This is a genomic window from Thalassococcus sp. (assembly GCF_982780845.1).
The window spans coordinates 115,344-172,463 of record NZ_CEYADA010000007.1 but is presented as its reverse complement, the minus strand read 5'-3'; the positions used below and the strand labels follow the sequence as shown (position 1 = coordinate 172,463).

Here is a 57,120-nt window from a genome sequence, read left to right as displayed (position 1 = left end):
GATCATGATGACCGGCAGGCTGGAATCCGCGCCCATCAGCTTTTTCAGGAACTGGATACCATCCATCCCCGGCATGCGGATGTCGGAAATCACGATACCCGGATAATCTGGGCCAAGCGTGCCAAGCGCCTCTTCGGCGCTGGCAAAGGTTTCGGTGTCATATCCGGACAGGGCCAGCCACTGGCTGATCGACTGCCGCATATCCTTTTCGTCATCGACGATTGCGATTTTCATTGCTTTTACCATCGCGCACTACTCCGCCGCTGTGGTTTCTTCTTCTTTGAGCGCAGGCAGCTGCATTTCGAAAACAGCGCCCCCACCTTCTGCATTTCGGGCCATCAGGCGGCCACCAAGATCGGTGACGATGCCTGAGGAAATTGCCAGTCCAAGCCCCGTGCCTTCGCCCGGTTGCTTGGTGGTGTAAAAGGGTTCGAACAGCGCATCGAGGTCGTCGATACCATGCCCGTTGTCGCGCACGCTAAGGGTCACCGTGTCGCCTTCGGCCAGCAAAATCTCGATCTCGGGCGAACGCACGGTTTTGGTCGCGTCCAGCGCATTCCGCAGCATGTTGATCAGAACCTGTTCGATGCGCATCCGATCACCCATCACGCGCACGGGATGATCCGGCATATTGCGGCTGATACGCACATGACGCGCTTTCAACTGCGGCTCCATCATACTTAGCGCCGAGGCCACCGCTTCGCTCATGTCCACGGGCGACAGGCTGGTCTGACCTTTGCGGGCGTATGATTTCAGCTGCTTGGTGATCGCACCCATGCGTTCGATCAGATCATCGATGCGATGGAAGGCTGTCAGCGCCTCGTCCGGACGGTTTCGGCGCAACAACAGACGCGCACCCGCGAGATAGGTTTTCATCGCGGCCAGTGGCTGGTTCAATTCGTGACTGACCGCTGCCGACATTTCGCCCAAGGCCGCCAGTTTCGAACTTTGCTCAAGGGTCTGTTCAGCCACAGCCAATGTTTCCTGCACACGCTCACGTTCCGCAATCTCGCGACGCAAACGCGCGTTCAGGGCGCGCAGTTCCGCAGATTCACGCTGGAACAAGGCCATGCGCAGTGCCGTTTTGCGGGACAGCGCGTAAAACGCCAACGCCGCCAACAGAGCGAAGGCCATGATTTCCAACGCCAGAACCGCATTCACACGTTCGCGCACACTGGCATAGGTGGTGAAGTTGATCATCGACCAGCCACGGAATGGGATGCGGCCATCGACGCGCATCACCGCCTCGCCCATCACATAGGCATCCGCAGACAGGGTCGTCCAATCGGTGGTGGCCTGAATGGCCCTTTCGATGGCGCTGCCCGCTGGGTTCTGTTGCAGCGCTTCTTCCACGCTTTTGCCCCGCCAGCGCGGCTCGGTTGCAAGAATGATCCGGCCTTCGGAATTGGTAACCATAACCGCATCCGAGATACCCGCCCATGCGCGTTCGAACTTGGCCAGATCAACCTCGACCACAATAACGCCGATGATAGCGCCTTGGTCTTCGATCCGACGGGAGTAGCTAAAGCCGAAGCCACCGAACTCACGCTCGAGCGACGTAAAGACAGTCGCGTTCGACCGGATCGCTTCTACAAAATATGCAGCATTGCGATGATTTTCGCCCAGCTTGTTCCGGTCGGTCGCGGCAACGGTGCGCCCGTCTTTATCCAAAAGCATCAAGGACGCCGCGCCGATTTCATCCACGTACGAGATCAGACGCTGAGAGCTTTGGGAATAATCGTTGCTGGTCAACGCCCCGATCAAGGACGGGTCACGCGCCAGAAGCTGGGGCACAATGGCATTGCGGCGTAGTTCGGACAGCAGGTTACCGCTGTAAAGCGCCAGTCGCAGTTCCGCGCGGTTCTGGGTTGTTTCGGTAAAGCGGTCAGTCAGCAGGCGGTTTGTCACCCAAACCGTGCCCACAGCGATCAGGAACAGAAAAGCCAAAGCCATGCGCACACGCCAGCTTAGCGGGCCTGTGCGTTTGGAGGTGTTCTGATCAGAGTGTGCGTCGCTCATTCACACAAGATACGCATGGGCGAGCGACGTCTCAAGTCACGCGCTGGCCAGCGTTTCGGTCAGTTGGGCGAAAACACGCTGACCGTCGGCGTTTCCATGCTCAGATTCCGCGGCCCGCTCGGGATGCGGCATCATTCCAAGAACGCGGCGGTTGGCAGACAGGATGCCTGCGATATCCGCGACAGACCCGTTCGGGTTTTCTCGGTATGTGAACGCTACACGATCCTCGCCCTTCAGCATCGCCAGCGTTTCATCGTCGGCGATATAGTTGCCGTCGTGGTGCGCAATCGGGATGTTGATTTGTTCGCCTTTTTCATAGGATTGGGTGAACACGCTGTCGGTTGTTTCGACCTGCAGCGGAACCGTGCGGCAGATGTATTTCAGACCTGCATTGCGCAGCAAAGCGCCCGGCAGAAGACCCGTTTCGGTCAGAACCTGAAAGCCGTTGCAGACGCCAAAGACAAAACCGCCGCGGTCTGCGTGGGCCTTAACTTCGTTGCAGATGGGCGAATTGGCCGCGATGGCGCCACAGCGCAGGTAGTCACCAAAGGAAAAACCGCCCGGAATGCCGACGATATCGACACCTGCCGGCAGCGCGGTGTCCTTGTGCCAGACCATTTCCACATCCAGGCCTGCATTGCGGAACGCAACAGCAAGATCACGGTCGCAGTTCGACCCCGGAAAGACGACAACAGCTGCTTTCATGGCACCGGCTCCTTCGGCGTTAGACGTCTTAGACGAATTCGATCTGGTAAGTTTCGATGACGGTGTTCGCCAGAAGCTTTTCACACATCTCTTTGACGGTGTCTTCTGTCGCGTCGTCGGCCAGATCCAGTTCGATCACTTTGCCCTGACGCACGCCGGACACGCCGCCGAAACCAAGACCACCAAGGGCGTGGCGCACAGCTTCGCCTTGCGGATCAAGAACCCCGTCTTTCAGCATGACATGGACACGTGCTTTCATCTGTATTCTCCGGTCGGTCGGGCCGAGGCCCGTGGTCGTAGTAGATTAGTTAATCAGCGTCGGCTTGGTGATCGGCTGCGAATTTTTGGGCATCACGCCAAGACGACGTGCAACTTCTGCATAAGCGTCTGTCAGGTTGCCCAGATCACGGCGGAACACGTCTTTGTCCAGCTTCTGGCCTGTTTCCAGATCCCAGAGGCGGCAGCTGTCGGGGCTGATTTCGTCAGCAACAACAAGACGCTGGAAATCGCCATCATAAACGCGGCCGATTTCGATTTTGAAATCCACCAGACGGATACCAACAGCCATCATCACGCCCGACATGAAGTCGTTGACGCGCAACGCAAGGCTCAGGATGTCTTCCATGTCCTGCTGGCTTGCCCAGCCGAAGGCGGCGATGTGTTCTTCGGTGACCAGCGGGTCGCCCAGTTTGTCATCTTTGTAGCAGTACTCGACAATCGGACGCGGCAGCGGTGTGCCCTCGTCGATACCCAGACGCTTGGATAGCGAACCGGCGGCAAAGTTGCGCACGATGATTTCCAGCGGAATGATCTCGCAGGAACGGACCAGCTGTTCACGCATGTTCAGACGCTTAAGGAAGTGTGTCGGCACGCCGATGTTGTTCAGGCCGGTCATGAAGAATTCGGACAGGCGGTTGTTCAACACGCCCTTCCCTTCGATCACGTCCTTTTTCTCGGCGTTAAAGGCGGTCGCGTCATCCTTGAAGTACTGCACAATTGTGCCCGGTTCCGGACCTTCGTACAGAATTTTTGCTTTACCTTCGTAGATCTTTTTACGGCGAGCCATGGGCGCGGGCCTTTCATATAGAACAGATCGGGCTGAGTCCGTCTTTGGCGCCCTCTTAGTGCAACGCTGACGTTGCCGCAAGCGCACTAACCGGACAGATCGTACAAAGCTTGGCGGATTCATTGCAAAACGCCTTCAACATCATCTTGAAGATTATGAATTTGCTTCACGGAAGGCATCGTGACAAAGAGGCGCTGCATGCAAAGTTAACCCTCCGGAGAAGACAATGACAAACGCGCTTGCCGAGTTGCTGGCCGAAAGAGACTGGCTGATGGCGGATGGTGCTACTGGCACCAACCTGTTCAACATGGGCCTGACATCGGGCGACGCCCCCGAGTTCTGGAACGTGGATCACCCCGATCGCATCGAAAAACTGTATCAATTCGCGATTGATGCGGGCAGCGATATCTTTCTGACGAACTCATTTGGTGGCAACGCATCGCGTTTGAAACTGCACAACGGTCAGGACCGCGTGCGCGAGCTGAACAAAGCCGCTGCGGAACTGGGTCGTAATCTTGCTGACAAAGCGGGCCGCAAGATCGTTGTTGCCGGTTCCGTTGGTCCGACAGGCGATATCATGTTGCCAGTTGGCACATTGTCCCACGCGGACGCGGTCGAGATGTTCCACGAACAGGCCGAAGGTCTGAAAGAAGGCGGCGCTGATGTGCTGTGGCTGGAAACCATTTCCGCGCCCGAAGAATTCCGCGCCGCTGCCGAGGCTTTCAAACTGGCAGACATGCCGTGGTGTGGCACCATGAGCTTTGACACCGCAGGCCGTACAATGATGGGTCTGACATCGGCTGGTATGGTCGAGCTGGCACAAAGCATCGAAAACCGGCCGCTGGCATTCGGCGCGAACTGCGGCACCGGCGCGTCGGACCTGCTGCGCTCTGTCATGGGCTTTTCCGCGCAGGCGCCTGAACTTCCTATCATTGCCAAGGGCAACGCAGGCATCCCCAAATATGTCGAAGGCCACATCCACTATGACGGCACGCCGGAACTGATGGGCGAATACGCCGTCATGGCGCGTGATGCTGGCGCGACCATCATTGGCGGCTGCTGTGGCACCATGCCGGAACACCTGCGCGCGATGCGCGAGGCGCTGGAAAACACGCCCCGTGGTGACCGCCCGACACTGGAAGAAATCGCGACCAAGATCGGTCCGTTTTCGTCCGATAACGACGGCACCGAAGATGACGGCGGCGCACCGAAGCGCGAACGCAACCGTCGCCGTCGCGGCTAAGGCCCACAGGAATGAACGTCACCGCATCAGAACAAAGACAACTGATCCCCTGCCCTTGGCGGCGGGCGGAACAGGTCTGTTCGCAGCGGTGGCGTTTTGACAGCCAGACCAAGGCGCTTGGTCGCAAGGGCAAAACGCTGGGCGATCAGATCGGCATAGCTGCCCTCGCCGCGCATGCGTTTGCCCCAGGCGGCCTCGTAATCCTTGCCCCCGTGCATGTCGCGCAACAGCCCCATTACGCGGGTGGCGCGGTAGGGATAATTGGTATCCAGCCAGTCCTGCCACAGCGGCGACACCTCAAGCGGAAGGCGCAACATGATGTAGCTGGCAGCGTCGGCACCCGCGTCTTTGGCGGCCTCAAGAATGGCCTCAAGCTCCAGGTCGGTCAGCGCGGGCACAATGGGCGACGCCATGACACGCACGGGAATACCGGCGCGTGTCAAACGGCGTATGGTTTCCAGACGACGTGCGGGCGCAGGGGCGCGCGGCTCCATCTTTCGGGACAGGCGCGGATCCAGCGTGGTGACAGAAATATCAACACGAACAAGGCCTTCTGCCGCCATCTTCGACAAAACATCAATGTCACGCTCAATCAGCGTTCCCTTGGTCACAATACCTACGGGATGATTGAAAGCCTGCAAAATCTTCAGGACATCGCGGGTAATTTCGCGGTCTTTTTCGACAGGCTGGTAGGGATCGGTGTTCGTGCCCATGGCCATTGTGCCGACGCTGTATTTGCGCGCCCGCAACTCGCGCTCCAACACCTGCGCGATCCCCGGTCGGGCAATCAGACGCGTTTCGAAGTCCAGTCCCGGCGACAGGCCCAGATAGGCGTGCGTCGGACGGGCAAAGCAATAGATGCATCCGTGTTCGCAACCGCGATAGACGTTGATGCTGCGATCAAAGGGCAAATCAGGCGACCGCACGTAGTTGATCGCCGTGCGTGGAACCTCGTCCGCAACAGTCGTCCGTTCGACAGAAACGTCTTCTGCAATGTCCCAGCCATCGCTGAAATCAGCCCGCGTAAACCGTTCGAACCGGCCGCTGTCACGGCTGGTCGCGGCCCTGCCTTTAAGGGCATCGGCCGCAATGCTGTTCTGATGGCGCGTCATCGCGACAAATTAGAACAAAAGTGGAACATTCACAATCCCAACCGGTCGCGAAACTGTGGTCAAGAATACGCTTGGTCGCAGTCCGCATCGCAAATGTCGCAAAAAGCCCAGTTCTTTTTACAAAATAGCCACATAGCTGCTTATCAGGCATAAGCGCTGAACCTTTCTGAAAGGACCCAACCCATGTCGGAAGAAGAAGACGAACTGATCCTGTCCGAACTCGACGATGAAGAACTTGTCCCCCAGATGATGGACGACCTGTACGACGGTCTGCGGGACGAGGTTTGCGAAGGTGTGAACATCCTGCTGGAACGCGGATGGGCCCCCTATCGCGTTCTGACCGAAGCTCTCGTCGGCGGCATGACCATCGTTGGTCGTGACTTCCGTGACGGCATCCTGTTCGTTCCCGAAGTTCTGCTGGCTGCGAACGCGATGAAGGGCGGCATGGCCATCCTGAAACCGCTTCTGGCCGAAACCGGTGCAGAAACTGTGGGCCGGATGGTGATCGGCACGGTCAAAGGCGACATCCACGACATCGGTCAGAACCTAGTGACCATGATGATGGAAGGCGCAGGCTTTGAAGTCATGAACATCGGCATCAACAACCCTGTCGAAAACTTTATCGACGCGGCCAAAGAATTTGACGCCGATATCCTTGGTATGTCCGCCCTGCTGACAACCACCATGCCCTACATGAAAACCGTCATCGACGAGATGAAGGAACAGGGCATCCGTGACGACTATATCGTTCTGGTCGGTGGCGCACCGCTGAACGAAGAATTTGGCAAGGCCATTGGCGCAGACGCCTACTGCCGTGACGCAGCTGTTGCTGTTGAAAAAGCCAAAGAAATGGTCGCACGCCGCCATAATCAGCGGGCCTCCGGTTAATCTTTGCCAAAAGCAGCCGATAGTATGGGTAAGAGCGCGAAAGTCCTTTTCTTTCGCGTTCGAACGCCCATATTAAGGCTGTAAGGGAGAGTCGGATGCCTGTCACATCTTTCACACTGTTGATCTTCAGCGTTCTCTGTGCCGCCGCGATTACGGTCTGGGCGTTCAATTCGTTGGGTGCATTCACGGTCCTTCCCGTACTGCTGGTCCTAGGCCTTCTGGCCCGCTGGGGACTGGGCCACGTCCCTCATGACGACACACGTCCCTGACGATTCCACACTTCGTGACGACGGTTTTTCCGCGCTACAGGCGGGGTCTGTCCTATTGATTGCCTGCGGCGCTTTGGCCCGCGAAATCCTTGATGTGAAAGAAAAAAATGGCTGGGATCATCTGGATCTAACCTGCCTGCCTGCCATCCTTCACAACTCACCAGATCAGATTGTGCCAGCGGTGAAGGCTGCGGTCGAAAAGCACCGCGCTTTTTATGACCGTATCTATGTGGTCTACGCCGACTGCGGCACCGGTGGTCTGTTGCAAGCGGCCTGTGATGACATCGGCGTCGAAATGGTGGCTGGCCCCCATTGCTATAGCTTTTTCGAAGGCAACGAGGCCTTTGCCGCGCGGGACGAATTTACAGCATTCTACCTGACAGATTTTCTGGTGCGGCAATTCGATGCGTTCGTCTGGGAGCCTCTTGGCCTAGACCGCCATCCTGAATTGCGGGACATGTATTTCGCTCATTACACCAAGCTGGTCTATCAGGCGCAGATCGACGATCCGGCGCTGACCGCCAAAGCGCAGGACTGTGCCGCGCGGCTCGGGCTGGATTTTGAACGCAGGTTCACCGGCTACGGCGATCTGGAACTGACAATGGCGGATTGGGCTTAAAGCCCGCGTTCGCTCAGCACCTTGGTGACAGGAACCAAGGCCACCTGCCCCGCGCGATCCTGTAGGCCCCACAGCAACAGCGCTGAGATCGTATCGGCCTGCAGGCGACCCATCATGATCACCCCGCCTTCCTGACGTGCTTTGAACGCCGCCTGATCAAGGAACCGACGCTGAACGCGCGGATCCTGGCCGTCACCGTCAAAGTCGCGGAAGACCGAATTGGACGGAACGCCCAGACGTTCAGCCAAGGCCTGCGCCGTGTTCAAACCGTTGGGTTGCAGTACCAACCCATGACCGGACGCACGCAGGTATTCCGCCACTTGATCGGACACGGCGCGCGATGTCTGGAGGCCACCACTCGGCGCTTCCATCACGCCGACAACCTCGGGCAGCGTGACAAGGTTGGCTTCCAGCGTCACTTCTACATCCTGCGGTGTCGCCCCTTCGGGCGCGGACACCAGCGCCATGACTTCAAAGCCTTTCTCGCGGTAGGCCGCCATGCGCTCTTTTGCGTCGGGCGCTGCGGGATCGATCGCAAACGTCACAGGAAAGGGAAATGAATCCAATGCATTGGGCCCAAGCGGCCCCTGCCCGTCATCAATCAACAAAATCGCCATGCGCGGCAGGGTTTCGTCAATTTCCACCTCGGCGGCAAACATTTCGACCGGGACCGAGGCAGGTGCCGAAACCGCCGCATCAGCGGTTTGACCAACGGTTGGCAGACGGCTTGACCGCGCGCTGTCTGTACGATCCAGCAGTGAACCCGCCGGTTTCCCGATCACCGGCCCCGATGGATCAAGCGGCGCGATGGCTGCGATCTCGGGTTCTTCCGCAGGCGCTGCGGGCGGTTCTGTATCAATACTGGGTACGTCAGCTGTCGCGTCAGGTGCTGGCAACTCGGCCGTTTCGTTGGACGCGGGCGCCGCTTCCGTTTCAGGGGCCACAATGTCCGCCGAACCGGCCTCTGGCGCATCCGCCATTTCCGGCGATGTTCCGTCGGTTGCAGGCGTGTTTTCCGGCTCGGCAACAGGCGCTGGCGCAACGTCAGCGGTGACTGCATCGGGTGCCGTAGGTGTCTGTGGGACTGTGGGCGCCTCGGATGGCGCAGGCGCGACATCAGCATTTTCCGTTTCCGACGCGACAACCTGATCAACGTCTTGCTGGACTTCTGGCTCGGCCACGTCGGGCGTCGCAATCGGAGCCGTATCGGGCTGCGGCGCATTCAGCGAAGGATCGACGACCGCCACGTCGGGCATATCGGTTTCCGCAGCAGGCACTGTCGCATCGGCATCGGGTTCCGCGACCGGCACAGCCGGCGCTTCGGTTTCCTGCATCATATCCTGAGGCGGCGTCGCGTTCGGTTCGCCCAGCACCAAGGAAAGCCCCACCGCGCCGGCGACCGATGTCACCAAGCCCGCTCCAATACCTGTTAGGAAACTCCTTGCCATGGAATTCGCCCCTTTACCTGCTCAAATACCCTCGCCCGCGATTTAGACTTCGCAGATCGCATGGATTAGGTCCCGTGCCCTTGACGCGAACCTGTACCTCGCATCATGTATACAGCGACCAAGGCGGGTGCCGCCAGCCCCGTTGATAGAAATCCGGAAAGACAAACACGTTATGCTGCTTCTTATCGATAATTACGACAGCTTTACCTACAATCTGGTTCATTATCTGGGCGAACTGGGCACCGAAGTTGTCGTGAAACGCAACGACGCGATCAATGTTCAAGAAGCCATGGCCATGAACCCAGCGGGTATTCTGCTGTCGCCCGGTCCGTGCGATCCCGATCAGGCAGGTATTTGTCTTGCGCTGACAAAGGCCGCTGCCGAAACCGAAACGCCGTTGATGGGCGTGTGCCTTGGTCATCAGACCATCGGTCAGGCCTTTGGCGGCAAAGTCGTGCAGCATAGCGAAATCGTGCATGGCAAAATGGGAATCATGCATCACACCGGCAAAGGCGTGTTCAAAGGCCTGCCCAGCCCGTTTGAAGCCACGCGTTACCATTCGCTGGTGGTAGAACGTGAATCGCTGCCCGATTGCCTTGAGATCACAGCCGAGCTGGAAGACGGCACCATCATGGGCCTGTCGCACAAGACGCTGCCTATCCACGGTGTTCAGTTCCACCCTGAATCCATCGCCTCCGAGCACGGTCATAAGCTGCTGCAAAACTTCACCGATCTGATGAAGGTGCCGGCATGAGCGACGCAATCAAACCGCTGATCTTTGCCGCCTCGGAAGGCCCGCTGAGCCGGTCGCAAGCCAATCAGGCGTTCGAAATCCTGTTCGAAGGCGAAGCCACGCCTGCCCAAGTTGGCGGTCTTTTGATGGCGATGCGCGCACGCGGTGAATCCGTGTCCGAATACGCCGCAGCCGCCGCGACAATGCGCGCCAAATGCGTTCCGGTCAAAGCCCCCACAAACGCGATGGATATCGTGGGCACTGGCGGCGACGGTCTAGGCACACTGAACATCTCGACCGCGACTGCGTTCGTTGTGGCTGGCGCAGGCGTTCCTGTTGCCAAGCACGGTAACCGCAACCTGTCGTCCAAATCCGGCGCGGCTGATGCCTTGGGTGCTTTGGGCATCGACGTGATGGTCGGGGCCGAGGTCGTAGAACGTGCGATCGCCGAGGCTGGCATCGGTTTCATGATGGCGCCCATGCACCATCCGGCAATGAAACATGTGATGCCGGTTCGTCAGGAACTGGGCTGCAAGACGATCTTCAACATCCTTGGTCCGCTGACCAACCCTGCTGGCGTCAAACGTCAGTTGACCGGTGCCTTTGCACTGGATCTGATCCATCCGATGGCAGAAACGCTGCAGGCGCTGGGGTCCGAGAAGGCATGGCTGGTTCACGGCAGTGACGGCATGGACGAGGTGTCGATCACTGGCACAACGTCAGTCGCCGCGCTGGAAGACGGCGAAATCCACAGCCGCGAAATCCACCCTGAAGACGCCGGTCTTCCGGTGCACCATATGCGCGATATTCTGGGTGGCACACCTGCTGAAAACGGAAAAGCCCTGCGCGCGCTTCTGGAAGGTGAAACAGGTGCCTATCGTGATGCGGTTCTGTTCAACTCTGCCGCAGCGCTGGTCGTGGCAGATGTTGCCGCAGACCTGAAAGCAGGCGTTGAAATCGCCGCAGAAAGCATTGCCAGCGGCAAAGCGTTGAATGCGGCAGAAACATTGGCGCGACTGACGCAGGCGTGATGACAGACCTTCCCAAAGGGTGGGATCACCTGCCCTTTTTCACCACCCATTGGCCGTCGATCCGCGATGCGCTGGCGCTGGAAACCCGCACAATTCTGCCGCCGCAGGATCAGATTTTTGCGGCCCTGAATGCCAATGCGCCTGACGACGTCCGCGTGGTCATTCTGGGACAAGACCCTTATCCCACGCCCGGCCACGCCCATGGGTTTGCGTTTTCTACCGAACCCGATGTGCTGCCTCTGCCCCGATCACTGGGCAACATCTACAAAGAACTGGATGCCGAATTCGGCGCACGTCCCGCCAACGGCGATCTGCGGTTCTGGGCGCGTCAGGGTGTGTTGTTGCTGAACACCGCGCTGACTGTTCCTGCGGGCGAAGCGGGCGCGCATGCGAAACTCGGCTGGAAACATCTGACCGAAGATGTTCTGACCGCGCTTTCTGATAAACCGCGCGCCTTCATCCTATGGGGTGGCCACGCGCAAAAATTCCAACCTTGCATCACAGGCCCCGATCATCTGATCCTGGCCTCGGCCCATCCATCGCCCTTGTCGGCCCGACGCGGCTTTTTCGGCTCTCGCCCCTTTTCGCGGGTGAACGAGTGGCTTAAGGCAGGTGGACAGCCTGAAATCGACTGGACAGGATCATGACTGCGACCATTCTGGAAAAGATCAAAGCCTACAAGCTTGAAGAAATTGCGGCCGCCAAAGCGGCTAAATCCCTGTCCGATGTCGAAGCCGACGCCAAATCAGCAAGCCCCGTACGCCCCTTCGCCAAGGCCCTGCGCAAGGCAGAAGAAACCGGCTACGGCCTGATTTCCGAGGTGAAGAAAGCCTCGCCCTCCAAGGGTTTGATCCGCGCAGACTTCGATCCTGCGAAGCTTGCAAAAGCATATGAAGACGGCGGCGCAACGTGTTTGTCGGTTCTGACAGACACGCCCAGCTTTCAGGGCGCAAAAGAGTTCCTGGTACAAGCACGCGAAGCCACCAACATGCCCGCCCTGCGCAAGGATTTCATGTACGACACCTATCAAGTCGCCGAAGCCCGCGCGCTTGGGGCTGACTGCATCCTGTTGATCATGGCCAGCCTGTCCGACGCCCAAGCCGCCGAGCTTGAGGCCTGCGCGTTTGAATGGGGAATGGACGTTCTGATCGAGGTGCACGACCGCGAAGAACTGGACCGTGCGCTGCTGCTGAAGTCTGAGCTCGTCGGTGTGAACAACCGCAATCTGCACACGTTCGAGACGTCACTGACAACGACCGAAGAGCTGTCCAAGGCCGTACCAAAGGACCGTTTGCTGGTCTCGGAATCCGGTCTATTTACCCCTGACGATCTTGCCCGCATGGCGGCCTGCGGTGCGCGCACCTTCCTGATCGGGGAATCCCTGATGCGGCAAGATGATGTAACCGCGGCCACCCGTGCCCTGCTAGCTGAACCGGTGATGTAATATGGCTGAACTGACCCATTTCGACGCCAAGGGCGATGCCCATATGGTGGATGTCTCGGACAAAGAGCATACCTCGCGGATCGCGACGGCGGAGGGCTGGGTCAAGATGGCGCAAGCCACCTATGACATCATCACCGAAGGCCGCGCCAAGAAAGGCGATGTGATCAGTGTCGCACGTCTGGCTGGCATCATGGGCGCCAAGAAAACGCCCGATCTGATCCCTTTGTGCCACCCGCTGCCCGTCACCAAAGTCGCGGTCGAACTGACACCTGACGCGGAGCTGCCGGGTATTCGCATTACGGCAACCGTCAAGACAACCGGTCAGACCGGTGTCGAGATGGAGGCGCTGACAGCCGTTTCGACAGCGGCGCTGACGGTTTACGACATGGCCAAAGCCGTCGATAAAGCGATGGAAATCGGCGGTGTGCGCGTTACGCTGAAAGACGGCGGTAAATCGGGCCGATACGAAGCAAAATGATCTCCGTTAACCAAGCACTGGATCACCTGTTTTCGCTGTCGCAAACTCTGCCGACAGAAACGGTACCTTTGCTTCAGGCCTATGATCGCGTTTTGCGGACCGACTGCGTGTCCACGCGCAACCAGCCCCCCTTTCCGGCATCCGCCATGGATGGCTATGCCGTTGTTTCCGCCGAAACCGGTGACACGCTGACGGTGATTGGCGAAAGTGCTGCGGGACATGCCTTTGATGGATCGGTAGCCTCTGGTCAGGCTGTGCGCATCTTCACCGGCGCGCCTTTGCCCGAAGGTGCAACGCGGATCGTCATTCAGGAAGATGTGGATCGTGACGGCGACCAGATCACGATCAAGCCTGACGCCGACACAAAATCCTACATCCGTCCCGCGGGCAACGATTTTGCCGAAGGCTTCACTCTGAAGGCCCCGACGCGGATCACGCCAAACGATCTGGCGCTGATGGCCTCGATGAACTGTCCGGAAGTGACCGTGTCCAAGCGCCCGAAAGTGGCGCTGATTTCCACGGGCGATGAATTGGTGATGCCCGGCGAAACGCCCGGCCCGGACCAGATCATCGCGTCCAACACCTTTGGTCTGCACGCGATGCTGACCAAGGGTGGCGCTGATGTTCGTCTGTTGCCAATCGCTCGCGACACGATCAATTCGCTGCAAACTGTGCTTGGCTTCGTCGAAGATGCCGATCTGGTGATCACAATCGGCGGCGCATCTGTAGGCGACCACGATCTGGTGGCACAGGCCGCCGAAGGTTTGGGGCTTGAACGTAGTTTTTATAAAGTTGCCATGCGCCCCGGCAAACCATTGATGGCAGGCCGACTGAACCATGCGATGATGGTTGGCCTTCCCGGTAACCCGGTGTCGGCGATGGTCTGCGGCCGGATTTTCGTTGTGCCTTTGCTGCATGCGATGATGGGCCTGCCCGCTGCACCGGTGGAACGTCAAAAGGGTCTGTTGCTGAACGATATCAGCCAGAACGGCCCACGTGAACACTACATGCGCGCGCATCTGACAGCAGAAGGGCTTCACGTCGCCGATCGTCAGGACAGCGCGTTGTTGAGCGTCCTAAGCGCCTCGAACGCGCTTGCCGTTCGCGCGCCCCACGATCCCGCGCGAAAAGCTGGCGACGTGATCGAGTTCATCACGATCTAACCCAAGGCTTTGCTGACTGTTTCAGTCAGGGCTGACAGCGAAAATGGCTTGGGAAGGAAGGTGACTTTCTCCATGTCCTGGGCTGCGCCCCCGAATGCGTCTTCGGCATACCCTGACACGAACACAACGCTTACATCGGGCCGCATCTCACGTGCTTGGCGCACCCAAGTCGGCCCGTCCATGCCGGGCATGATCACGTCGGACACGAACAGATCAATGTGCAACGTTCCGTCGGCCAGAGTGTTCAGCGCCGCCTCCGCCGACTCTGCCTCGATCACGGTATAGCCACGCAGGCGCAACGCACGCGATGCAAATGCGCGCACGGGCGCTTCGTCCTCGACCAACAGGATGACGCCCTGTCCGGCCTTCGTCGGCATTCGCACAGGCTCTGGCATTTCCGCGACAGGGCTGATGGCCGGCCCCGAATGGACAGGAAACAGAATCTGGAACGTCGTGCCCATGCCCATTTCACTGTTCACAAAGATGTAGCCGCCAGACTGTTTGACGATCCCATAGACCGTCGACAGGCCCAGCCCCGTGCCCTCGCCAGTGCGTTTCGTGGTGTAAAAGGGTTCAAAGATCTTTTGTTGCAGGTCTTCGGGGATGCCCTCGCCTTCATCAATGACCTGCACCAAGACGTATTCCCCCGGAGGCACGCTCGCGCGATTGCGCACCAGTGGTTCGTCCAGCACGGTTTTCTCGGTCTCGATAACGATCTTGCCACCATTCGCCATCGCGTCGCGGGCGTTCACGACAAGGTTCATGAGCACCTGTTCGATCTGGCGACGGTCTGCGCGGATGGGGGGCAACAGCGGGTCATGCTTCAATTGCAGTGACACCGTTTCCCCAACCAGCCGGTTCAGAAGGTGTGTCAGATCAGACAGGGTATCCCGAAGGTCCAGAACCTCGGGGCGTAGCGTTTGTTTGCGCGAAAACGCCAGAAGCTGCTCGACCAAACCGGCGGCGCGGTTGGCGTTCTGGTGGATTTGCACAAGATCCGGATAATCTGGCCCACCTTTGTCATGACGCAACAACATCAGATCGCAATGCCCTGATATTGCAGTCAAAAGGTTGTTAAAGTCGTGCGCAACGCCACCCGCCAACTGACCAATCGCCTGCATTTTCTGACTTTGCACGAATTGTCGCTCAAGGGTCTTCAATTCTGTCGCGTCATTCAGAAGAGCGATCAGTTTTTCCGTACCCTGATCTTCGATCCGGCTAAGATATACCTGAACAAAGACTTCGCGATCATCCCGAGACACCCGCAAAAACTCGGATTTGTTCAATCCCCGGCCCGCGTAGGCATCCGAAATCCAGTCGGGGATCGACCGCCCGAGACCTTCGAAATAAGCGGCCAGCGGGCCACCCTGAACGTCGCTTTGGTTCAGAAGTTTGCGGGCGCGACTGTTGGCCATTGTGATGATCCCTTCGCGCGAGATCGTCAAAAGGCCGATGGGCAAGCTGTCGCAATCGACCTGCGACATGCAATCGCTGACCTTATGCTCCACCAAGATAAATTCGGTTCGCCCCACGGCGCGGGCAACGCATTTGGTGATAAAGGTCTGCTTCCGCCCATTCTTCGTCACCAGTTCAATAATCTGGCCGTCGCGGAATGCATTGACCGGTGCGATCTGATCCAGCCGATGCACGCGCATCCCGAAAAGTGCGCGCGCTTGGGTGTTCATGGATAAAATGACACCGTGGCGCCCCACCGAAATACTGGGCAAAAACGCGCCACCAGAGCCTGCTTCGCTGCGCTGGATTTGCCACAACAGATACCTGCGCCCGATTTTGCGCACATGGATTTTAAGCTGTCCGCCGTCCGTCAGAAACTCCTGCGACGCAGCGCCATTTCCCTTAACGTCCTGAAGAAGTTGCGCAATTGCAGGCAGTGGTTCAATCAGATCATCATCCAAAGCCTGTGCAATCGGTGCATCCAAACAATCGCCGAATTCATCCTGCACAACCTTGTTCTGAAAAACGACAAAGGCGTTTCTGTCCGTCAACAGAACCGGCGATGCGCTTAGTTCCGCCGCGGTTTTGGCCGCCAGAAAGATGCCGCGCTGAAACATCCCCTGCACAGCGGCATAAAACGCAAAACAGATAAGGCAGGTGAAGGCCGCGCCGCCAATCGACAAAAGTAAGCCGTCAATTTGCGGGGCGACGACGCTGCCACCGATAGCCAGAACACCGGACAAAAACAGAAGAAGATAAACGCCGCGCAGCTGGGAACTTTCGATATTCTTTGCTGTCGATTTCATCATGTCGTTCAGGCCCACGTCCAGTTCAGTCGAGGCAAATGAACTTCCACCCCAAGATAGAGACCACGTTAGGCTCTATTTTGGCGATATCAACTTATAGTTGCTAATGATCTATTAATCTCTGGTAAGGATTGTTAGGAAAAAACCATCGCCTTCAGCATCAGGCAAATAGAATTCCGACGTCACAACATGCCACTGCGGGTTGTCCGCCAGAAAACGGTCAATTTGCTTGGAATTTTCGTCACCCAGAATGGAGCAGGTGGCGTAGGCCAGTAAGCCGCCCGCTGACACCATTTCGGATGCAATGAGCAGGATTTCGGCCTGCGTCCCGACAAGGTCCTGCAGATCGTCTGGGCTGAAACGCCATTTGGCTTCTGGCGCTCGACGCCAAGTGCCACTGCCGGAACAGGGCACATCGCAAAAGACCAGATCAAACCGGCCTTCAGGTTTGTTCGCAATTTTGACAGTGGCTCCAGCGCGGGACGCACGGGCCGGAATGTCTTTCATTCGTTGAGGAAAGGCGTCATGCGCGATTATTCGCGCGTCCGGAAAGCGGGCCGCCAGAGCCAGCGATTTGCCGCCCCCGCCTGCACAATAATCCAATATGTTTTGCGGCTGACGATCTGGCAACGCATCGACAATGGCCTGACTGGACGCATCCTGAAGCTCGACAAGACCCGACTGATAGGCATCGCTCTGGGCAACCTTGCGCTGGCCCTCTTCCACAGTCAGAGCCGTTGCGCTTTTGGGGTTGGCACGTGTGGCAATGCCCTCGGACAACAGGCGGGTTTGCGCTGTGGCAACGTCACCTTTCAGCGTGTTGACCCGCAACGTCACAGGCGCGCGGTCGCGAAGAACCTGCGCAGCATCAGCGGCACGATCCCCAAGGTCAGACTTGAATTTTTCCCAGACCCAATCGGGCAAATCCATTGCCGCAGCATCGGACGGTTGCGTACCGCCCTCCAGTTCTTCAGCGCGCAAGGGATCGGGCGCAAAGCGGTTGCCCGTGAAAACAGTATCCAGTGCCACGCCGTCCTGACGCAGCAAGCCGATCATGCGGCCCCTGCCCGTTTCAGCCCCGCCCAGCGCGGCGGTGCTGCGCCATTTGCGCAAGGCGCTGAACACCAGATCACGGATCGCAGCGCGGTCCTTTGATCCGGCATAACGGGACCGGCGCGACCAGTTGGTCAGCGCCCGTTCCGCCGGATCGCCATCATTGATCTGATCGAGAATATCGATGGCCGCCTGAACGCGTGCTTCGGGTGTCACGACGGCCTCCGATCTTGCCAGTTAAACGGGCTTAGCCCACGCGGTAGTTGGGGCTTTCACGTGTGATCTGAACGTCATGCACGTGGCTTTCACGCAGACCTGCGCCCGTGATTTTCACGAACTGGCAGTTCTGACGCATCTCGTCCACGGTTGCACAGCCGGTATAGCCCATCGCCGCGCGCAGACCGCCCACCAATTGGTGGATCACCGCACCGGCAGAGCCTTTGTACGGCACCTGACCTTCGATCCCTTCGGGTACCAGTTTGTCGCTGGCGGCATCCTTCTGGAAGTAACGGTCGGCAGAGCCACGCGCCATAGCGCCAAGGCTGCCCATACCACGGTAGGCTTTGAACGAACGGCCCTGATACAGGATCACTTCGCCCGGACTTTCGTCAGTACCGGCAATCATCGAGCCAACCATCGCGCAAGACGCGCCAGCGGCGATTGCCTTGGCAAAGTCGCCCGAGAACTTGATACCACCGTCAGCAATCACAGGCACATCACCTGCCGCCTTGGCACAATCCATAATCGCGGTCAGCTGGGGCACACCCACACCGGCAACCATACGTGTTGTACAGATCGAACCGGGGCCGATACCCACCTTAACGGCGTCCGCACCCGCATCAATCAGCGCCTTGGTCGCTTCAGCGGTCGCCACGTTGCCGGCAATCACCTGAACTTCGTTCGACAGCGCCTTGGCGCGTTTCACCGCTTCGATAACACCAGCCGAGTGGCCATGCGCCGTATCGACAACAACGATATCGACACCGGCGTCGATCAGCGCCGATGTGCGTTCAAAACCGCTGTCGCCTACAGACGAGGCCGCCGCAACACGCAAACGACCGAGAGAGTCCTTACACGCAGTCGGGTTCAGAACGGCCTGTTCTGTATCTTTCAGCGTCAGCAGGCCAGTCAGCTTACCATCCTTGTCCGTCACCAACAGCTTTTCGATCCGGCGGGCCTTCATCAGGCTGATGGCTTCCTGACGGTCCGCAGGCTCAACCAGAACAGCCAGATCATTGGTGGTCATCATCACCTTAACCGGCGTGTCATCACGCTCGGCAAAACGCATGTCGCGGTTTGTGACGATACCGACGATGCGGTGGTTGTCATCAACAACGGGGAAGCCGGTGAACCCGTAACGATCCCGCAGCGCCTTGGCGTCTGCGAGTGTCTGGTCCGCCTTCAGGGTCACAGGGTTATAGACGATCCCGCTTTCAAAGCGTTTCACACGGCGAACTTCGCGTGCCTGCTCTTCTACGTTCAGGTTCTTGTGGACCACCCCGATCCCACCAGCCTGCGCCATGGTGATCGCCATGCGGCTTTCCGTGACGGTATCCATCGCTGAACTCAGCAGTGGGATGTTCATGGTGATGCTACGGGTCACGCGTGTGCGTGTATCTGCTGTCGACGGAAGAACCGAAGAAGCAGCCGGAACAAGAAGTACGTCGTCGAAGGTAAGTGCCTCGCGAATCTCCATAGGTGGACCTTTCCGTGGGAGTCTTCGTTTGACGCGTCCCTATTACATGCAAAGACCGGAAAGGAAAGACAGCAAGCGTGATTTTCATCGTTGTTTCACAAATTCCGACGGTTTGATCCAAACGGATGCGTCACAGGCTTGCCAAATCGCTGATACGTGACAAAGCTTTGCCCATGACACACGGATATGACAGCGGTCGCTTGAACCTGCCCTTCACGGGCATCTGCACCTTTGCAAAGAAACCCTACGTCGAAGACTGGGGCAGTCTGGATGCCGATGCCGCCATCCTTGGCGCGCCATTTGACGCGGGAACGCAATGGCGCTCGGGCGCACGGTTCGGCCCGCGCAGCGTGCGCGAGGCATCGACGCTGTTTTCGTTCGGCCATGACGGGGCTTACGACCACGAAGATGACGCCACCTATCTGGGATCAGATGTGACCATCGTGGATATGGGGGATGCGGACATCATCCATACCGACACCATCCGCAGTCATGCCAATATCGAAAAGGGCGTGCGCGCTGCGCTGGATGCAGGTGCCCTGCCCGTTGTGATCGGCGGGGACCATTCGGTGAATATTCCCTGTATCGAGGCATTCGAGGGTCAGGACCCATTTTACATCCTGCAAATCGATGCGCATCTGGATTTCGTCGATGTGCGCCACGGTGTGACCCGCGGTCATGGCAACCCGATGCGACGGGCTGCGGAAAAGGGGTATGTCACCGGTCTGACGCAGGTCGGCATCCGCAACGTTAGTTCCACGGCGCGCGAAGGGTACGAGGCCGCGCGCTCCATGGGGTCCGATATCATCTCGGTCCGGCAGGCGCGGGACATAGGCGTTCAGGCGCTGGCCAAACGCATTCCTATGGGCGAACGCCTTTACGTCACCATCGACATTGACGCCTTCTGCCCCTCAATCGCTCCAGGCACCGGAACACCCAGCCATGGTGGGTTTCTTTACTACGAAGTGCTCGAGCTGCTGCAGGCCGTTGCCAACCAGAATGAAATCGTCGGCATCGATCTGGTCGAGGTCGCGCCGGATTATGACCCCACCGGCAGTACATCTATCCTTGCCGCACAACTATTGATGAACTTTCTGGGCTTCATTTTCCACGCGCGAAAGATGTCCTGAACCCGCTTCCAGTCGGAAGTGACGCAATTTGCCTAATCCGGTCGCAATCGGGGTTCCTTCCTGTGGGAAGACGCCTATGTTGCTCGGCAAATTAGTGCACTGAAAGACCGACGACATGACCAAAGACCCGCTTGTTGTGTTTACGCCATCCGGAAAACGCGGACGTTTTCCCAAAGGAACCCGCGTGCTGGCCGCTGCGCGGTCGCTGGGCGTTGATCTGGATTCTGTGTGCGGCGGACGTGGGATCTGTTCGAAATGCCAGATCACGCCGTCTTATGGCGATTTCCCCAAACACGGCGTGACTGTCGCCAAAGACGCACTGTCGGAATGGAACGCCGTTGAACAGCGCTATGACGAAAAGCGCGGGTTGAAACCGGGGCGTCGTCTGGGTTGTCAGGCGACCGTGCAAAGCGACATCGTCATCGACGTGCCGCCAGAAAGTCAGGTGCACAAACAGGTCGTGCGCAAAGCGGCCTCGACCCGTCAGATCGAAATGGCTCCTGCCACGCGGCTTTATTATATCGAGGTCGAAGAACCCGATATGCACGTGCCCACAGGTGATCTTGAAAGGATCGAACGGGCGCTGGAAACCGGCTGGGGCATCACCAACGTCAAGATGAACCTGTCGGTGCTGTCCAAAATCCAGCGCATCCTGCGCAAAGCGGATTGGAAGATCACTGTCGCCGTGCACAAGCCGCACAACAGCGATCAATCCACCATCATCACCGCCTTCCCCGGTCTGCACGAAAGCGGGCTGTTCGGTTTGGCGATTGATTTGGGATCGACCACCGTTGCCGCCCATCTGACCGATCTGGCGACCGGAGAAGTGATGGCAAGCTCCGGCATCATGAACCCGCAGATCCGCTTCGGTGAAGACCTAATGAGCCGCGTGTCCTATTCCATGATGAACGAAGGCGGCGACAAGGAAATGACGACCGCTGTGCGCGAGGCCATCGATACGCTGGCCCGTGAATTGGCAGATGAAGCCAAGATCGACATCGGTCAGATAATGGAAACGGTCTTTGTTTGTAACCCAGTCATGCACCACCTGCTGCTGGGCATTGATCCTGTTGAACTGGGTCAGGCCCCCTTTGCACTGGCGACGTCTGACAGCGTTTCGATCAACGCGCAGGAACTGGGCCTCACCGCCTTGCTGCCGAGCGCGCAAATCTATGTGCTGCCCTGCATTGCAGGCCACGTGGGCGCGGATGCGGCAGCGGTTGCGCTGTCGGAAGAGCCCGACAAATCAGAGGACCTGGTGTTAATGGTCGATGTGGGCACCAACGCGGAAATCCTGCTGGGCAACACGACGCGCGTTCTTGCATGCTCGTCCCCCACCGGCCCCGCCTTTGAAGGCGCACAGATTTCGTCCGGCCAGCGCGCGGCCCCCGGCGCGATTGAGGCCATTGCGATTGACCCAGTCACCAAAGAACCACGTTTCCGCGTGATCGGATGCAATTTGTGGTCGGATCATGAAGGTTTTGCCGAGGCGACCGCCACAACGGGCATCACCGGCATTTGCGGGTCTGGCATCATCGAAGCGGTGGCCGAAATGCGCATGGCCGGTTTGATGGACGCCTCCGGCCTTATCGGATCGGCAGAGCAAACCGGCACGCCACGGTGCCTTCCAGATGGCCGCACCCACGAATACCTGATCTTTGACGGCACCGCCGAAGGTGGACCGCGTATCACGGTGACCCAAGGCGACGTGCGCGCCATCCAGTTGGCAAAGTCTGCTCTTTACGCTGGCGCGCGTTTGTTGATGGACGAGATGGAAGTCGAAACTGTGGACCGCGTCGTTCTGGCTGGGGCCTTTGGCGCACACATATCGCCCAAGCACGCGATGGTGCTGGGCATGATCCCCGATGTGTCGCTTGATAAAGTCACATCGGCAGGCAACGCTGCGGGCACAGGTGCGCGCATCGCCCTTTGTAACGTCGATGCCCGTGCGCGGATCGAAAAGCTGGTACGCGAAATCACCAAAGTGGAAACGGCGATCGAGCCGAAATTCCAGGAACATTTCGTTGCCGCCAACGCGATCCCGCACAAAACCGCGCCCTACCCTGAACTCCAGAAAGTCGTGACACTGCCGGACGTCGGCTTTGGCGCAAGCAACAGTGGCGAGGGCGGCAATCGCAGACGGCGCCGCCGCGGATAACAGAAAAAGCCCCGATTCCAGTCAGAAACACTGCCAGATTCGGGGCTTTTCTTTGGAAAATTTCACGCGACTCGACAGAATGCGCAATTTTCAGAAAGAAAATGCACCCTTGAGGTAACTTTTCTTCACCAAATGCGGTTGACGCCCCTATCCCACCGACATAATGTCCCCCGCGTAATAGGAGCCCCCAAAATGATGACCAGCATTGTACTAGTCGTGGGAAAATGGCGCATGGGCCGGTAACGGACACCATAACGGTACCCCATGCGCCCTCGAGAAATCGGGGGCTTTTTTATTGCGCAGATGTAACGCCGTAGACGGAGCAAGATAATGACCAAGGCGATGACCGGAGCGAAAATGGTAGTTCAAGCACTGAAGGATCAGGGCGTGGACACAGTGTTCGGCTACCCCGGTGGCGCGGTGCTACCGATTTACGATGAGATTTTTCAGCAATCCGACATTCAGCACATCCTTGTGCGTCACGAACAGGCCGCCGTTCACGCAGCCGAGGGCTATGCCCGTTCCACCGGCAAACCCGGTGTTGTTCTGGTCACCTCCGGCCCCGGCGCGACAAACGCCGTCACCGGCCTGACCGACGCGCTGATGGACTCGATCCCTCTGGTTGTTCTGACGGGTCAGGTTCCGACGTTCATGATCGGCTCTGACGCGTTCCAAGAGGCCGACACTGTTGGCATCACCCGCCCCTGCACCAAGCATAACTGGCTGGTGAAGGAAACCGACGTACTGGCGGAAACCATCCACGAGGCCTTTCACGTGGCCACATCCGGCCGCCCCGGCCCTGTTCTGATCGACATCCCCAAAGACGTTCAGTTCGCCAGCGGCAAATACACAACCAAGCAGCAGACCCGCACAAGCCATTACGAGCCGAAGGTCAAAGGTGACATGGAAATGATCACCAAGCTGGTTGAAGCGCTGGAAGGTGCCGAACGCCCTGTGTTCTACACCGGTGGCGGCGTTATCAACTCTGGCCCCGCAGCCAGCCAGCTTCTGCGCGAACTGGTTGACGCGACAGGCATTCCGATCACCTCGACCCTGATGGGTCTGGGCAGCTACCCCGCATCTGGCCGTAACTGGCTGGGTATGCTGGGCATGCACGGCCTGTACGAGGCGAACCTTGCGATGCACGGCTGTGATCTGATGATCAACGTCGGCGCGCGTTTCGATGACCGGATCACCGGCCGCATCGACGCGTTCTCGCCCCGTTCGAAAAAGGCGCACATCGATATCGATCCGTCCTCGATCAACAAGGTCATCCACGTAGATATGCCGATCATCGGCGATGTTGCCCATGTTCTGGAAGACGTCCTGAAGGTTTGGAAGGCCCGTGGCCGCAAGGTCAACAAAGAGGGTCTGCAACGCTGGTGGGCACAGATCGAAGAGTGGAAAAAGGTCGACTGCCTGAAGTTCGAACAGAAAGAAGGCAACATCCGCCCGCAGCACGCGCTTGCGCGTCTGGAAGAACTGACCAAAGGCCGCGACCGCTATATCGCGACCGAGGTTGGCCAGCACCAGATGTGGGCTGCACAGTACCTTGGCTTTGAAGATCCCAACCGCTGGATGACTTCCGGTGGTCTGGGCACCATGGGCTATGGCTTCCCTGCCACCATCGGCATTCAGGTTGCCCACCCCGAGTCACTGGTTATCAACGTGGCCGGTGAAGCATCGTGGCTGATGAACATGCAGGAAATGGGCACTGCGATCCAGTATCGCCTGCCGGTGAAACAGTTCATCCTGAACAACGAACGTCTGGGCATGGTGCGCCAGTGGCAGCAGTTGCTGCACGGTGAACGCTATTCGCATTCGTGGTCGGAAGCGCTGCCTGATTTCGTGAAGCTGGCAGAAGCCTTTGGTGCAAAAGGCATCCATTGTGATGACGTGAAGGATCTGGATGACGCGATCATGGAAATGATCAACTACGATGGTCCGGTTATCTTCGACTGCCTTGTTGAAAAGCACGAAAACTGCTTCCCGATGATCCCGTCGGGCGAGCCGCACAACAAAATGCTGCTGGGCGACGCCGCGGCCACTGACGCCATCAAGGGCAAAGGCGCGGTGCTGGTTTAACACCGGCACCCTGCCCCGCCTTGGCCTGAAAGATAGAATACGGAAACCGCAAATGTCCCCACTAAACATCAAAAAAGGCTCGACCAAACATTCGGCCTATAACCTACGATCCACGTTTGACGAAAACCTAGAGACGCATACGCTTGCCATTATCGTTGATAACGAACCAGGCGTTTTGGCTCGCGTTATCGGTTTGTTTTCCGGTCGTGGGTATAACATCGACAGCTTGACCGTGGCCGAAATCGACCACCAAGGTCATCATTCGCGGATCACCATCGTTACAACAGGCACACCGCAAATCATCGAGCAGATCAAAGCACAGCTGGGCCGGATCGTTCCGGTTCACGACGTACACGACCTGACCGTCGAAGGCGGTTCTGTCGAGCGTGAACTGGCGCTGCTGAAAGTCGCTGGCACAGGCGAAAAACGCGTTGAAGCGCTGCGTCTGGCCGACATCTTCCGTGCGCAAGTAGTTGATAGCACGTTGGAAAGCTTTGTTTTCCAGATCACCGGCACGCCTGAAAAGGTAGATGCCTTTGCAGACCTGATGCGCCCGCTTGGCCTGTCCGAGATCGCGCGCACCGGTGTCGCGGCACTTGCCCGCGGCGAATAAGCCTAACCACAAGATCTAAAGCGGCCACCTTTGACAAAAAGGTGGCCGCTTTTGTTTCTGCTGTTCTGAGTACCTCTACAAAAGCCAAGAGCGCCGGAAAGGACGCTCTTGTTTGAATTGGTGATCAGCTGCCTACGCTGGAATAAGCTCTCTCTCGGGCCGCGCCTTTGTCGGGAAGGTCACGATATTGTCCGTCCTGCGCTTTGACCTTACGCGGCTAGGTTCAACCTGATTGACGTTCTCTGTGCTCAGGCTGGATGCGAGGTTGGAATGCGACCCGCTTTCGACACGCTGGGGATTATCAACCATGCGCAGGCTCTGCTCTAATCGCAGATCAAATTGGATCAGATCGCCCGGATCCAACGTGACGCCATCAAGCGCGCTGGCACAATCTTTGGTATAGTAGGCAAGATCACCTTGATCTTCACACCATATGATCGCTTTACGCTGATCCGCATTGGACCAAATAACAACACCATACATATTTCTAGCGACCATGAGCGACCCCTCTCTCATTTATCGGATTTAGACCAGCTTCGGGGAACATTTCCGAACGATCCATCCACAACCTGCGAACGAACTCTTGCTTTTTGTGTCTACGCAATACAGATTAAGACGCGAATGAGTGTCACCCCTGACGCCAAATAGCGCCAAATCGGGACTTGCATGTAAAACATGCGCAAAATCTAGGACTTACACGGTTAATCAGTACGTATGACGGACCAGTTACCAAACGCTAAAGCGGCGTCACTTACGCCATCCGAACTCCGCGAGGTTTTTGGGTCAAATCTTAGGAAATTATCCCAAGCATCTGTTTCGATATCACAACTTTGCCGCGATTTAGGAATCAACAGGACCCAGTTTAATCGCTACCTGTCCGGTGAAAGTTTCCCGCGGCCAGACGTGCTGCACCGCATCTGTGACTTCTTCGGCGTCGACGCCCGCATCCTACTGGAACCTGTAGAAACCCTTGCTACAGGCAAACAAGCATCCACGCTTTTCGGCCACGAAGAACTGGCCAGCTTTCTGGGCAACACGGCCCTGCAGCCCGACGAACACACCTTTCCATCGGGCTTTTACCGCTTTTCGCGGCCTAGCTTTATGGAAGAAGGACGTTTCTTTCAGGGCCTCGTGTCAGTCTACCGTCGTGATGGCCTGACCTTCATGCGTGGGCATGAAGCGAAAGACGCGATGCGCCAACAGGGCCTGCCTTGTGATCCGAAAACACGCGAATTCCGCGGATTTGTGATGCAACAGATGGGTGGCATCGCAACGCTGATCAGCCGGAAAAACACGCAAACCACAAGCTTCAACTTTCTTGCGCGCATTCCGGCGTTCGAAAGCAACTACTGGCTGGGATTTACCGTGCGTACCGTGCCCGAAGGTGAAGCAGGCCGCCGCGTCGCGCGTCAGGTCTATCAGTACCTGGGTCGTGAAACCGGCCCGGTGCTTGAGGCAGCACGCGCATCCGGCATTTGCAATGTCGAAGACCTACCGCCATTCCACCGTGCCCAGCTAAGGCTGAGCACGCCGTTTACCTGATACGTAGTTTTATTCCGCCTGCGCGTCGGCGCGGCTCTTGCCAGACACTTTCATGGCAAGGGTCGCGGCCATGAATTTATCCAGATCGCCATCCAGAACGCCCTTGGTATCCGATGTCTCAACCTGCGTCCGCAGGTCTTTGACCATCTGATAGGGCTGAAGAACGTAAGAACGGATCTGGTTGCCCCACCCTGCATCACCCTTGTTTTCGTGGGCTTCGTTGATGGCCGCATTCCGTTTGTCCAGTTCCAACTGATACAGACGCGATTTCAGGGCTTTCATCGCGATGTCGCGGTTCTGGTGCTGCGATTTCTCGGACGACGTCACAACAATCCCTGTGGGCGCGTGTGTGATCCGCACAGCCGAGTCTGTTGTGTTGACGTGCTGACCACCGGCACCGGACGAACGGTACGTATCGATGCGGATATCGGCAGGGTTCACTTCGATCTCGATGTTGTCGTCGACAACCGGATACACCCAGACAGAGCTAAAGGACGTGTGCCGCTTGGCCGCCGAGTCGTAAGGCGAGATACGCACCAGACGGTGCACACCGGATTCAGACTTCAGCCAACCATAAGCGTTGGGACCCGAAATCTTGTAAGCTGCCGACTTGATGCCCGCCTCTTCGCCCGCGCTTTCGGACTGCAGCTCAACCGTGTAGCCCTTCTTCTCGGCCCAGCGAACATACATCCGCGCCAGCATGCTGGCCCAGTCGCAGCTTTCTGTGCCGCCCGCGCCTGCGTTGATCTCAAGGAAGGTATCGTTGCCGTCCGCTTCGCCATCCAGCAGTGCTTCCAGCTCTTTGGTGGCGGCAGTTTCCGCCAAAGCCTTTAGCGCTGCTTCGGCTTCGGCCACGACTTCATCATCTTCTTCCATCTCGCCTAGTTCGATCAGCTCGATGTTATCGGACAGTTCCTGCTTGATCGTGTCATAGGTTTCGATCGCATCGACCAGCATCTGTCGTTCGCGCATGAGTTTCTGCGCGGCATCAGGATCGTTCCAAAGATCAGGGTCCTCGGTGCGCGCGTTGAACTCCTCAAGACGGTACGGAGCCGTTTCAAGGTTCAGACGCTGACCAAGAAGGTCCAGCGATTTCTGGATTTTTTCGACAGTATTTTGGGCGTCGGCACGCATGCTCGGACCTTCGGTATTTTTATGGGTTCGCGAGGTGATAGCCCAGTCTCACCTCGCGGACAAGATCAGTAGAGCCCGCCCGAGCTAAGCGACCCGAAACTTGCCTTTGGCCCGACGATGGCTTTCTTGCCGGTTGAGGTCGTGACTTCCCGCGTTGATCCGGTTGGGGAGATCAGATCAAAACCGGATCCCATCGCCCAACCACCGTCAAACTGGATGCCAAAAATCGGCTCTTCGCCCTCGCGGAAACACTCGGCTACTACGTTCTCTCCCGATGCGTCGTCAGACAGACGGGCACCGGTGAAACGGTCGATTTTGATGAACTGACACTCGGTCGGAACCTTGAATGCGCCGCCACCGTACTTTTTGACGGCTTCCAGCATGAACTGCTGGAACACGGGGCCGCACATGCCACCACCGGAAGCACCCCGGCCCATAGGCTGCGGTTGGTCGTAACCAATGTAGCAACCCGCCACGATGTTCGAAGTAAAGCCTACAAACCAAACGTCTTTCGCATCGTTTGTCGTACCGGTTTTACCAGCCGTAGGTACCGGAAGATTGACTGTGCGCGACGCGGTGCCGCGATCAACCACACCCTTCATCATAGATGTCAGCTGATAGGCCGTAACCGCATTCATAATCCGTTCACGATCCGATGTGATCCGCGGCGAACGCCCTGCGGGAATATTGCGGTCAAAGCAATCGACGCAGGTGCGGTTGTCATGGCGATACACGGTTTCGCCATAGCGGTCCTGAACGCGGTCAACCAGCGTGGGCTCTACGCGCTCACCACCGTTGGCGAACATCGCATAGGCCGCGACCATCTGGTACAGCGTTGTCTCTTCAGAGCCGAGCGCGTTGGCCAAAACGCGGCTCATGTTGTCGTAGACGCCAAAGCGTTCCGCATAACGGCCCACAACGTCCATCCCGACCTCTTGCGCCAGACGGATCGTCATAAGGTTCCGGGACCGTTCAATACCGGTTCGCAGTGGAGTCGGGCCATAGAATTCGTTCGACGCGTTCTTGGGACGCCAGACGCCTTGGGGCGTGTTGATTTCAATCGGCGCGTCAACAATGATGGTGGCGGGGGAATATCCGCTATCCAATGCGGCTGCATAAACAAACGGTTTGAACGACGAACCTGGCTGTCGTTTGGCCTGCGTGGCGCGGTTGAACACAGAATGCTGGTAGGAAAAACCGCCCTGCATCGCGATCACGCGGCCAGTATTGACGTCCATAGCCATAAACGCGCCTTGCACGCGCGGCACCTGACGCAGTGTCCAGCGGATAAAGCTGCCGTCTGCGTCCGCAGTCATTTCACGCACCAGCACAACATCGCCGACCTCAAGCAGATCGCCCGCGACCTGCGCTTTGCGGCCCAGCGATCCGTCCTTGTTCAACTTGCGCGCCCATTGCACGTCTTTCGCGGGGATCCAGTGTCCGTCAGCATCCTCTTCGACACCTTCAATACCAATACGCGCGTCGTTGCTGCCCACTTCAAGAACAACAGCCGGATGCCAGACATGTTCACGTACGACATCACGTGCGACGCTGATCTTGGACAGGGCTGCACGCCAATCGGCTTCGGATCCCAATTGGTCCGCAGGAATGGTTTTGCCGGTTCCGCGCCATACGCCCAAGCTGCGGTCATAGTTTTCCAACGCGACACGCAAGGCATCCGCGGCCTCGGCCTGCATATCAGGCTCGATTGTCGCCCGAACCGAGAAACCACCTGAAAAGAATTCGCCTTCGCCGAAGTCACGGCTCAGCTGACGGCGGATTTCGTCGGTGAAATAATCACGCGGAGGAAGCTGTTTCTGGAAGGGCTCGAAGTCGCCATTCTGAACGGACCGAAGCGGCAGAGCCACTTCCTGTTCATATGTCGCTTGATCAATGTAGCCGTTTTCGTACATCTCTTTCAGCACGAAGTTCCGGCGATCTGTCACGCGCTCTTTGTTACGTACCGGATGATAATCCGACGGCGCTTTGGGAAGCGACGCAAGGAATGCAGCCTCATGCGGGGCCAGTTCCGCCAGTGACTTGTTGAAATACGTCTGCGCCGCAGCCGTCACACCGTAAGAGTTCTGGCCCAGAAAAATCTCGTTCAGATACAGCTCAAGGATTTTCTCCTTGCTCAGCGTCTGCTCCAGTCGCGCCGCGAGCAGAATTTCCTTGATCTTGCGCTCGGCCCTACGCTCACCGCCTAGCAGGAAGTTTTTCATGACCTGTTGCGTGATGGTCGACGCACCGCGTACGTTCCGGCCACCGGACCGGACCGCTTCGATGGCCGCGGCGGCGATACCGCGGGGGTCATAGCCCTGGTGCTGGTAAAAGTTTTTGTCTTCCGCAGAAATAAACGCCTGTTTGACCAGATCGGGGATTTCATCGGCGGGCGTGAACAGACGGCGTTCCTGCGCGAATTCGTCGATGATACGCCCTTCGCCCGAATAAATCCGGCTGATGGTCGGCGGCGTGTATTGGGCAAGGCTTTCATGGCTGGGAAGATCGCGGCCATACATCCAGAAAACAGCGCCAATCGTCAGCGCCATCATGCCAATTCCCAGCGTCAGAACACTGAAAATCCCGCCAAAGAAGGACATAATAAATCGGATCATTCAGCCATTCCCAGTACCGTTTGACGTCTCACTATACCCGCGAACCCGCTGGGTCAAAACACAACCATTTGCGCAGACGCGAAGAACCGCCAATTATTGCCGCCTCAGGTCGGACAGGGCCATATCCTCGACCACCCAATCCTGCAATCCATCCCGAATGCCGGCCGCCATATCGGCCCGCCAAGCGGGATTGGTCAGGTTGTCCAAATCCTGTTGTGTGGACAGGAAGCCAACCTCGATCAAAGCCGAAGGGATATCGGCTGCTTTCAATACCGAAAACCCCGCGCGCCGCAAGGGCCGCTTATGGATGTTGCCGGTGGCGTCCAGAATACCAGAGACCAGCGCATTTCCCAACGCCAGACTGCGCGGCGCATTTTCGACGCGGGCCAGATCGATCAGAACATCGGTTACCCGGTCGTCCGAGCCAGTCAGGTCAACCCCTGCCAAAATATCCCCGCGGTCATGGCGCTCTGCCAAGGCCTCGGATGCCGCATCTGTGGCGTCTTCTGACAGGATATAAACCGTCGCACCTCGTGCTTGGCCCGCGTCCAACGCGTCCGCATGCAGCGACAGGAACACATCTGCGCGCGCCCTTTGCGCAGCGGCGACACGACCCTCTAGCGATACAAACACATCCGCTTCACGCGACAGGAAAACCTCGAAATTACCGGCTCTTAAAAGGGTCTCCTGAAGTTCCAGTGCGAAGGCTAGCATCAGATCAGCCTCATCGACACCGCCCGCTTCGGCGCCTGGATCAATCCCGCCATGGCCGGGGTCCAGCATGACACGCAAGGGCCGGTTGGTCAGCGGTTCGTTCGGCACCACGTCAATCGCTGCAGGTGCGGGCAAATCCCAACGGGGATCATGCGGCGCGCCACTTGCTGCAACAAAACTGTCTTCATCCGTGCTCTGCAATTTGATCGTCAGACGCGCCATACCGCCATCTTCGGACAAAACCAGCCCAGCCTCGTCGAGCGACATCGGTTCGTTCAGATCGGCGACCAGACGGCTCCAACCCGGTCGGAAGGTCCCTACGCGCACAGCATCCACGATATCGCTTTGATCAAAGCTGTCGGGGTCCAGTCCGGTCCAATCAACTTCGCGGAAATCGATGACCAAACGGCGTGGCGCGTCCAAAGTGTAAACGCGCCACGGCACGCCTTGCGACAGGGCCAGTTCCAGCGTCGTCTCGCGGCCCCAAAACCCATCACGCACAGTGCTGCCCGACGCATCGACACGTGCCAACGCCCCGAAGTCTTGCGCATCTGCGCTGTTTACCAAGGAAACCACTGCCAAAACCGCAGCCAGAATTCTGCTCATTTGCCTCTCCGGCGACTTTGCGCCGTTCTATACAAGAATGACGCGCAAGGCGCACCCACAACCTTGCGTCTTTGTTCGCACATTTCTGCTATCGGCATCGGATTGCCGAGCCGTTAACCGCGTTGCTCCATGAATGTTTTCAAACGCGACAGGCCCTCTTCGATATCCGCGGTGCCACGCGCATAGGAAAAGCGCAGCGTCTGCGCCCCGCGTTCGCGGTCAAAGTCCAACCCCGGAGTCACCGCGACCCCAGCCTTTTCCAGAATCTCGGCGGCAAAAGCGCGGCTGTCATCGGTCAGATCACTGACGTCGGCATAAACGTAAAACGCCCCATCCGGCGGCGCGATTTTGGTAAAGCCCGCTTTCGGCAGCCCCGCTAGCATCAGCGCGCGGTTCTTACGGTAGACGTCCATGTTTGCTTCAAGCTCGTCAGTATCATCCAGCGCCGCGAGGGCCGCGATCTGGGAGGCATGTGGCGGACAGATGAACATGTTCTGCGCCAAACGCTCGATCTGGCGGACTTGTGCGTCAGGCACCACCATCCAGCCCACGCGCCAGCCGGTCATCGAGAAATACTTGGAGAACGAGTTGATGACGCAGACATCATCGGACACCTGAAGCGCCGTGACCGCCTTCGCCTCGTATTCGATGCCATGATAGATTTCGTCGGAAATAAACGCGGCATTGCGGGCCTGCGCGCAATCGATCAGCTCTTTCAAAGCATCAAAGCCAAGCATTGTTCCCGTGGGGTTCGCGGGCGATGCCACCAATAGCCCCTGCCAATCGATGCCTTCCAGTTCGGATGGCACGGGCTGCAAGCGGTTTTCCGCTTTCGTCTGTACCTCGACCGGTGTCAGGCTGAGCGACTTCAGAATTTGCCGGTACGACGGATATCCCGGCGCACCCAACGCCACTTTGTCGCCTGCATCAAACAGCGCCGTGAAGGCCAAAAGAAATGCGCCAGACGATCCGGACGTCACAACGACACGGGCCGGATCAAGCTCTAACCCATACCATTCTTTATATAATTTCGCGATCCTCTGGCGCAATGCGGGCAGACCTAAGGCAACCGTATAGCCCAAGGCATCATCCGCCATTGCCTTGGCCAAAGCCGCCCGTGCGCCCTTTGGTGCAGGGGTGCCGGGCTGGCCGACTTCCATGTGGATGATGTGGCGCCCCGCCTCTTCTGCGGCGCGCGCTGCCTCCATGACATCCATCACAATAAAGGGATCAACGGAACCACGGGTTGAGTTCTTCATACTGGCCTCTCTATGCTCTGCCCAAACCTTTGGAACGAACGAGGCAGCAGGTCAATGAAGTGGATCCGGTTTCTTGTGATGGCAACGGCAATGATGCTGATGGCCGCCACGCCTGCACGGGCCATCAACCTGCTGCGCGATGCGGATATCGAATATGCATTGCGTCAGCTTTCTGCCCCGATCCTGCGGGCCGCAGGTCTTAGCCCGTCGCGCATCCGCGTGCTTGTGGTTGATGACAGTTCGCTGAACGCCTTTGTCGCCGACACCCAGCATATTCTGATCCACTCGGGACTTATCCTGAAGCTGAACACGGCCGAAGAACTTCAGGCCGTTATCGCCCACGAGGCCGCGCATATCGCAAACGGCCACCTGTCGCGACGCGTGGCCAACATGCGCAACGCGCGCACTGCTGCAGGCTTGGGTCTGGTCCTGTCAGGCATCGCAGCCGCTGCTGGCGGGGCCGAGGCCGGTATCGGCGTGGCGGCAGGCACAAGTTCGTCCGCGCTGCGCAACTTTCTGGCCCACACCCGCGCCGAAGAATCCGCCGCAGACCAGTCATCCATCCGTTATCTGACGTCCGCAGGCATCAACCCCGAAGGTGCTGTGAAGGTTCAGGAAATCTTTCGCGGGCAAGAGGTTTTGTCGGAAAATCGCCAGGACCCCTATATGCGCACGCACCCCCTTTCCCGTGACCGGCTGCGCGCGCTACAGGGATATGTGGCCGCTTACGGTAAGAACCAGAAATCCGATGGCACCGCGAACTATTGGTACGCACGAACACAGGGCAAACTTTCGGCCTTCCTGCGCAACCCGAACTGGACGTTGCGCCGCGCCGAAAGCAGCGCCACTCAGGACATCGGGTTCATGCGTCAGGCTGTGGCCTATCACAAACAAAGCAACCTGAAAAAAGCCGTCGCCTCGATCGACAAGGCATTGCAACTGCGTCCCAATGATCCGTTCCTTCTGGACCTCAAAGGGCAGATTTTGCTGGAAGGCCGTCAAGCGAATGCGGCGATTGCCGTATACCGCCAAGCCGCCGCCAAAGCGCCGAAAGAGGCGCTAATTCTGGGTGGTCTCGGTCGCGCCTTACTGGCAGCCGGTCAACCGCGTGAGGCCCTAAAAGCCCTTGAAAGTGCGCGGGCGCGTGACGGTCAAGACGCGCGCATTCTACGCGATCTTGCCGTCGCTTACGCACAAACGAAACAACCCGGTCTGGCATCTGTAGCGACCGCCGAACGATATGCCTTGCAAGGCCGCTTGAAAGATGCAGCTATCCACGCCAAACGCGCCGAAGCACTGGTCCCTCGGGGATCGCCGCCTTGGCAACGCGCACAAGACATACTTGCGGCCGCACAAGCCGCACGCTGACACACAGGGAGACCCCGAATGAAAACGACACTGGCAGCCACAGCGCTGATCACTGCGCTAAGCACCCCCGCTTTCGCTTTCGACATCACAGCCATGACCGAGGACGAGCGCGCCATGTTCCGCGCCGAAGTGCGCAGCTATCTGCTGGATAACCCCGAGGTCATCATGGAAGCCGTTGCCGCGCTTGAGGCCAAACAAGCCGCAGCGCAGGCCGACGCCGAAAAGAACATGGTCGCCGCGAACGCCAAGATGCTGTTTGACGACGGCTATTCATGGGTTGGCGGCAACCCTGACGGCGACATTACCGTCATCGAGTTCTCTGATTACCGCTGTGGCTATTGCCGCAAGGCGATGAAAGAGGTCGAGGAACTGGTCGAAAGCGATGGCAACATCCGCTTTATCCTAAAGGAATTTCCGATCCTTGGTGAGGCGTCCTTGGTATCGTCCCGCTTTGCCATCGCGACGCTGAACGTGGCGGGTCCTGAGGCGTACAAAGCTGCCCACGATGCGCTGATGGCCATGAACTCGGAAATGACCGAACCGGTCCTGCGCCGTCTGGCCGAAACGCTGGAACTGGATGCAGACGCTATTCTGGCCGAAATGGACAGCGATGCGGTCACCTTCGCGATTGAGGAAAACCGCAAACTTGCGCAGATTTTCCAAATCAATGGCACACCGACCTTTATCATGGGTGACGAGCTGGTGCGTGGTTATGTACCACTGAACGACATGCGCATGATCGTCGAAGACATCCGCGACAACAGCTAAATCCGATGTCCACAAAGACCTTAGCGATGGCGGCCTGTTTGACGGCCTCCGTCGCCCAAGCCGATATGTTTGCAGCCCCTGATGCGCAGGCCGCGTTGGGACGCGAACTTTTACAGCTTTTCCTCGACGAACCTGAAATTTTGCAAAAGGCGCTCTATCCGCCTGTCGTCACGGCAGACGAGATTTACGCTGATGACATTGCTGCTGATCTGGAGCGGATCGGCAAAGAAGCCCAAGCTTTGTTTGCCTCTGATGGCCCCAAAATCGGTACGGCTGATGGACCTGTCCTGATGGCTTTGTTCGTGGATGAAGGCTGCGACGACTGTGCGCTGGCAAGGGATGAACTGAGCGACATTTTGCAGAAACTCGGCATCGCCGCACGCGTTTTCGATCTTTCAAAGGACACGAACGCGCAAGCCATCATGGGGCGACTGACGCTGGACACGGTCCCCGCCTACGTCATGTCAGACCGCATGATCCGCGGCCACATGCCGCCGTTTGTGATTGAACGGTATCTGGCTGAAGCAGACCAGTAGCTGCGGGAATTATTCCGCAGCCACCTCTTCGGCGTTCGCCGCTTCCAGTTCCGCCGCTTTCTTTTCGACCTGTTCGACGATGTGATCGACCATCTGGTCGTTGGTCATCTTGTGGCTTTGCTTGCCCGCCAGATAGACCATCCCTGCCCCGTTACCGCCGCCGGTAAAGCCGACGTCGGTCATGAGGGCCTCACCCGGGCCGTTCACAACGCAGCCGATGATCGACAGACTCATGGGCGTCTTGATGTGTTCCAGACGCTTTTCCAGCGCCTCGACGGTTTTGATCACGTCAAACCCCTGACGCGCACAGGACGGGCAGGAAATGATGTTCACGCCACGATGACGCAGACCAAGGCTTTTAAGGATTTCGTAACCCACCTTCACCTCTTCCACCGGATCGGCTGACAGGCTGACGCGGATCGTATCACCGATCCCCATCCAAAGAAGGTTGCCAAGTCCGATGGCCGATTTGATCGTTCCGGACATCAGCCCCCCCGCTTCGGTAATCCCAAGGTGGATGGGCTTATCTGTCGCCTCGGCGATGCCTTGGTAGGCCGCCGCAGCAAGGAAGACGTCGGACGCTTTCACGGAAATCTTGAATTCGTGGAAGTCGTTATCTTCCAGTATCTTGATGTGCTCCAGCCCGCTTTCGACCATCGCTTCGGGGCATGGCTCACCGTATTTTTCCAACAGGTGCTTTTCCAACGACCCAGCATTCACACCGATACGCATGGAACAGCCATGGTCGCGCGCTGCCTTGATCACCTCTTTGACGCGATCGGGCGACCCGATGTTGCCGGGGTTGATCCGCAGACAGGCGGCGCCAGCCTCGGCCGCCTCGATCCCGCGACGATAGTGGAAATGGATGTCGGCCACGATGGGCACGGGGCTTTCGCGCACGATCTCTTTCAGCGCTTTGGCCGAAGCTTCGTCAGGCACCGAAACGCGGACAATATCCGCGCCGGCCTCTGCCGCGCGCTGCACCTGATCGATGGTGCCCGCGATATCCGTGGTCACCGTATTCGTCATAGTCTGAACCGAAATCGGCGCGTCGCCACCGACCGGCACGTTCCCAACCATGATCTGACGGGATTTGCGACGGTAGATATTGCGCCAAGGGCGGACATGATTAAGCGACATGACAATTCCTTCGGTCAGCGTCTGACAGCGATCAAACTACACCAAGGGCAGATATATGAATAGAGATGGGAAACAACCCGTCTGGGTCAAAACCACACAGGTTTATTCGCGGCCAACCAGCGCAGGGGTGCTGAGTTCCGCAATGACACGTTCCAGATCGGCATCCTGCTGGATTTCCGCAACTTGGTATTTGGCCTGAAGTTCATCCACCGACAGGGCCAGATTGCTTGTTACCGACCCGCGCGGACCAACCGGACCATAGGTTTCGCCATTCATCACGAAATACACGGCACCCGATTCACCAATCCGCAGCGTTGCAGGATCAGTCGTTTGCGGCACCTGATAGGTGTCGCCTGCGTTCATGATTGTCTCATAAATCACAGAGCCGTCCGCCGAACGAACACGAACCCAAGACGGGCGAACCGCCATCAACGTCACGCCGGGTGCGTTGTCTTCGAAAACTTTGGGCGTTTGCGGCGCAGCGGACTGCATCGCCTCGGCAAGCGCGGTTTCGATGCCATCGAATTCAGATGTCAGAGCGTCTGCCGACGGCAGGTTCCGCTGATCGAGGCTGGCAAATGCCCCGCCTTCGCTGGGGTCCAGCGTGGAAATCGGCGCGTCACGCGCCACCAGCACCGGTACATCCAAAGCCTGCGGACGATAAAGACGATCCAGCGCCTCGTTGGACGGAGGCGTAAATACGCCTGCCACGTCTTCAGTGGGCTGTTCGGGTTGATCTACGGTAGAATTGAAAGCCGTTTCAACCGGATCCAGATCGGACAGAACAACAGGTGTTTGTTCAACGGGAGCAAGACGAACGCGCTGCACCTCTTGCAGAACCGAGTAGCCGCCATAGCCAAGACCGCAAACCAATGCGATCAGAACCAGAGACGACCCGATTGCGCCCGGTTCGATCTGCGACAGGAAGCTGTCACGCGAAGGGGCAAAGGGAAGTTTCGGTTGCGCAAACGGATCAGCAGCAGACGATGTCTTGATCGCGCGGTCACCAATGGAAGACTTGCTGACGCCGGATGCTTTCTCGGACATGCCGTGCGCCGTCGAGAAACCGCTTTCCTGACAAAACGCTGCGAATGTCTCATCCGGGTCCATGCCCAGATAGCGCGCGTAAGAACGGACGTAACCGGCAATAAAGCCCGGCGTATCAAAGGCTGTGGGATCACAGTTTTCGATGGCGGCAATGTAGCTGGCTTTGATGCGGATTTCGCGTTGGACATCCAGAAGGGATTTACCAAGTGTCGCACGTTCGCCGCGCATCACATCCCCAAGACGAATCTCGAAGTCGTCAAAGCCCAGCGGCTTTTGCACATCTTCTTGAGTAGTCTTTTTGGATTTGCGCCCAATCATCGCGCGTGCCCCACCCGAACCATTCTCTTGCCTATATGCCCGTTTTGTTACGTGCACCAAGGCGACTCAGTACACGTTCTTATTCCGCCAAAGGTAGCATATCGCAAGATAATTTGCAGGCGATTCGTTGTCAGGCACTCAATTCGGCACGATTCAGCGCACAGTGGGACCAAAGCTCGTCCATCGCCGACACCAAACGGTTCATTTCATCCGGACCGTGAACAGGCGACGGAGTGAACCGCAGACGTTCGGTGCCACGCGGCACTGTCGGGAAGTTGATCGGCTGAACGTAGATGCCATACCCGTCAAGCAACATGTCGGACAGCTGCTTGGTATGGACAGGGTCGCCAACGATCACGGGCACGATATGGCTACCGTGGTCGATGATCGGAAGACCCATCGCTTTCAGACGTGTTTTCAGGATCTTAGCCTGTGTCTGGTGCTTTTCACGCAGTTCCTGGTCACGCTTTAGATGCGCGACAGATGCGGCCGCACCAGCGGCCACTGCCGGCGGCAGCGACGTGGTAAAGATAAAGCCCGGCGCATAGGAACGGATGGCGTCGCACATCTTGGCAGAGGCCGCGATATAGCCCCCCATGACGCCGTATGCCTTGGCCAAGGTGCCGTTGATAATGTCCAGACGATGCATCAAACGATCACGTTCGGCCACACCCGCACCGCGGGGGCCGTACATGCCGACAGCGTGCACTTCGTCGATGTATGTCAGTGCGCCAAATTCATCTGCAAGGTCGCAAATTGCTTCAATCGGGCCAAAATCGCCGTCCATCGAGTAGATCGATTCGAAGGCAATCAGCTTGGGCGCGGCAGGATCGTCAGCAGCCAGAAGCTCACGCAGATGTTCGACGTCATTGTGACGGAAGATGCGCTTTGCACCACCGTTACGACGCACGCCTTCGATCATGGAGGCGTGGTTCAATTCGTCAGAATAGATGATCAGGCCGGGGAACAGTTTGGGCAGCGTCGACAGCGTCGCGTCGTTGGCAATGTAGGCCGACGTGAACAGCAGCGCGGCTTCCTTGCCGTGCAGATCAGCCAGTTCGGCCTCAAGACGCTTGTGATACACGGTTGTGCCGGAAATGTTGCGCGTACCGCCCGAACCTGCGCCGGTTGCGTCGATGGCTTCGTGCATCGCTGCCAGTACTACGGGGTGCTGACCCATTCCTAGATAGTCATTGCCGCACCAGACGGTGATCGGGGTCTCCGATCCGTCTTCTTTGCGCCATGTCGCGTGAGGAAACTGGCCCTTCTTACGCTCGATATCGATGAAAGTGCGGTAACGGCCTTCTTCGTGAAGGCGATCAATCGCTTGGTCCAGTTGCGAGGTGTAGTTCACCCTGCCCTCCAGTCTTCTTCAACATGGTCGCAGCACACGACCAGTTTATTCAAGTTCATGAATACATAACGATGCAAAGTCCATGTGGCAATCGTTTACACGATGACGAACCGTCGCAGTCTTGATTCAGATCAAACCAACCGGCCACTTTCGGAAACTTTTTACCCTTTCAGATCACACACCATATTCACGCAGTTCGTTGACGGCCTAGATAGACGTTTTTGGCCTGCAATGACCATGCCTCCTTTGGTCGACTAAGCAACCAACGGCGCAATAATCCAATAACTTAGCGTCACGCGTTTGTGAAATATCAGGCAAGCTGCACAAAAAACGGCAGTTTTTTAAACGAAGTTGTGCGCACGGCTGGTCTGGACACCCGAACCTAGACTGCTACCGTCCCACCCAAACGCAACTCATACCTGCATACAGGAATCCCAATGTCTCTCGATAAAGTGCTCAATCTGATTGATGAAAGCCTGTCCGATTCGACCGAACGTCTGTTTGAGCTTCTTCGCATTCCGTCCATTTCCACAGACCCCGCATATAAAAAGGACTGCGATCAAGCGGCCGACTGGCTGGTTGCCGATCTGAAATCCATCGGGGTTGATGCGCAAAAGCATCCGACACCGGGCCATCCGATGGTCGTCGGCCATATCGGTGACAAGGGCCCGCATGTTCTGTTTTACGGTCATTATGATGTACAGCCCGTCGATCCCCTGAACCTGTGGGATCGTGATCCCTTCGATCCGGCGCTGGAAGATACCTCCAAGGGCAAGGTCATTCGCGCTCGCGGATCGTCTGATGACAAAGGCCAGTTGATGACATTCGTCGAGGCCTGCCGCGCATGGCAGACTGTGCATGGTGAAATGCCCTGCCGCATCACCTTCTTCTTTGAGGGCGAGGAGGAATCAGGATCTCCTTCGTTGATTCCGTTCATGGAGCAGAACAAGGACATGCTGACAGCGGATATCGCGCTGATCTGTGACACCGGTCTGTTTGCCGACAAAACCCCCGCCATTGTCACCATGCTGCGCGGCTTGATGGGCGAAGAGATCACCATCACCGGCCCGGACAAAGACCTGCATTCCGGTATGTACGGTGGCCCTGCCCGCAATCCGATCCGCGTCCTGACCAAAATCCTTGGCGGTCTGCACGATGAACAGGGCCGCGTCACCGTGCCTGATTTCTATGCCGGCGTTCCCGAGCTGCCGGCAGAGATCAAAGAACAGTGGGATAACCTAAAGTTCGAGAACAGCGAATTTCTGGGCGAAGTCGGCCTGTCGATCCCCGCTGGCGAAACGGACCACACCGCGCTGGAAATGATCTGGTCCCGTCCGACCGGCGAAATCAACGGCATATGGGGCGGCTACACCGGAGAGGGCTTTAAAACCGTTCTGCCGTCCAAAGCTTCGGCCAAGGTCAGCTTCCGTTTGGTCGGCCAACAGGACCCGCACGCAATCCGCGAAAACTTCCGCACATGGGTTAAGGCGCAGGTGCCTGCAGATTGCACGGTTGAATTCACACCCCATGGCGCGTCGCCTGCGTCTGTTATGTCCACCGACCACCCTGCCTTTGAAGCCGCACGTTCGGCGCTATCCGACGAATGGCCCGATCCTGCGGCCTTCGTGGGCTGTGGCGGATCGATTCCCATTGCGGGCTATTTCAAAACCCTGTTGGACATGGATGCGATGCTGATCGGATTTGGGCGCGACGATGACCAGATCCACTCTCCGAACGAGAAATATGCGCTGGAAAGCTTCCATAAAGGCACTAGAAGCTGGGCCCGCATTCTGGATGCGGTTTCCAAATTAAGCTGAAAATAACGGTTTTGCGGCAGTAACAGCTGTCGCAAATGGCACCCGCTGCGTCACATCTGAAAACCAGAGGGTGTGGCGCAAAAGTTGTATTTGGTCTTAATGAAATCTTAACCACGTCTTAACACGCGCAAAATTTTGCCCAATTTCGCGTCTTAATAGAGTGAATGACAAACACGTTTGAACATTCTGGCCAAGAGGTATTCCGAGCGCGGGTTAAGCGCGTCGATGCCCATTTCTATCGCCACGGCGTTTCCAAGCGTGAATACACAAACGTCAACAAGCGGCCTCTGTTATCTGTGTTGCTGGGCTTTGCGTGGATCTATTTCGTCATCAAGCTGGTGGAAAACCGTGACAAGCTGAAAGCCAGCCTGGCGCAAGGATCGCTTGGCGCGGATGCACAGCTCTGGATTATGGGCGGCCTCAGCCTGCTGATTGTCCTGACGTTGTTTATGATGGGTGTCTTTGCCCTGCGCATCGTCACAAAGCGTCGCGATCAACGTGGGGCTGCGGGCAGCATTCTTGCAGGCGGCGTCGCAGCAATGATGGTGGTGTCCACACCCCCATCGGCCTATCAGGACTTGCCCGGCAAAGTGTTCAACGGATCGCAAAGCGCGCTGATGGCCGCGCTGGATATGGGCGGCTCTTCTTCGCTGAAGGACATCAACTTGGATGTTGACGTCAAAGGTCTGGCTCTGGTTTCCTCGCTCGGGCAATAACGCCCGAGGTCAGGACTTTGCCTGAATTTCTGAACGCCGATCAAAACACTATCAGCTACGATATCGCCGGAGACGGCCCACCGCTGCTTTTGCTGCACGGTTTCCCGCAAACCCGCGCGATGTGGCGCCCGATCGTTCCGATTTTAAAGCAAACCTTCACTGTCGTCACAGCAGACCTGCGCGGATATGGCGACAGCTTTAAGCCAAAGACGATGCCGGATATGGGGTTTCGCCCTATGGGCAAGGATATGCTGGACCTGATGGATGCGCTCGGCTTTGACCGGTTTCATCTGGCTGGCCACGACCGTGGCGGGCGCACCGCGCATCGTATGGCACTGGATGCACCCGACAGGATCGCCAGCCTGACCGTTATGGATATCGTTCCGACAGAACATCTATTGGAAAACATCACACATCACACCGCGCGCGCTTACTACCACTGGTTCTTTTTGGCCCAGCCCGCCCCGTTCCCCGAAACCATGATCTGGCATGATCCCGATATGTATTTCGAACGCTGTCTGATCGGTTTTGGTAAGGCAGATATGTCGGATTTCGACGAAACACTTCTGGAAGAGTACCGCCGCGCCTGGCGCGATCCTGCCGCGATCACCGCCATGTGTAACGACTACCGCGCCGCGATTGATGTGGACCTGCCGTTGGATACAAAGGACCTGAGCCGAACCGTCGATTGCCCCGCGTTGGTTTTATACGGCGCAGACGGTGCCATGGCCAAAGCCATGGACGTCGGCGCCACATGGGCAGATCGGCTCAGCGATATGGAAAGCGCGGCGATTGCAGGCGGACATTTCTTTCCGGATCAATCGCCTGACGCGACGGCGCAAGCCATCGCTTCTTTCTGCGGATCGATTTCCGTTTAGAACAGTCCCGCGAACCGGTCCGGCAGACGAACCTGTGTCTGGTAATCCGGTCTGTCAAATTGCCAAAAACCGGTTTCGCCACGGGGTTGCCAGCTGTCATGCATCTGGGCACGCACCCAATCCAGATTGAAGCCCTCTTCCATTTTGTAGGATGCAAAACTGTCAAAGACCTCTCTGTCTTCGCCCCGCGCTTCGGCAAACCAATGACGCCCGATCGAGGTTTCAGTAACCCCCACACCGATTTCCTGAACAATCGCATTCCGGCTGTTCATCGCATGCACGTATTCGCCAAAATCAACATACTTCAGGTGCAACAAATACAGCTCTTTCGGTGAGTTCAGCTTTTCGAACTTCGAGAAATGACCACCGCGCGCGATTTGCGCCTCTTTGCCTAATACGCAAGGCTTGGAATGATGCGGCGCAAGCTTGGCGTGCATGCGCGGACCAAGCACGCGATCACCGATCTCGTCCTTCTCCACATCCAAACGCTGAAACATGTCCAACCCAAGGGGCGTGTACACACGCGGACGACGGCGCTTGGCCAGCCAGCCCAGCAGGTCCTCACCACTTTCGGGATCGACAACAACGAACTCGTCAACGTCGGTCACGATCACGTGGGAAAAGTAGCCCAACAGTCCAGCTGCCGTGCCGTTTAACAGACGCCAGCGTTTCTTTTCGAATTGGGGATGCGGATCACCGGGAATGCCGATCACATTGCAGCCAGCGGCCAGATCGGCCACTTCCTCGCCGCGTCCATGGTTTATGATGTAGCAGTTCTCACGGCCCAGCATTTCGCCGTAATAGCGCAGCCAGATTTTCAGGTAGAACGCGTCATCGCGCACCATAGTCAGCGCGGCGGCGGTGGTCTGCATCGTGTGGGCCCCTGTTATTTTGGGTCACAATACCACGCGCTAAAGGGCTGCGGAACAATCGATAAACCGATGCGCGCCCACCGTGGCAGGCGCGACGCAGTACACTTAGCCCCGCGGGTCAAGAAGCCGTTTCAACAGCCCTTTTTCCGTCACCTGCCCCACAAGGTTGCCCTGCACTGTGACGCCCACTGGGCCATCGGTATCCGTGACCAGTTGCATGACTTCACTGACACGGGCGGATTTCGGGATAGACACTGATGGTGCCTCTTCTGCGGGTTCCATCACATCGCCAGCCGTCAGAACACCCAAGGGATTCATGTGCGCCACGAATTCGGCGACGTAGTCATTTGCCGGCTTGGAGTAAATCTCTTGCGGACTGCCGCACTGAACGATGCGCCCGCCTTCCATGATCGCAATGCGATTGCCGATCTTGAACGCCTCATCCAGATCATGACTAACGAAAATGATCGTGCGTTTCAGTTTCGTTTGAAGGTCCAGCAGCTCATCCTGCAACTTGGTGCGGATCAGCGGATCAAGGGCCGAGAACGGCTCATCCATCAACAGGATCGGTGCCTCAGTCGCAAAGGCACGCGCCAGACCGACACGTTGCTGCATCCCACCGGAAAGATCACCAACCTTGCGGTCGCCCCAGCCATCCAGCCCGACAAGGCCAAGCTGTTCATCGACCTTGGCCGCGCGGTCGGCTTTGGACATGCCGCCCAGTTCCAGACCCAAACCAACATTCTCGCGAACGCTTCGCCACGGCAGCAGACCGAATTGCTGGAACACCATCGCCACACGGTTCAGACGAATACGGCGCAGTTCTTCTGCGTTGGCGTGGGTGACATCGACCATTGCGCCACCGTCATTCACGTGAACGGCCCCGCGCACCACAGGGTTCAACCCGTTGATCGCCCGCAAAAGCGTGGATTTGCCAGAGCCCGAGAGACCCATCAGAACAAGGATCTCGCCCTCTTTCACATCAATCGAACAGTTGTGAACGCCCAGCACCTGACCGGTTTTTTCCTGAATCTGGGCACGGTTTTCACCTGCATCCATCAATGGCAATGCCTGATCCGGATGATCGCCGAACGCGATGGAAACATTGTCAATTTTGACAGCAGTCGTCATTTGCGGCCTCCCATGTTCAGCATCCGGTCGAGCATGATCGCCACAACAACGATGACAAAGCCCGATTCAAAGCCCAGCGACGTGTCCACACGGTTCAAGGCGCGCACAACAGGCACGCCCAAACCATCCGCACCGACCAGCGCCGCAACCACAACCATGGACAGGGACAGCATAATGGTCTGGTTCAATCCCGCCATGATTTGCGGCAGGGCCGATGGCATCTCGACCTTCCAAAGCACCTGACGCGGCGTGGCACCGAATGCGCGCGCGGCTTCAAGCAAGGCTGTCGGTGTCGAAGACACCCCCAAATAGGTCAGCCGGATCGGCGCGGGCAAAACAAAGATCACCGTTGCGATCAGGCCCGGAACCATACCGATGCCAAAGAACACAATCGCAGGGATCAGATAAACGAATGTCGGCAGGGTCTGCATCAAATCCAGAATGGGCCGCATGTAAGTATAAAGTTTGGGCCGGTGCGCAGCGGCAATCCCGATAGGCACACCCACCGCCATACACACCACGCAAGACGACAAAACCAGCGTCAGGCTTTCCAGCGTTTCGTCCCAGTAGTCTTGGTTCAGAATGAACAAAAACCCGACGCCCACAAAGGCCGTCACTTTCCAACTACGCTGCAAAAGATATGTGAAGGCCATGAAGGCGAGGACCACAACAAAGGGGTGCGGCGTCTCAAGCAACCACAAAATGCCATCGATCAGCGTTTCCATCAGCCAGGACAGCGCTTCCAGAACAAATTTACCGTTATCTCGGACCCAATCGAAAATTGCTTCGGCAAAGTCCCCGACAGGTATCTTGTATTCCGTAAGCCAGTCGAGCATGGTCACACTCCCAAGTGGATTTTGCGGGTTTGATCGCCAACGGCCAATCCATTGACTGACGAGTCAATTAATCATGCCTTTGATCAAATTCGCAACCATTTTGTCGCAGAGGTAATTGGTACGGATGAAAGCAGAACAGAAAAGGCGACAGGAACTGATCGCTGCGACCATACGTGAAATTGGCGCCGAGGGGACACTGAATGTCACCGTAAGCCAGATCGCAAAGCGCGCGGGTGTTTCTCCGGGTCTGGCCTTTCATTACTTCGGCGACAAAGAGCAGCTTTTTCTGGCAACGATGCGGTCGATCCTGCGGACCTACGGCGCGTTGATCCGCGCCAATCTAGCTGGAAAAACAGAGCCTGTTGAACGACTTACAGCCATTCTTGAAACCAACTTCTCGCCCAGCCAGTTCGAAGACGGCGCAGTGGCGGCTTGGCTGAACTTCTATGTTCTGGCCCAGACCTCGCCCGAGGCGCAGCGGCTTTTGGCGCTGTACCATCGTCGCTTCCATTCCAATCTGGTTTATTCACTGCGACCCTTGGCGGGCGACGCAGCGCATGGCATTGCCGAACGCCTGGGTGGCTTGGTCGATGGCCTTTACCTGCGGTTCGCGCTTAATCGCAGTCATGTTGACCCCGGTCCGGCCGTTGCACAGGTTCTGAAAGCTCTCGAAGTCGAACTGTCCGCTTTGAACGACTAAAGCCGCGAAGTGTCGTAACCGTACCAGTCCAGAATAGTCCTGGCCGCGGTCATCCGTTCGCCAGGTTTGCCTGTCCGGTCCATCACAAAATACCAATGACCATCCGGATCGCCCATCGCGACGGTCCGCGCGTCTGCGTCCAGCCAATGCACCCAAAGCGCTGTGCCACCGGCATTGAACTGGCCCGGACCGACCTGTGCCAACGGCAACGCCGAACCATTCACGGCCATAACGCCTTGCCCGATGGATACCTTGGACGCTACCGGGATGCCCACGCCAGCAACCACACGCCAGCCTCCTGAAATTCTAGCTTCTGTCGCGTCCACCTGCGCAGCGACAGGCGCGGATTGATTGCGCAATGCCACAGGCGCCACCGTTTCGGCGGGTTTCTGGCAGCCAACCAACACAGTCATTCCGACAACCGCGCTAATTAATGCCGTATTTTTTCTTTTATTGATCACGAAAGCGCACCACCCCTGCCCGATTTGCCCGCTACGCCTAGGACAAACCAGATTGCAGGTGTCCAGTGAAGCATTTTCCGATTCTCCCAAGCGATGCATCGCGCAGCCAGCGGCTTGAACGCCTGTTTGCGCTGCATGGGCAAGTCTGGCGTCAAACGACGCTTGCCGATCAAGCCACGGATAAGCCCATGACGCTCGACGCGTTGATGGAGTTCCAGAACCGCGCGAACCGGTCCTTTACTCTTCCTCAGACTGTTCTTGCTGCTGAGTAGCACGGTTCCCACGGAAGCCCGTCGCCACCACAAATTTTTCCGATGAATCCGATCGCGACGCCGGCGGCTTCATATGCATGACTTTGGTAAAGTTCTGCTTCAAGATCTTCTGCAAATCACCCTCGGCTCCGCCAGCCAGCACCTTGGCAACGAATGTGCCACCTTCTTCCAGAACATCGAAGGCAAAGTAAGCTGCTGCTTCACACAGAGCCATAATGCGTAGGTGGTCTGTTTGCTTGTGACCGGATGAGGCCGCAGCCATATCCGACATGACCACGTCGGCCTTACCGTTCAACCATGCTTTTACCTGATCATCGGCATCATCTTGCATGAAATCCAACTGGTGGATTTCGCAGCCCGCGATGGGCTCAACCTCTTGCAGGTCGACACCCAGAATAGTGCCGATAGCTTTGCCCTTCTTTTCGCCCAGCGCATTGACGCGCTTGACCGCAACCTGACACCAGCCACCTGGGGCGCATCCAAGGTCAACAACACGCGCACCGGGCACCAGGAAGCGGAACTTGTCGTCCAGCTCCAGAATTTTGTAGGCAGCGCGGCCGCGATAACCATCCGCCTTGGCGCGTTTCACGTAAGGATCGTTCAGTTGCCGCTGCAACCAACGGGTCGAGCTAAGCTTGCGCCCGCGGGCGGTCTTTACCTTGACCTTCAAATCGCGTTCGCCGCGTCCCGAGGTGTTCTTGCTTGTTGGTTTCTTGGCCATGACTTTACTTTTTCATTGCGGATCGCACAGTTCGCCCAACCCTTTTGGCGCTATTTGCCCTTAAAACGGGCCATCCTCAAGCACTCCGTCTGCCGACATCTGTGCATAAAGCAGCCCCTCGCGCAAACCACGGTCAGCTACAGACAGGCGATCTGTCGGCCAGCAGCGCAAAAGCGCCTGCAAAATCGCGGCCCCTGACATGATCAACGCCTGACGGTCCTGACCGATACGCGGATCTTTGCGGCGACCGTTCGGCCCCATTTCCAGATAACGGTTGATGACGGTTTCGATTTGATCGGATGTCATCCGCAGACCGTCCACCTTGGTCCGGTCATAGCGTTTCAGCCCCAGATGCGACGCGGCTACGGTGGTCACTGTCCCAGAGGTGCCAACGATCTGGAACCCTTCCCGCGCCTGTTCGTCCTTGTAAGGCGCGAACTCGGCAAGGTTCTCTTCGAAGAACCAACTCATCAACGCATAGCGCCCGGCGTCATCTTCAACGTCCAGAAACTGATCCCGCAGGGTCGCAACCCCCAACGGCACGCTGATCCAATCGACAACCTTGGCCGCGGGAAACGGGCTTTCTAGCTGATGGAAGCCTGCATGCAGACGCATGATGGCGCGGGGCCGGTCACGATGCGGAACCGATGACAGGTCGATCCAGACCAGTTCGGTCGATCCCCCACCAATATCCACCACCAAAAGCTGTTCGGTTTTGGTCGACACCAGTGGCGCGCAGGAAATGACCGCCAGACGGGCTTCATCCTCGGGCGCGATGATCTCAAGCGACAGACCGGTTTCGCGTTTCACGGCGCGAATGAATTCGCGCGAGTTGGCGGCACGGCGACAGGCCTCGGTCGCGACAAGCCGCATGCGTTTGACCTTGTGGCGCTTGATCTTTTGCTGACAGACCCGCAGCGCAGAGATCGTCCGCCCCATGGACGCACGACTTAACCTGCCCGTTTTTTCAAGCCCATGACCTAACTGAACTGATTTAGAAAAGCTGTCGACAACGTGAAACTGACTGCCCTTAGGCTGGGCAATCAGCATACGACAACTGTTCGTACCCAGATCCAATGCGGCATACAATTCGCTCGGATCCGGCCTTTGCGGCGCGGGGCTCTCTACCGGTTTCGGGAAAGCGCCAGCACCGTTGGGACGCTTTGGCGCCATTTCTATGCGCCTTTCCGAATGACAACTTACATTCAGTATATGCAGCACCTGACAACTGAGCAATGGGCAACACGCTGCTTTCGTCGTAATGCTCTGCTCTGGCCCTGTGCAATTCGGCCACGCCGGTGTCCAGTTTATCAATTGCGGCTTGCCCGAACACGCCGCGCAAAACATCATGCGCCAAACAAATCAAAAGGTTGGTTATGCCTATCTACCTGCCACAAGACGGCGTCTATCTGCATCTCGGCGCACATCGCACCGGCACTGGCAGCTTTCAGGAATTTCTGGCCAGCAATGCTGACAACTTTGAGGATTTTGGCGTGAACCTTGCCGTGGCGAACCGCGATGGTGCGTCCGAGGGGTCGTTCAAACTGCGGCTGCCGGACGCGCGGCATTTCCGCAAAGACGATCTGGACGAACGGCGCGAATGGCTCAACCTTGCGTTCGAGGAATGCCGCATCAACCATCGGGCACGTACGCTCGTCTCTGAAGAAAATATTCCCGGCAGTTTTAATTCTATCTTTTCCGAACACCCCTATGGCGCGGCCTTTGACCGGATGCAGTTTTTCCAAAGTGGCCTGACGGGCAAGGTACGTCGTGCGCTGTTTGTCGTACGCAGTTACGACACCTTCCTACCCTCGGCCTATCGCAAACGCTGCGAGTTTCGAAAAATCGCGCCTTTCGTTGAATACGCGGCCGATCAGATAAAAGCTGACCGCGGTTGGCCTGAACTGATCGACGACATCCGCAATGCCTTTACCCCCGACGAACTGGTGGTCCTGACCTACGAAGACCGCTGGTCGCACATCGAAATGCTTCAACACTTGATGCCGGAAACCGAACAGATCACTTTCGCCCCGCTTGAACGCCGCTTCAACGTATCGGCGACCGACGCCGCCTGCCGCGCGATGCAGGCGCATTTTGCCAGCGGCAAGAAACTATCCCCCGCGGGTCTCGCCGAGATGATCCGCAAATACGCCGACGACACCTCGGGCCCGCCGATTGCGGCATTCTCGGAAAAAGATGCCGAAATTCTGCAAAGCAGATACGCGAACGACGTAGCCCGCATCGGCAAAATGTCCGGTGTAACCCTGATAAGGCGCTAAATACGCCTATTATGAGCAGCGCTCACGTTCTGTGTGAAAACTTTGGGTTGAACGCACTGTAGCCACCTTGGCGGCTACCGCATATGTACAGGACGTCGCGAAGATCGCACCGAGGGTCGAAATCCGACCGTGCGTGTCGTTTCTTCCGCGCTATGCAGAACTATCACGAGGGAGGCCAAGATGCCTGACGTCACCATTGTCTACTGGCGCGATATCCCCGCGCAGATCACCGTGGGCAAAGGCCGTCGCGGCACCAAGGCCCAGTTGCCCGAACGTTTTGAACAGGCCATCGACCGCGCTGCCATGAAATCCGGCGCAGCAGGCACCGATGAATACCTGTCCGAATGGCGCAAAGGCACCCCTTATCAGGTAGAGGGCGAAGCATCCGAGATCATTCAGGCTGAAACCGCACGGATCGACCAAGAGTACGACACCGAACGGCTGAAAGTCTTGATTGAAAACGGGGGCAAGGCCTGAAACGCATAGGCGTAGGAGGAATACATGGCCGTGATTAAATTTGGCAGAAAACAAGCCGCGACAAAAACCGCGACCCCGGCGGCGTCCGCACTTTTGGCCAATGCCTCGATCGAGGTAATGCCGCGCACGGCCGAGAAGGTCGAAAGCTTTACAAGCATTCTTCCTGCAAACACACGCGTCTACATCGCGCACATCGAAGGCACCCCGATCGAGGACATGGTCGCCACCGCCAAGCGTATCGCTGGCGAAGGCTTCCCTGTGATGCCGCACTTCCCTGCCCGCATTATTGCCGACAAGGCGACGCTGGGTGACTGGATTGCCCGCTATCAGGGCGAAGCTGGAGTTGATCAGGCGCTTGTTCTGGCTGGCGGCGTCAAAGACCCCCACGGCGATTACGCAAGCTCGATCCAGCTTTTGGAAAGTGGCCTGTTCGACAAGGCGGGCTTTAAACGCCTGCATGTTGCCGGTCACCCCGAAGGCAACCGCGACATCGACCCCGATGGCGGCGAGGCCGAAGTGACCAAAGCGCTGGAGTGGAAAAACGCCTTTGCCGAGCGCACAGACGCACAAATCGCCATGGCGACCCAGTTTGTGTTCGACCCCGAACCCGTAATCGCATGGGCCACACGCCTGAAGGACGCAGGCATCACGCTGCCCGTTCACGTGGGCGTCGCGGGCCCCGCGAAATTGCAGACGCTGATCAAATTCGCCATCGCCTGCGGTGTCGGCCCGTCTCTGTCCGTACTGCAAAAGCGTGCCAAGGATGTCACGAAACTGCTGCTGCCGTTCACACCGGACGATGTGGTTGATGGCATCGCTGATGGCGTGGCAGGGTCCGACGCAACCAACATCGAGAACATTCACCTGTTCCCGCTGGGTGGTATCAAAGCCAGCGCCGAATGGCTGTCCGAGCGTCGTGGCGACACCCTGACAAACAGCAAGACAGGATAAGTCTTTCACCATGCGCCCTGCCCTGCTTTTCGATCTGGACGGCACCCTGCTGCACACAGACCCGCTTCATGCGGCCGTGTTTCAGGAATTGTTCGCCGAACGTGGCAGGGCCATTGATGAAGCCTATTACCTGCGTCACATCCACGGCCGTCTGAACGCGGACATCTTTAGTGAAGCTTTTCCGAATGAAGATGCGGAGGCGCTGAGCCACGAAAAGGAAGCCCGTTTTCGAGACAAACTCGGCGCGTCGGCAGAACCGGTTGCCGGTCTGATCGAACTTTTGGATCTGTGCGATGCCAAAGGCTGGGGCCGCGCGCTGGTCACCAATGCACCGCGCGTGAACGCCGATGCGATGCTGAATGCCATCGGTCTTCGCGAACGTTTCGAAACGCTGATTATCGGCGAAGAATGCGAACGCGGAAAACCGGACCCTGCCCCCTATCTGGCCGCCATGCAGGCAACAGGGTCAGGCCCCGAACTGAGCTTTGCCTTTGAAGACAGCCCGTCCGGTATGACAGCCGCCCGCGCATCCGGTGCGTTCTGCGTTGGCCTTCGGTCCAGCCTGAATGATGCAGAGCTTCGCGCCGCTGGCGCCCATATGACAATCGACACCTTTGATGATCCGCTCCTTCTTACAGAGCTTGATCGCAGAATGACCCCAACAGGAGCACACTCATGACCCGTACTATTATCGAGTCAGCCACCAAGACCGCCATTATGGGCTTTGACCAGCCCTTCTGCGTGATCGGCGAACGGATCAACCCGACGGGCCGCAAAAAACTTGCTGCCGAACTGGAAGCTGGCGATTTTTCCACCGTTGAAAGCGACGCGCTGGCACAGGTTGCCGCTGGCGCCAACATTCTGGATGTGAACGCAGGTGTTGTTTACAACTCGAACCCCAACCCGAACGAGACCGAACCGCCGTTGATGCGGAAGATGATCGAACTGGTTCAGGGCCTTGTTGACGTGCCGCTTTGTATCGACAGTTCGGTTCCCGCTGCGCTTGAGGCCGGTCTGGAAGCCGCCAAAGGCCGCCCGCTGGTAAACTCGGTCACAGGCGAAGAAGAGCGTCTGGAATTTGTTTTGCCGCTGGTCGCGAAATACAACGTTCCCGTTGTGGCGATTTCGAACGACGACACAGGCATTTCCGAAGACCCCGACGTCCGCTTTGCCGTGGCCAAACGTATCGTTGAACGCGCAGCCGACTACGGCATTCCGGCGCACGACATCGTGGTTGACCCGCTGGTCATGCCCATCGGCGCGATGGCCACAGCAGGCAATCAGGTCTTTGCGCTGGTCCGTCGCCTGCGCGAAGAACTGGGTGTGAACACCACGTGCGGTGCCTCCAACATTTCCTTCGGCCTGCCCAACCGTCACGGCATCAACAACGCGTTCCTGCCCATGGCGATGGCCACAGGCATGACATCGGCGATTATGAACCCGATCGCCCTGCCCGTATCCGCCAAAAAGATCGCCGAAAAGCGCGCGGAAGTCGAAGCGGCTGGCGTGATGCTGCCGCCGGACATGGACGACGAGGCGTTCTGCAAAATGTTCAACCTCGGCTCGACCAAGTACCGCCCAGGCAAGGAAATGGAAGCCATCCGCGCGGCCAACCTGCTGACAGACAACGACGCGCATGGTGGTGACTGGATTGCCTTCAACAAGGATCCGGACGCGGCACCTGCAGGTGGTGGTCGCGCAGGTGGTCGTCGCCGTCGTCGCGGCTAAGACGTAGCCAAGCGCTTGTTTTTTGACAATTGGCCGGGCGCCTCCACTGCGCCCGGCCTTTTTTGTGTTTTGGCAAAGCCCGTTGCACCATGCTACGCGAAGAGCCAAGACCAAAGCACCACAACTAAACGACAAAGGCCGTAACCCGATGAAAGCGCTGCTGAACTCCGCCCTTCTTGCCGCAATAACGACGGCACCTGCATTCGCGGACAAGCTGGACCCGGAGTGGGCTACACCACGCGCTTACTATATCAAAAAGTCCACCGCCGCCTGCGCTGGAGACGAAGACGCCTTTGCCAAGCTTTTTGATGCTGCGACGCAGGGATATAATCCTGTCGCAATGACCAGCCTTGCCTGGATGATCAGCCCCAAACAGGACTGCGCCTTTGTCCGCCACAACGCCGAAGAATGGATCGGCTTTGTGCGGCGCGGCGCCGAGGCCGGCTATCCCGTGGCCATGAAGAACTACGGGAACCTCATGTTGCAGGGCGAATACGTGCCCGAGAACAAAGTCTTTGGCCTGACCATGCTAAGGTTCGCCGCCAAAGAAGGGCACGCCACCGCCGCGGCCGACCTGGCCTTGATTTTCTATGAAGGGTTGTATGGCATTCCCGAGAATATGGAATTGGCTGTCGCCTACGCGGAGAAAGCCAATGATCTGGGGATCACCGGCCCACTAGCCGAGCGTATGGACGAGATTACCTACACGGGCGCATGGTGCGGTGCCTTTGGTTGCGAAGACGCAGACTGATGGGCAGGCCTCTGACCGAGCTGTAGCGAGCGCGTGTCGACAGCCACGGGAGATCTAAAAAGGACACGCAAGGCTGGGGGCGATGCCCCCAGACCCCCTGAGTATTTTCGGACAGATGAAACAGAGGCGCTGCAAAAGGTTTGAGTGCGGTGGCTAATTACTAGCGCTGGAACAGTTGGGGGGAGTGGCTGACGCTTTCGACGATACGTCGCGTGATGATCCGCATAACCTGTAGGCCGAAGCTTGGGTCTTGGAAATTCAACTGCATGAAGGTCTTTTCATCAACCATATAAATTCTGGTGTCTTCGGTACAGCGCGCTGTCGCCATGCGTTCTTTGGCATCTGAGAAGAAGGCGATTTCGCCAAATATTTCACCGGCGCCGAGTGTGACGTCGATTTCTTCGAGATACACTTGGCCTTTTTCGATCAGGTAGAGGTGGTCAGGTGCATCGCCCCGCCGAAAAATGGTCATCCCAGCTTCGAGATCGCGCGATTTTCCATAGGCTTTGAGGACCGAAAAATCATCGACCTGTTCAGCACGAGCGGCTTCGACCTTGCGGCGCAAGGAAAGGATCTGCCACGCCCGATAAAGGTTGAACGGAAGCAGGACCAATTCCAGCGCCAGTGATGGCCAGATGCCGATAATGCCGTAGTAGCTGATGAAAAATACGCTCGATAGAACCGCGGCGATACGGAGCGGCAGCATCGTTTTCATGGAATACGCAGCAAGGGTCGCAGCCGAACCGGCCCAGCCCAAGAGTTCGACAGATAACATACGCGGGCGCCCTACCAACCTGTTAAACACTGTTCGGATCAGTGCAAGATCCGACAGGGGTCTTTACCACGCATGAACGAAACACTCTGTGCGAAAAAGCATCAAACGTAACATGAGTTTGCCAGGAGCCGCCCCATGCATGGGTTCGCAGAGTATTTCAGGACAGATGAAACAAGTGATCCAAGTTGGGTCAGTTGCCCGCTTGTTTCTGCTTGGCTTTGGCACGTTTCTTTTCGTCGCGGACTTTTTCGGCAAGATCGCGGGCGATGGCAAAGGCGCCCTGGATTTTGTCCTTATCGGACTTCCAGTCGCGGCGGATGACGATCTTGTTGTCTTTGACTTTCGCCAGACCGTTTTGATCCTTGATGAAGTCGACAAGCCCTTGGGGCGAGGCGAATTTATCGTTGTGGAACTGGATCGTCGCGCCTTTTGGCCCACCGTCGAGTTTGGCGATACCTGCGCGTTTACACATTGCTTTGATCCGGACCACCAGCATCAGCGTGTTGACTTCACGCGGGAGTTTGCCGAAGCGGTCGATGAGTTCGGCGGCAAAACCTTCGAGTTCAACCTTTGTGGAAAGCGACGACAGACGGCGATAAAGGCCAAGGCGCACGTCGAGGTCAGGCACGTAATCCTCGGGGATCAGAACTGGGACACCAAGGTTGATTTGCGGAGCCCATTGGTCATCGGTTTCCGACAGACCTTCGAGTTCACCTGACTTGATCTTGGCGATCGCCTCTTCCAGCATGGATTGATAGAGTTCATAGCCCACATCGCGCATTTGGCCGGACTGTTCTTCGCCCAGAAGGTTCCCTGCGCCACGGATGTCGAGGTCCTGGCTGGCCAGCGTAAAGCCCGCGCCAAGTGTGTCGAGAGAGCCAAGCACGCGAAGGCGTTTTTCGGCGCCGGGGGTCAGTTTTGCGCGCGGCTTGGTGGTTAGGTAGGCATAGGCGCGCGTTTTGGAGCGCCCGACCCGGCCCCTGATCTGATAGAGTTGCGCAAGGCCGAACATGTCGGCGCGATGCACGACCATGGTGTTGGCAGTCGGGATATCCAGACCACTTTCAACGATCGTAGTCGCCAGAAGAATATCGTATTTGCCGTCGTAGAAGGCATTCATACGGTCATCCAGCTCGCCCGCCGCCATTTGGCCATGCGCCACGACATACGTCAGTTCAGGCAGCTGTTCCTTCAGGAATTCTTCGATCTCGGGCAGATCAGAGATGCGCGGGACGACATAGAAGCTTTGCCCACCGCGGTAGTGTTCGCGCAGCAAGGCTTCGCGGATTGTGACCGCGTCGAATTCGCTGACATAGGTGCGGATGGCGAGGCGGTCGACAGGCGGCGTGCCGATGATCGACAGATCGCGGACGCCCGTCAGCGACAATTGCAATGTGCGCGGAATGGGGGTCGCTGTCAGGGTCAGAACGTGCACATCAGAACGCAGGGATTTCAGGCGCTCTTTGTGCGCGACGCCAAAGTGCTGCTCTTCGTCGATGATCAGCAGGCCGAGGTTCTTGAACTTGATGTTCTTTGCCAAAAGGGCGTGGGTGCCGATGACGATGTCGACAGTGCCTTTTGCCAGACCGTCGCGTGTTTCGCTGGCCTCTTTGCTGCTGATAAAGCGGGACAGACCGCGCACCTCAAGAGGGAAGCCGCGGAAGCGTTCTGCGAAGCCTTTGAAGTGCTGACGGGCAAGTAGCGTGGTTGGCGCGATGACGGCCACTTGCACGCCTGACATGGCCGCAACAAACGCGGCGCGCAGCGCGACCTCGGTTTTACCAAAGCCCACATCGCCACAGACAAGGCGGTCCATGGGCTGGCCGGATTGCATATCGGCCATCACGTCTTCAATGGCACGCAGCTGGTCGTCTGTTTCCTGATAGGGAAAACGGGCCGAGAACGCATCCCATGCGCCTGGTGGCGGTTCGAGAATTGCGCCCTTGCGGAGAGCGCGCTCCGCCGCGATGCGGATCAGCTTGTCCGCCATTTCGCGGATGCGCTCTTTCAGGCGGGCTTTTTTGGCCTGCCATGCGCCACCACCCAACCGGTCCAGCAGACCTTCGTCATGGCCATATTTGGACAGCAGTTCGATGTTTTCGACCGGCAGATAGAGGCGCGCGTCTTCGGCGTATTCCAG

General features: G+C 57.6%; 55 protein-coding genes (2 of these 55 running past the window's edge). 29 read left to right on the top strand and 26 right to left on the bottom strand.

The window, feature by feature from the left end:
* The 5 genes in view from AC4FIA_RS10045 to purC are tightly spaced (at most 45 nt apart) and all read right to left on the bottom strand, a layout consistent with a single transcriptional unit that may run on beyond the window.
* A protein-coding gene (locus tag AC4FIA_RS10045; protein ID WP_490365729.1) for a sigma-54-dependent transcriptional regulator crosses the window boundary here: on the bottom strand, positions 1–246 show its 5' end (the start). Its footprint begins 1,089 nt before the window's first position; the window shows 246 of its 1,335 coding nt (coding positions 1–246); the start codon lies at positions 244–246; its stop codon lies off the left edge, out of view.
* Between the two features lie 6 nt (positions 247–252).
* Positions 253–2,019, bottom strand: a complete 1,767-nt coding sequence (locus tag AC4FIA_RS10040; RefSeq protein ID WP_490365728.1) for a sensor histidine kinase — start codon at positions 2,017–2,019, stop codon at positions 253–255.
* A 36-nt stretch (positions 2,020–2,055) separates the two neighbouring features.
* Positions 2,056–2,724, bottom strand: coding sequence for a phosphoribosylformylglycinamidine synthase subunit PurQ (purQ, locus tag AC4FIA_RS10035; protein WP_490365727.1), 669 nt, complete (start codon positions 2,722–2,724; stop codon positions 2,056–2,058).
* Between the two features lie 28 nt (positions 2,725–2,752).
* The gene (gene purS / locus AC4FIA_RS10030; RefSeq protein WP_103909566.1) at positions 2,753–2,983 is read right to left on the bottom strand and encodes a phosphoribosylformylglycinamidine synthase subunit PurS; all 231 of its coding nucleotides are present in this window, start codon (positions 2,981–2,983) and stop codon (positions 2,753–2,755) included.
* Between the two features lie 45 nt (positions 2,984–3,028).
* Positions 3,029–3,790: a phosphoribosylaminoimidazolesuccinocarboxamide synthase gene (gene purC / locus AC4FIA_RS10025; RefSeq protein WP_103909565.1), complete on the bottom strand. Its 762-nt coding sequence runs from the start codon at positions 3,788–3,790 to the stop codon at positions 3,029–3,031.
* Between the two features lie 226 nt (positions 3,791–4,016).
* Between purC and bmt the strand changes: the two genes are divergently transcribed.
* Complete coding sequence (gene bmt / locus AC4FIA_RS10020) at positions 4,017–5,033, top strand: betaine--homocysteine S-methyltransferase (RefSeq protein WP_103909564.1); 1,017 nt, start codon at positions 4,017–4,019, stop codon at positions 5,031–5,033.
* 26 nt (positions 5,034–5,059) lie between these two features.
* Here the strand turns inward: bmt and AC4FIA_RS10015 are convergent, their stop codons facing one another.
* Positions 5,060–6,145, bottom strand: a complete 1,086-nt coding sequence (locus AC4FIA_RS10015) for a PA0069 family radical SAM protein (protein ID WP_490365726.1) — start codon at positions 6,143–6,145, stop codon at positions 5,060–5,062.
* Positions 6,146–6,328: 183 nt separating this feature from the next.
* On the opposite strand from AC4FIA_RS10015, the gene AC4FIA_RS10010 reads away from it, so the two are divergent.
* From AC4FIA_RS10010 to AC4FIA_RS10000, 3 genes are all read left to right on the top strand, one after another.
* Positions 6,329–7,033 carry a corrinoid protein gene (locus AC4FIA_RS10010; RefSeq protein WP_488047761.1) on the top strand — a complete coding sequence of 235 codons (705 nt, stop codon included), beginning with the start codon at positions 6,329–6,331 and terminating at the stop codon, positions 7,031–7,033.
* 95 nt (positions 7,034–7,128) lie between these two features.
* The gene (locus AC4FIA_RS10005; RefSeq protein WP_488047760.1) at positions 7,129–7,302 is read left to right on the top strand and encodes a hypothetical protein; all 174 of its coding nucleotides are present in this window, start codon (positions 7,129–7,131) and stop codon (positions 7,300–7,302) included.
* Positions 7,283–7,921 (top strand): DUF1638 domain-containing protein, encoded by a 639-nt coding sequence (locus tag AC4FIA_RS10000; protein WP_490365725.1) that lies wholly within the window; start codon positions 7,283–7,285, stop codon positions 7,919–7,921. Before AC4FIA_RS10005 ends, AC4FIA_RS10000 begins: the two co-directional genes overlap by 20 nt.
* Here the strand turns inward: AC4FIA_RS10000 and AC4FIA_RS09995 are convergent.
* On the bottom strand, positions 7,918–9,330 hold the full coding sequence (locus tag AC4FIA_RS09995; protein WP_490365724.1) for a divergent polysaccharide deacetylase family protein: 1,413 nt from the start codon (positions 9,328–9,330) through the stop codon (positions 7,918–7,920). The two genes, AC4FIA_RS10000 and AC4FIA_RS09995, sit on opposite strands and share 4 nt — an antisense overlap.
* A 211-nt stretch (positions 9,331–9,541) precedes the next feature.
* Between AC4FIA_RS09995 and AC4FIA_RS09990 the strand changes: the two genes are divergently transcribed.
* The 6 genes from AC4FIA_RS09990 to AC4FIA_RS09965 are packed head-to-tail and all read left to right on the top strand — an operon-like array spanning position 9,542 to position 14,218.
* Positions 9,542–10,123, top strand: a complete 582-nt coding sequence (locus AC4FIA_RS09990; protein ID WP_103909559.1) for an anthranilate synthase component II — start codon at positions 9,542–9,544, stop codon at positions 10,121–10,123.
* Positions 10,120–11,133, top strand: coding sequence for an anthranilate phosphoribosyltransferase (gene trpD / locus AC4FIA_RS09985; protein WP_490365723.1), 1,014 nt, complete (start codon positions 10,120–10,122; stop codon positions 11,131–11,133). Before AC4FIA_RS09990 ends, trpD begins: the two co-directional genes overlap by 4 nt.
* Positions 11,133–11,780, top strand: a complete 648-nt coding sequence (locus AC4FIA_RS09980) for a uracil-DNA glycosylase (RefSeq protein WP_490365722.1) — start codon at positions 11,133–11,135, stop codon at positions 11,778–11,780. The genes trpD and AC4FIA_RS09980 overlap by 1 nt, the downstream gene beginning before the upstream one ends.
* On the top strand, positions 11,777–12,577 hold the full coding sequence (gene trpC, locus AC4FIA_RS09975; RefSeq protein WP_490365721.1) for an indole-3-glycerol phosphate synthase TrpC: 801 nt from the start codon (positions 11,777–11,779) through the stop codon (positions 12,575–12,577). The genes AC4FIA_RS09980 and trpC overlap by 4 nt, the downstream gene beginning before the upstream one ends.
* Before the next feature lies 1 nt (position 12,578).
* Positions 12,579–13,055, top strand: coding sequence for a cyclic pyranopterin monophosphate synthase MoaC (gene moaC / locus AC4FIA_RS09970; protein ID WP_490365720.1), 477 nt, complete (start codon positions 12,579–12,581; stop codon positions 13,053–13,055).
* Positions 13,052–14,218 carry a molybdopterin molybdotransferase MoeA gene (locus tag AC4FIA_RS09965; RefSeq protein ID WP_490365719.1) on the top strand — a complete coding sequence of 389 codons (1,167 nt, stop codon included), beginning with the start codon at positions 13,052–13,054 and terminating at the stop codon, positions 14,216–14,218. The genes moaC and AC4FIA_RS09965 overlap by 4 nt, the downstream gene beginning before the upstream one ends.
* On the opposite strand, the gene AC4FIA_RS09960 is transcribed toward AC4FIA_RS09965, so the two are convergent.
* The 3 genes from AC4FIA_RS09960 to guaB form a co-directional block, all read right to left on the bottom strand.
* Positions 14,215–16,497 (bottom strand): hybrid sensor histidine kinase/response regulator, encoded by a 2,283-nt coding sequence (locus tag AC4FIA_RS09960; RefSeq protein WP_490365718.1) that lies wholly within the window; start codon positions 16,495–16,497, stop codon positions 14,215–14,217. The genes AC4FIA_RS09965 and AC4FIA_RS09960 overlap by 4 nt on opposite strands.
* Before the next feature lie 96 nt (positions 16,498–16,593).
* Positions 16,594–17,748, bottom strand: a complete 1,155-nt coding sequence (locus AC4FIA_RS09955) for an RsmB/NOP family class I SAM-dependent RNA methyltransferase (RefSeq protein WP_490365717.1) — start codon at positions 17,746–17,748, stop codon at positions 16,594–16,596.
* A gap of 31 nt (positions 17,749–17,779) precedes the next feature.
* Positions 17,780–19,228, bottom strand: a complete 1,449-nt coding sequence (gene guaB, locus AC4FIA_RS09950; protein WP_103909552.1) for an IMP dehydrogenase — start codon at positions 19,226–19,228, stop codon at positions 17,780–17,782.
* Positions 19,229–19,401: 173 nt separating this feature from the next.
* Between guaB and AC4FIA_RS09945 the strand changes: the two genes are divergently transcribed.
* The 4 genes from AC4FIA_RS09945 (at position 19,402) to ilvN (ending at position 25,214) form a co-directional block, all read left to right on the top strand.
* Entirely contained in the window at positions 19,402–20,358 is a 957-nt protein-coding gene (locus tag AC4FIA_RS09945; RefSeq protein WP_490365716.1) for an agmatinase, read from the top strand.
* 115 nt (positions 20,359–20,473) lie between these two features.
* The gene (locus AC4FIA_RS09940; RefSeq protein ID WP_490365715.1) at positions 20,474–22,516 is read left to right on the top strand and encodes an ASKHA domain-containing protein; all 2,043 of its coding nucleotides are present in this window, start codon (positions 20,474–20,476) and stop codon (positions 22,514–22,516) included.
* 330 nt (positions 22,517–22,846) lie between these two features.
* Positions 22,847–24,601, top strand: coding sequence for an acetolactate synthase 3 large subunit (locus tag AC4FIA_RS09935; RefSeq protein ID WP_490365714.1), 1,755 nt, complete (start codon positions 22,847–22,849; stop codon positions 24,599–24,601).
* Positions 24,602–24,653: 52 nt separating this feature from the next.
* On the top strand, positions 24,654–25,214 hold the full coding sequence (ilvN, locus tag AC4FIA_RS09930) for an acetolactate synthase small subunit (protein WP_490365713.1): 561 nt from the start codon (positions 24,654–24,656) through the stop codon (positions 25,212–25,214).
* Positions 25,215–25,346: 132 nt separating this feature from the next.
* Here the strand turns inward: ilvN and AC4FIA_RS09925 are convergent, their stop codons facing one another.
* A complete protein-coding gene (locus AC4FIA_RS09925) occupies positions 25,347–25,712 on the bottom strand; it encodes a hypothetical protein (RefSeq protein ID WP_146064511.1) in 366 nt (121 codons plus the stop codon).
* Positions 25,713–25,928: 216 nt separating this feature from the next.
* On the opposite strand from AC4FIA_RS09925, the gene AC4FIA_RS09920 reads away from it, so the two are divergent.
* On the top strand, positions 25,929–26,756 hold the full coding sequence (locus AC4FIA_RS09920; RefSeq protein ID WP_103909548.1) for a helix-turn-helix domain-containing protein: 828 nt from the start codon (positions 25,929–25,931) through the stop codon (positions 26,754–26,756).
* 9 nt (positions 26,757–26,765) lie between these two features.
* Here AC4FIA_RS09920 and prfB read toward each other — a convergent pair whose 3' ends face one another.
* The 4 genes from prfB to AC4FIA_RS09900 all read right to left on the bottom strand — a co-directional run bounded on the left by prfB (position 26,766) and on the right by AC4FIA_RS09900 (position 33,084).
* Complete coding sequence (prfB, locus tag AC4FIA_RS09915) at positions 26,766–27,890, bottom strand: peptide chain release factor 2 (RefSeq protein ID WP_103909547.1); 1,125 nt, start codon at positions 27,888–27,890, stop codon at positions 26,766–26,768.
* Between the two features lie 65 nt (positions 27,891–27,955).
* Positions 27,956–30,505 (bottom strand): penicillin-binding protein 1A, encoded by a 2,550-nt coding sequence (locus tag AC4FIA_RS09910; protein WP_490365712.1) that lies wholly within the window; start codon positions 30,503–30,505, stop codon positions 27,956–27,958.
* A gap of 93 nt (positions 30,506–30,598) precedes the next feature.
* Positions 30,599–31,825 carry an N-acetylmuramoyl-L-alanine amidase gene (locus AC4FIA_RS09905; RefSeq protein ID WP_488047747.1) on the bottom strand — a complete coding sequence of 409 codons (1,227 nt, stop codon included), beginning with the start codon at positions 31,823–31,825 and terminating at the stop codon, positions 30,599–30,601.
* Between the two features lie 113 nt (positions 31,826–31,938).
* On the bottom strand, positions 31,939–33,084 hold the full coding sequence (locus tag AC4FIA_RS09900; RefSeq protein ID WP_490365711.1) for a pyridoxal phosphate-dependent aminotransferase: 1,146 nt from the start codon (positions 33,082–33,084) through the stop codon (positions 31,939–31,941).
* A 54-nt stretch (positions 33,085–33,138) separates the two neighbouring features.
* Here AC4FIA_RS09900 and AC4FIA_RS09895 point away from each other — a divergent pair, with 54 nt between their 5' ends.
* From AC4FIA_RS09895 to AC4FIA_RS09885, 3 genes are read left to right on the top strand one after another with little or no spacing between them, the layout of a single operon-like run.
* Positions 33,139–34,452 (top strand): M48 family metalloprotease, encoded by a 1,314-nt coding sequence (locus AC4FIA_RS09895; protein ID WP_490365710.1) that lies wholly within the window; start codon positions 33,139–33,141, stop codon positions 34,450–34,452.
* An 18-nt stretch (positions 34,453–34,470) separates the two neighbouring features.
* On the top strand, positions 34,471–35,220 hold the full coding sequence (locus tag AC4FIA_RS09890) for a DsbA family protein (protein WP_490365709.1): 750 nt from the start codon (positions 34,471–34,473) through the stop codon (positions 35,218–35,220).
* Positions 35,221–35,246: 26 nt separating this feature from the next.
* Positions 35,247–35,756 carry a hypothetical protein gene (locus AC4FIA_RS09885; RefSeq protein ID WP_490365708.1) on the top strand — a complete coding sequence of 170 codons (510 nt, stop codon included), beginning with the start codon at positions 35,247–35,249 and terminating at the stop codon, positions 35,754–35,756.
* Between the two features lie 9 nt (positions 35,757–35,765).
* On the opposite strand, the gene ispG is transcribed toward AC4FIA_RS09885, so the two are convergent.
* From ispG to hemA, 3 genes are all read right to left on the bottom strand, one after another.
* The gene (ispG, locus tag AC4FIA_RS09880; RefSeq protein ID WP_490365707.1) at positions 35,766–36,896 is read right to left on the bottom strand and encodes a flavodoxin-dependent (E)-4-hydroxy-3-methylbut-2-enyl-diphosphate synthase; all 1,131 of its coding nucleotides are present in this window, start codon (positions 36,894–36,896) and stop codon (positions 35,766–35,768) included.
* Positions 36,897–36,998: 102 nt separating this feature from the next.
* Positions 36,999–38,261 carry a helix-turn-helix domain-containing protein gene (locus tag AC4FIA_RS09875; RefSeq protein WP_490365706.1) on the bottom strand — a complete coding sequence of 421 codons (1,263 nt, stop codon included), beginning with the start codon at positions 38,259–38,261 and terminating at the stop codon, positions 36,999–37,001.
* A gap of 130 nt (positions 38,262–38,391) precedes the next feature.
* Complete coding sequence (gene hemA, locus AC4FIA_RS09870) at positions 38,392–39,615, bottom strand: 5-aminolevulinate synthase (protein ID WP_103909538.1); 1,224 nt, start codon at positions 39,613–39,615, stop codon at positions 38,392–38,394.
* 437 nt (positions 39,616–40,052) lie between these two features.
* Here hemA and AC4FIA_RS09865 point away from each other — a divergent pair, with 437 nt between their 5' ends.
* The 3 genes from AC4FIA_RS09865 to AC4FIA_RS09855 all read left to right on the top strand — a co-directional run bounded on the left by AC4FIA_RS09865 (position 40,053) and on the right by AC4FIA_RS09855 (position 43,026).
* A complete protein-coding gene (locus AC4FIA_RS09865) occupies positions 40,053–41,432 on the top strand; it encodes a M20/M25/M40 family metallo-hydrolase (protein WP_490365705.1) in 1,380 nt (459 codons plus the stop codon).
* 164 nt (positions 41,433–41,596) lie between these two features.
* Complete coding sequence (locus AC4FIA_RS09860; RefSeq protein ID WP_490365704.1) at positions 41,597–42,148, top strand: hypothetical protein; 552 nt, start codon at positions 41,597–41,599, stop codon at positions 42,146–42,148.
* Positions 42,149–42,165: 17 nt separating this feature from the next.
* Positions 42,166–43,026, top strand: a complete 861-nt coding sequence (locus AC4FIA_RS09855; RefSeq protein ID WP_490365703.1) for an alpha/beta fold hydrolase — start codon at positions 42,166–42,168, stop codon at positions 43,024–43,026.
* Here the strand turns inward: AC4FIA_RS09855 and AC4FIA_RS09850 are convergent.
* The 3 genes from AC4FIA_RS09850 to choW form a co-directional block, all read right to left on the bottom strand.
* Entirely contained in the window at positions 43,023–43,898 is an 876-nt protein-coding gene (locus AC4FIA_RS09850) for a glycosyltransferase family protein (RefSeq protein WP_490365702.1), read from the bottom strand. The two genes, AC4FIA_RS09855 and AC4FIA_RS09850, sit on opposite strands and share 4 nt — an antisense overlap.
* 105 nt (positions 43,899–44,003) lie before the next feature.
* Positions 44,004–45,029: a choline ABC transporter ATP-binding protein gene (gene choV / locus AC4FIA_RS09845; RefSeq protein ID WP_490365701.1), complete on the bottom strand. Its 1,026-nt coding sequence runs from the start codon at positions 45,027–45,029 to the stop codon at positions 44,004–44,006.
* The gene (gene choW, locus AC4FIA_RS09840) at positions 45,026–45,865 is read right to left on the bottom strand and encodes a choline ABC transporter permease subunit (RefSeq protein ID WP_490365700.1); all 840 of its coding nucleotides are present in this window, start codon (positions 45,863–45,865) and stop codon (positions 45,026–45,028) included. Before choW ends, choV begins: the two co-directional genes overlap by 4 nt.
* 124 nt (positions 45,866–45,989) lie before the next feature.
* Between choW and betI the strand changes: the two genes are divergently transcribed.
* Positions 45,990–46,565 carry a choline-binding transcriptional repressor BetI gene (gene betI / locus AC4FIA_RS09835; protein ID WP_490365699.1) on the top strand — a complete coding sequence of 192 codons (576 nt, stop codon included), beginning with the start codon at positions 45,990–45,992 and terminating at the stop codon, positions 46,563–46,565.
* Here the strand turns inward: betI and AC4FIA_RS09830 are convergent.
* Positions 46,562–46,978 (bottom strand): lipocalin, encoded by a 417-nt coding sequence (locus AC4FIA_RS09830; protein ID WP_490365698.1) that lies wholly within the window; start codon positions 46,976–46,978, stop codon positions 46,562–46,564. The genes betI and AC4FIA_RS09830 overlap by 4 nt on opposite strands.
* 113 nt (positions 46,979–47,091) lie before the next feature.
* Here AC4FIA_RS09830 and AC4FIA_RS09825 point away from each other — a divergent pair, with 113 nt between their 5' ends.
* A complete protein-coding gene (locus AC4FIA_RS09825; RefSeq protein ID WP_287473528.1) occupies positions 47,092–47,298 on the top strand; it encodes a hypothetical protein in 207 nt (68 codons plus the stop codon).
* Here AC4FIA_RS09825 and AC4FIA_RS09820 read toward each other — a convergent pair.
* Together AC4FIA_RS09820 and AC4FIA_RS09815 are read right to left on the bottom strand one after the other, a co-directional pair.
* Positions 47,264–48,019 carry an RlmE family RNA methyltransferase gene (locus tag AC4FIA_RS09820; RefSeq protein ID WP_490365697.1) on the bottom strand — a complete coding sequence of 252 codons (756 nt, stop codon included), beginning with the start codon at positions 48,017–48,019 and terminating at the stop codon, positions 47,264–47,266. The genes AC4FIA_RS09825 and AC4FIA_RS09820 overlap by 35 nt on opposite strands.
* Before the next feature lie 60 nt (positions 48,020–48,079).
* Entirely contained in the window at positions 48,080–49,192 is a 1,113-nt protein-coding gene (locus tag AC4FIA_RS09815) for a Ppx/GppA phosphatase family protein (protein ID WP_490365696.1), read from the bottom strand.
* A 203-nt stretch (positions 49,193–49,395) separates the two neighbouring features.
* Here AC4FIA_RS09815 and AC4FIA_RS09810 point away from each other — a divergent pair, with 203 nt between their 5' ends.
* The 6 genes from AC4FIA_RS09810 (at position 49,396) to AC4FIA_RS09785 (ending at position 54,205) form a co-directional block, all read left to right on the top strand.
* A complete protein-coding gene (locus tag AC4FIA_RS09810; protein ID WP_490365695.1) occupies positions 49,396–50,298 on the top strand; it encodes a PH domain-containing protein in 903 nt (300 codons plus the stop codon).
* Between the two features lie 180 nt (positions 50,299–50,478).
* Positions 50,479–50,775: a virulence factor gene (locus AC4FIA_RS09805; RefSeq protein WP_103909527.1), complete on the top strand. Its 297-nt coding sequence runs from the start codon at positions 50,479–50,481 to the stop codon at positions 50,773–50,775.
* A gap of 24 nt (positions 50,776–50,799) precedes the next feature.
* Positions 50,800–51,726, top strand: coding sequence for a methylenetetrahydrofolate reductase (locus AC4FIA_RS09800; RefSeq protein WP_490365694.1), 927 nt, complete (start codon positions 50,800–50,802; stop codon positions 51,724–51,726).
* Positions 51,727–51,736: 10 nt separating this feature from the next.
* Positions 51,737–52,405 (top strand): HAD family hydrolase, encoded by a 669-nt coding sequence (locus AC4FIA_RS09795; protein ID WP_490365693.1) that lies wholly within the window; start codon positions 51,737–51,739, stop codon positions 52,403–52,405.
* Positions 52,402–53,454, top strand: a complete 1,053-nt coding sequence (locus tag AC4FIA_RS09790) for a dihydropteroate synthase (RefSeq protein ID WP_490365692.1) — start codon at positions 52,402–52,404, stop codon at positions 53,452–53,454. The genes AC4FIA_RS09795 and AC4FIA_RS09790 overlap by 4 nt, the downstream gene beginning before the upstream one ends.
* Positions 53,455–53,602: 148 nt before the next feature.
* Positions 53,603–54,205 (top strand): tetratricopeptide repeat protein, encoded by a 603-nt coding sequence (locus AC4FIA_RS09785; RefSeq protein WP_490365691.1) that lies wholly within the window; start codon positions 53,603–53,605, stop codon positions 54,203–54,205.
* Positions 54,206–54,365: 160 nt separating this feature from the next.
* Here the strand turns inward: AC4FIA_RS09785 and AC4FIA_RS09780 are convergent, their stop codons facing one another.
* Together AC4FIA_RS09780 and mfd are read right to left on the bottom strand one after the other, a co-directional pair.
* Positions 54,366–54,920, bottom strand: coding sequence for a Crp/Fnr family transcriptional regulator (locus tag AC4FIA_RS09780; RefSeq protein ID WP_490365690.1), 555 nt, complete (start codon positions 54,918–54,920; stop codon positions 54,366–54,368).
* A gap of 250 nt (positions 54,921–55,170) precedes the next feature.
* On the bottom strand, positions 55,171–57,120 hold the 3' portion of the coding sequence (gene mfd / locus AC4FIA_RS09775) for a transcription-repair coupling factor (protein ID WP_490365783.1). The gene runs 1,542 nt beyond the window's last position; 1,950 of the gene's 3,492 nt are visible here — the last part of the coding sequence; the start codon falls outside the window, past its right edge; it ends in the stop codon at positions 55,171–55,173.

Coding starts and splice junctions, on each gene's coding strand:
- AC4FIA_RS10040 (WP_490365728.1), bottom strand. CDS start 2,019: ATGAGCGACGCACACTCTGATCAGAACACCTCCAAACGCACAGGCCCG.
- purQ (WP_490365727.1), bottom strand. CDS start 2,724: ATGAAAGCAGCTGTTGTCGTCTTTCCGGGGTCGAACTGCGACCGTGAT.
- purS (WP_103909566.1), bottom strand. CDS start 2,983: ATGAAAGCACGTGTCCATGTCATGCTGAAAGACGGGGTTCTTGATCCG.
- purC (WP_103909565.1), bottom strand. CDS start 3,790: ATGGCTCGCCGTAAAAAGATCTACGAAGGTAAAGCAAAAATTCTGTAC.
- bmt (WP_103909564.1), top strand. CDS start 4,017: ATGACAAACGCGCTTGCCGAGTTGCTGGCCGAAAGAGACTGGCTGATG.
- AC4FIA_RS10015 (WP_490365726.1), bottom strand. CDS start 6,145: ATGACGCGCCATCAGAACAGCATTGCGGCCGATGCCCTTAAAGGCAGG.
- AC4FIA_RS10010 (WP_488047761.1), top strand. CDS start 6,329: ATGTCGGAAGAAGAAGACGAACTGATCCTGTCCGAACTCGACGATGAA.
- AC4FIA_RS10005 (WP_488047760.1), top strand. CDS start 7,129: ATGCCTGTCACATCTTTCACACTGTTGATCTTCAGCGTTCTCTGTGCC.
- AC4FIA_RS10000 (WP_490365725.1), top strand. CDS start 7,283: ATGACGACACACGTCCCTGACGATTCCACACTTCGTGACGACGGTTTT.
- AC4FIA_RS09990 (WP_103909559.1), top strand. CDS start 9,542: ATGCTGCTTCTTATCGATAATTACGACAGCTTTACCTACAATCTGGTT.
- trpD (WP_490365723.1), top strand. CDS start 10,120: ATGAGCGACGCAATCAAACCGCTGATCTTTGCCGCCTCGGAAGGCCCG.
- AC4FIA_RS09980 (WP_490365722.1), top strand. CDS start 11,133: ATGACAGACCTTCCCAAAGGGTGGGATCACCTGCCCTTTTTCACCACC.
- trpC (WP_490365721.1), top strand. CDS start 11,777: ATGACTGCGACCATTCTGGAAAAGATCAAAGCCTACAAGCTTGAAGAA.
- moaC (WP_490365720.1), top strand. CDS start 12,579: ATGGCTGAACTGACCCATTTCGACGCCAAGGGCGATGCCCATATGGTG.
- AC4FIA_RS09965 (WP_490365719.1), top strand. CDS start 13,052: ATGATCTCCGTTAACCAAGCACTGGATCACCTGTTTTCGCTGTCGCAA.
- guaB (WP_103909552.1), bottom strand. CDS start 19,228: ATGGAGATTCGCGAGGCACTTACCTTCGACGACGTACTTCTTGTTCCG.
- AC4FIA_RS09945 (WP_490365716.1), top strand. CDS start 19,402: ATGACACACGGATATGACAGCGGTCGCTTGAACCTGCCCTTCACGGGC.
- AC4FIA_RS09940 (WP_490365715.1), top strand. CDS start 20,474: ATGACCAAAGACCCGCTTGTTGTGTTTACGCCATCCGGAAAACGCGGA.
- AC4FIA_RS09935 (WP_490365714.1), top strand. CDS start 22,847: ATGACCAAGGCGATGACCGGAGCGAAAATGGTAGTTCAAGCACTGAAG.
- ilvN (WP_490365713.1), top strand. CDS start 24,654: ATGTCCCCACTAAACATCAAAAAAGGCTCGACCAAACATTCGGCCTAT.
- AC4FIA_RS09925 (WP_146064511.1), bottom strand. CDS start 25,712: ATGGTCGCTAGAAATATGTATGGTGTTGTTATTTGGTCCAATGCGGAT.
- AC4FIA_RS09920 (WP_103909548.1), top strand. CDS start 25,929: ATGACGGACCAGTTACCAAACGCTAAAGCGGCGTCACTTACGCCATCC.
- prfB (WP_103909547.1), bottom strand. CDS start 27,890: ATGCGTGCCGACGCCCAAAATACTGTCGAAAAAATCCAGAAATCGCTG.
- AC4FIA_RS09910 (WP_490365712.1), bottom strand. CDS start 30,505: ATGATCCGATTTATTATGTCCTTCTTTGGCGGGATTTTCAGTGTTCTG.
- AC4FIA_RS09905 (WP_488047747.1), bottom strand. CDS start 31,825: ATGAGCAGAATTCTGGCTGCGGTTTTGGCAGTGGTTTCCTTGGTAAAC.
- AC4FIA_RS09900 (WP_490365711.1), bottom strand. CDS start 33,084: ATGAAGAACTCAACCCGTGGTTCCGTTGATCCCTTTATTGTGATGGAT.
- AC4FIA_RS09895 (WP_490365710.1), top strand. CDS start 33,139: ATGAAGTGGATCCGGTTTCTTGTGATGGCAACGGCAATGATGCTGATG.
- AC4FIA_RS09890 (WP_490365709.1), top strand. CDS start 34,471: ATGAAAACGACACTGGCAGCCACAGCGCTGATCACTGCGCTAAGCACC.
- AC4FIA_RS09885 (WP_490365708.1), top strand. CDS start 35,247: ATGGCGGCCTGTTTGACGGCCTCCGTCGCCCAAGCCGATATGTTTGCA.
- ispG (WP_490365707.1), bottom strand. CDS start 36,896: ATGTCGCTTAATCATGTCCGCCCTTGGCGCAATATCTACCGTCGCAAA.
- AC4FIA_RS09875 (WP_490365706.1), bottom strand. CDS start 38,261: ATGATTGGGCGCAAATCCAAAAAGACTACTCAAGAAGATGTGCAAAAG.
- AC4FIA_RS09865 (WP_490365705.1), top strand. CDS start 40,053: ATGTCTCTCGATAAAGTGCTCAATCTGATTGATGAAAGCCTGTCCGAT.
- AC4FIA_RS09860 (WP_490365704.1), top strand. CDS start 41,597: ATGACAAACACGTTTGAACATTCTGGCCAAGAGGTATTCCGAGCGCGG.
- AC4FIA_RS09850 (WP_490365702.1), bottom strand. CDS start 43,898: ATGCAGACCACCGCCGCCGCGCTGACTATGGTGCGCGATGACGCGTTC.
- choV (WP_490365701.1), bottom strand. CDS start 45,029: ATGACGACTGCTGTCAAAATTGACAATGTTTCCATCGCGTTCGGCGAT.
- choW (WP_490365700.1), bottom strand. CDS start 45,865: ATGCTCGACTGGCTTACGGAATACAAGATACCTGTCGGGGACTTTGCC.
- betI (WP_490365699.1), top strand. CDS start 45,990: ATGAAAGCAGAACAGAAAAGGCGACAGGAACTGATCGCTGCGACCATA.
- AC4FIA_RS09830 (WP_490365698.1), bottom strand. CDS start 46,978: ATGACTGTGTTGGTTGGCTGCCAGAAACCCGCCGAAACGGTGGCGCCT.
- AC4FIA_RS09820 (WP_490365697.1), bottom strand. CDS start 48,019: ATGGCCAAGAAACCAACAAGCAAGAACACCTCGGGACGCGGCGAACGC.
- AC4FIA_RS09815 (WP_490365696.1), bottom strand. CDS start 49,192: ATGGCGCCAAAGCGTCCCAACGGTGCTGGCGCTTTCCCGAAACCGGTA.
- AC4FIA_RS09810 (WP_490365695.1), top strand. CDS start 49,396: ATGCCTATCTACCTGCCACAAGACGGCGTCTATCTGCATCTCGGCGCA.
- AC4FIA_RS09805 (WP_103909527.1), top strand. CDS start 50,479: ATGCCTGACGTCACCATTGTCTACTGGCGCGATATCCCCGCGCAGATC.
- AC4FIA_RS09800 (WP_490365694.1), top strand. CDS start 50,800: ATGGCCGTGATTAAATTTGGCAGAAAACAAGCCGCGACAAAAACCGCG.
- AC4FIA_RS09795 (WP_490365693.1), top strand. CDS start 51,737: ATGCGCCCTGCCCTGCTTTTCGATCTGGACGGCACCCTGCTGCACACA.
- AC4FIA_RS09790 (WP_490365692.1), top strand. CDS start 52,402: ATGACCCGTACTATTATCGAGTCAGCCACCAAGACCGCCATTATGGGC.
- AC4FIA_RS09785 (WP_490365691.1), top strand. CDS start 53,603: ATGAAAGCGCTGCTGAACTCCGCCCTTCTTGCCGCAATAACGACGGCA.
- AC4FIA_RS09780 (WP_490365690.1), bottom strand. CDS start 54,920: ATGAAAACGATGCTGCCGCTCCGTATCGCCGCGGTTCTATCGAGCGTA.